General features: G+C 59.4%; 41 protein-coding genes and 1 pseudogene. 15 read left to right on the top strand and 27 right to left on the bottom strand.

Annotated features, from left to right (window positions below; all coding sequences use genetic code 11):
- Window positions 1-139: 139 nt before the first annotated feature.
- The gene (gene rsrA / locus F4V60_RS03445; protein ID WP_075729347.1) at window positions 140-406 is read right to left on the bottom strand and encodes a mycothiol system anti-sigma-R factor; all 267 of its coding nucleotides are present in this window, start codon (window positions 404-406) and stop codon (window positions 140-142) included.
- Complete coding sequence (locus F4V60_RS03440; protein WP_075729346.1) at window positions 406-1,017, bottom strand: sigma-70 family RNA polymerase sigma factor; 612 nt, start codon at window positions 1,015-1,017, stop codon at window positions 406-408. Before F4V60_RS03440 ends, rsrA begins: the two co-directional genes overlap by 1 nt.
- Window positions 1,018-1,045: 28 nt before the next feature.
- Between F4V60_RS03440 and ybaK the strand changes: the two genes are divergently transcribed.
- Complete coding sequence (ybaK, locus tag F4V60_RS03435) at window positions 1,046-1,549, top strand: Cys-tRNA(Pro) deacylase (protein WP_075729345.1); 504 nt, start codon at window positions 1,046-1,048, stop codon at window positions 1,547-1,549.
- A gap of 224 nt (window positions 1,550-1,773) precedes the next feature.
- On the opposite strand, the gene F4V60_RS03430 is transcribed toward ybaK, so the two are convergent.
- Together F4V60_RS03430 and F4V60_RS03425 are read right to left on the bottom strand one after the other, a co-directional pair.
- A complete protein-coding gene (locus F4V60_RS03430) occupies window positions 1,774-2,778 on the bottom strand; it encodes an HNH endonuclease signature motif containing protein (RefSeq protein WP_075731018.1) in 1,005 nt (334 codons plus the stop codon).
- A gap of 198 nt (window positions 2,779-2,976) precedes the next feature.
- Window positions 2,977-3,633: an SOS response-associated peptidase gene (locus F4V60_RS03425; protein WP_075729344.1), complete on the bottom strand. Its 657-nt coding sequence runs from the start codon at window positions 3,631-3,633 to the stop codon at window positions 2,977-2,979.
- Here F4V60_RS03425 and aroA point away from each other — a divergent pair.
- Both aroA and rsgA read left to right on the top strand, forming a co-directional pair.
- Window positions 3,632-4,912, top strand: coding sequence for a 3-phosphoshikimate 1-carboxyvinyltransferase (aroA, locus tag F4V60_RS03420; protein WP_075729343.1), 1,281 nt, complete (start codon window positions 3,632-3,634; stop codon window positions 4,910-4,912). The genes F4V60_RS03425 and aroA overlap by 2 nt on opposite strands.
- Window positions 4,905-5,918, top strand: a complete 1,014-nt coding sequence (gene rsgA, locus F4V60_RS03415) for a ribosome small subunit-dependent GTPase A (RefSeq protein WP_075729342.1) — start codon at window positions 4,905-4,907, stop codon at window positions 5,916-5,918. Before aroA ends, rsgA begins: the two co-directional genes overlap by 8 nt.
- Here rsgA and F4V60_RS03410 read toward each other — a convergent pair.
- Window positions 5,915-6,430 carry a DUF6912 family protein gene (locus F4V60_RS03410; RefSeq protein ID WP_075729341.1) on the bottom strand — a complete coding sequence of 172 codons (516 nt, stop codon included), beginning with the start codon at window positions 6,428-6,430 and terminating at the stop codon, window positions 5,915-5,917. The two genes, rsgA and F4V60_RS03410, sit on opposite strands and share 4 nt — an antisense overlap.
- Window positions 6,430-6,840 (bottom strand): HAD family hydrolase, encoded by a 411-nt coding sequence (locus F4V60_RS03405; RefSeq protein WP_075729340.1) that lies wholly within the window; start codon window positions 6,838-6,840, stop codon window positions 6,430-6,432. Before F4V60_RS03405 ends, F4V60_RS03410 begins: the two co-directional genes overlap by 1 nt.
- 116 nt (window positions 6,841-6,956) lie before the next feature.
- On the opposite strand from F4V60_RS03405, the gene F4V60_RS03400 reads away from it, so the two are divergent.
- Window positions 6,957-7,361, top strand: a complete 405-nt coding sequence (locus F4V60_RS03400; RefSeq protein ID WP_232315967.1) for a hypothetical protein — start codon at window positions 6,957-6,959, stop codon at window positions 7,359-7,361.
- On the opposite strand, the gene F4V60_RS03395 is transcribed toward F4V60_RS03400, so the two are convergent.
- The 9 genes from F4V60_RS03395 to F4V60_RS03355 all read right to left on the bottom strand — a co-directional run bounded on the left by F4V60_RS03395 (window position 7,358) and on the right by F4V60_RS03355 (window position 17,982).
- A complete protein-coding gene (locus F4V60_RS03395; RefSeq protein WP_075729338.1) occupies window positions 7,358-8,161 on the bottom strand; it encodes a hypothetical protein in 804 nt (267 codons plus the stop codon). The genes F4V60_RS03400 and F4V60_RS03395 overlap by 4 nt on opposite strands.
- 98 nt (window positions 8,162-8,259) lie before the next feature.
- Entirely contained in the window at window positions 8,260-10,842 is a 2,583-nt protein-coding gene (gene secA, locus F4V60_RS03390) for a preprotein translocase subunit SecA (RefSeq protein WP_075729337.1), read from the bottom strand.
- A gap of 206 nt (window positions 10,843-11,048) precedes the next feature.
- Window positions 11,049-11,693, bottom strand: coding sequence for a ribosome hibernation-promoting factor, HPF/YfiA family (gene hpf / locus F4V60_RS03385; RefSeq protein WP_075729336.1), 645 nt, complete (start codon window positions 11,691-11,693; stop codon window positions 11,049-11,051).
- Between the two features lie 194 nt (window positions 11,694-11,887).
- Window positions 11,888-12,463: a ComF family protein gene (locus F4V60_RS03380; protein ID WP_232316003.1), complete on the bottom strand. Its 576-nt coding sequence runs from the start codon at window positions 12,461-12,463 to the stop codon at window positions 11,888-11,890.
- Window positions 12,464-12,651: 188 nt separating this feature from the next.
- The gene (gene lpqB / locus F4V60_RS03375) at window positions 12,652-14,361 is read right to left on the bottom strand and encodes an MtrAB system accessory lipoprotein LpqB (RefSeq protein ID WP_075729334.1); all 1,710 of its coding nucleotides are present in this window, start codon (window positions 14,359-14,361) and stop codon (window positions 12,652-12,654) included.
- Between the two features lie 17 nt (window positions 14,362-14,378).
- Window positions 14,379-16,181, bottom strand: a complete 1,803-nt coding sequence (gene mtrB, locus F4V60_RS03370) for an MtrAB system histidine kinase MtrB (protein WP_198154414.1) — start codon at window positions 16,179-16,181, stop codon at window positions 14,379-14,381.
- Window positions 16,182-16,272: 91 nt separating this feature from the next.
- Complete coding sequence (gene mtrA, locus F4V60_RS03365; RefSeq protein WP_075729333.1) at window positions 16,273-16,965, bottom strand: MtrAB system response regulator MtrA; 693 nt, start codon at window positions 16,963-16,965, stop codon at window positions 16,273-16,275.
- 3 nt (window positions 16,966-16,968) lie between these two features.
- Window positions 16,969-17,583 (bottom strand): dTMP kinase, encoded by a 615-nt coding sequence (locus F4V60_RS03360; RefSeq protein ID WP_075729332.1) that lies wholly within the window; start codon window positions 17,581-17,583, stop codon window positions 16,969-16,971.
- 45 nt (window positions 17,584-17,628) lie between these two features.
- Window positions 17,629-17,982 (bottom strand): DUF4259 domain-containing protein, encoded by a 354-nt coding sequence (locus tag F4V60_RS03355; RefSeq protein ID WP_075729331.1) that lies wholly within the window; start codon window positions 17,980-17,982, stop codon window positions 17,629-17,631.
- Between the two features lie 175 nt (window positions 17,983-18,157).
- Here F4V60_RS03355 and F4V60_RS03350 point away from each other — a divergent pair, with 175 nt between their 5' ends.
- On the top strand, window positions 18,158-18,955 hold the full coding sequence (locus tag F4V60_RS03350; RefSeq protein WP_075729330.1) for a hypothetical protein: 798 nt from the start codon (window positions 18,158-18,160) through the stop codon (window positions 18,953-18,955).
- Between the two features lie 37 nt (window positions 18,956-18,992).
- Here the strand turns inward: F4V60_RS03350 and manA are convergent, their stop codons facing one another.
- Together manA and F4V60_RS03340 are read right to left on the bottom strand one after the other, a co-directional pair.
- Window positions 18,993-20,222, bottom strand: coding sequence for a mannose-6-phosphate isomerase, class I (gene manA, locus F4V60_RS03345; RefSeq protein WP_075729329.1), 1,230 nt, complete (start codon window positions 20,220-20,222; stop codon window positions 18,993-18,995).
- A gap of 11 nt (window positions 20,223-20,233) precedes the next feature.
- A complete protein-coding gene (locus F4V60_RS03340; RefSeq protein ID WP_141256000.1) occupies window positions 20,234-21,268 on the bottom strand; it encodes an exopolyphosphatase in 1,035 nt (344 codons plus the stop codon).
- Window positions 21,269-21,412: 144 nt separating this feature from the next.
- On the opposite strand from F4V60_RS03340, the gene cobA reads away from it, so the two are divergent.
- Window positions 21,413-22,150: a uroporphyrinogen-III C-methyltransferase gene (gene cobA / locus F4V60_RS03335; protein WP_075729327.1), complete on the top strand. Its 738-nt coding sequence runs from the start codon at window positions 21,413-21,415 to the stop codon at window positions 22,148-22,150.
- A gap of 39 nt (window positions 22,151-22,189) precedes the next feature.
- Here cobA and F4V60_RS03330 read toward each other — a convergent pair whose 3' ends face one another.
- Genes F4V60_RS03330 through F4V60_RS03315 form a run of 4 tightly spaced genes read right to left on the bottom strand, consistent with a single transcriptional unit; the run spans window position 22,190 to window position 25,856 of the window.
- Window positions 22,190-23,206 (bottom strand): sulfite exporter TauE/SafE family protein, encoded by a 1,017-nt coding sequence (locus F4V60_RS03330; protein WP_084559124.1) that lies wholly within the window; start codon window positions 23,204-23,206, stop codon window positions 22,190-22,192.
- 3 nt (window positions 23,207-23,209) lie between these two features.
- On the bottom strand, window positions 23,210-23,911 hold the full coding sequence (locus F4V60_RS03325; RefSeq protein WP_075729326.1) for a sirohydrochlorin chelatase: 702 nt from the start codon (window positions 23,909-23,911) through the stop codon (window positions 23,210-23,212).
- Window positions 23,908-24,183 (bottom strand): hypothetical protein, encoded by a 276-nt coding sequence (locus tag F4V60_RS12710; protein WP_075729325.1) that lies wholly within the window; start codon window positions 24,181-24,183, stop codon window positions 23,908-23,910. The genes F4V60_RS03325 and F4V60_RS12710 overlap by 4 nt, the downstream gene beginning before the upstream one ends.
- Window positions 24,180-25,856 (bottom strand): nitrite/sulfite reductase, encoded by a 1,677-nt coding sequence (locus tag F4V60_RS03315; protein WP_075729324.1) that lies wholly within the window; start codon window positions 25,854-25,856, stop codon window positions 24,180-24,182. The genes F4V60_RS12710 and F4V60_RS03315 overlap by 4 nt, the downstream gene beginning before the upstream one ends.
- 255 nt (window positions 25,857-26,111) lie before the next feature.
- Between F4V60_RS03315 and F4V60_RS03310 the strand changes: the two genes are divergently transcribed.
- Complete coding sequence (locus F4V60_RS03310) at window positions 26,112-27,461, top strand: FAD-dependent oxidoreductase (RefSeq protein WP_075729323.1); 1,350 nt, start codon at window positions 26,112-26,114, stop codon at window positions 27,459-27,461.
- A gap of 40 nt (window positions 27,462-27,501) precedes the next feature.
- Here F4V60_RS03310 and F4V60_RS03305 read toward each other — a convergent pair whose 3' ends face one another.
- Both F4V60_RS03305 and F4V60_RS03300 read right to left on the bottom strand, forming a co-directional pair.
- A complete protein-coding gene (locus tag F4V60_RS03305) occupies window positions 27,502-28,869 on the bottom strand; it encodes a phosphomannomutase/phosphoglucomutase (protein WP_075729322.1) in 1,368 nt (455 codons plus the stop codon).
- 29 nt (window positions 28,870-28,898) lie between these two features.
- Entirely contained in the window at window positions 28,899-29,360 is a 462-nt protein-coding gene (locus tag F4V60_RS03300) for a DUF3499 domain-containing protein (protein ID WP_075729321.1), read from the bottom strand.
- Window positions 29,361-29,455: 95 nt separating this feature from the next.
- On the opposite strand from F4V60_RS03300, the gene F4V60_RS03295 reads away from it, so the two are divergent.
- Window positions 29,456-29,926, top strand: coding sequence for a metallopeptidase family protein (locus F4V60_RS03295; RefSeq protein WP_075729320.1), 471 nt, complete (start codon window positions 29,456-29,458; stop codon window positions 29,924-29,926).
- Between the two features lie 141 nt (window positions 29,927-30,067).
- Here the strand turns inward: F4V60_RS03295 and F4V60_RS03290 are convergent, their stop codons facing one another.
- The 3 genes from F4V60_RS03290 to F4V60_RS03280 all read right to left on the bottom strand — a co-directional run bounded on the left by F4V60_RS03290 (window position 30,068) and on the right by F4V60_RS03280 (window position 32,919).
- Window positions 30,068-30,316 (bottom strand): WhiB family transcriptional regulator, encoded by a 249-nt coding sequence (locus F4V60_RS03290; RefSeq protein WP_005528147.1) that lies wholly within the window; start codon window positions 30,314-30,316, stop codon window positions 30,068-30,070.
- A gap of 487 nt (window positions 30,317-30,803) precedes the next feature.
- Window positions 30,804-31,898, bottom strand: coding sequence for a mannose-1-phosphate guanylyltransferase (gene manB, locus F4V60_RS03285; protein ID WP_075729318.1), 1,095 nt, complete (start codon window positions 31,896-31,898; stop codon window positions 30,804-30,806).
- A gap of 109 nt (window positions 31,899-32,007) precedes the next feature.
- Window positions 32,008-32,919, bottom strand: a complete 912-nt coding sequence (locus tag F4V60_RS03280) for a glycosyltransferase family 2 protein (protein WP_075729317.1) — start codon at window positions 32,917-32,919, stop codon at window positions 32,008-32,010.
- 165 nt (window positions 32,920-33,084) lie between these two features.
- Between F4V60_RS03280 and F4V60_RS03275 the strand changes: the two genes are divergently transcribed.
- Entirely contained in the window at window positions 33,085-34,716 is a 1,632-nt protein-coding gene (locus F4V60_RS03275; RefSeq protein ID WP_232315965.1) for an LCP family protein, read from the top strand.
- 46 nt (window positions 34,717-34,762) lie between these two features.
- Entirely contained in the window at window positions 34,763-35,434 is a 672-nt protein-coding gene (locus F4V60_RS03270; RefSeq protein ID WP_075729316.1) for a TIGR03089 family protein, read from the top strand.
- Here F4V60_RS03270 and F4V60_RS03265 read toward each other — a convergent pair.
- Window positions 35,431-36,105, bottom strand: coding sequence for a TetR/AcrR family transcriptional regulator (locus tag F4V60_RS03265; protein WP_075729315.1), 675 nt, complete (start codon window positions 36,103-36,105; stop codon window positions 35,431-35,433). The genes F4V60_RS03270 and F4V60_RS03265 overlap by 4 nt on opposite strands.
- Before the next feature lie 151 nt (window positions 36,106-36,256).
- Here F4V60_RS03265 and F4V60_RS03260 point away from each other — a divergent pair, with 151 nt between their 5' ends.
- From F4V60_RS03260 to F4V60_RS03240, 5 genes and pseudogenes are all read left to right on the top strand, one after another.
- Window positions 36,257-37,759, top strand: a complete 1,503-nt coding sequence (locus tag F4V60_RS03260; RefSeq protein ID WP_075729314.1) for a flavin monoamine oxidase family protein — start codon at window positions 36,257-36,259, stop codon at window positions 37,757-37,759.
- A gap of 3 nt (window positions 37,760-37,762) precedes the next feature.
- Complete coding sequence (locus F4V60_RS03255) at window positions 37,763-38,731, top strand: universal stress protein (protein ID WP_075729313.1); 969 nt, start codon at window positions 37,763-37,765, stop codon at window positions 38,729-38,731.
- Window positions 38,724-40,295, top strand: a pseudogene (locus F4V60_RS03250) (APC family permease). Before F4V60_RS03255 ends, F4V60_RS03250 begins: the two are co-directional and overlap by 8 nt.
- A 64-nt stretch (window positions 40,296-40,359) precedes the next feature.
- Window positions 40,360-41,745, top strand: a complete 1,386-nt coding sequence (locus tag F4V60_RS03245; RefSeq protein ID WP_075729312.1) for an NAD-dependent succinate-semialdehyde dehydrogenase — start codon at window positions 40,360-40,362, stop codon at window positions 41,743-41,745.
- 104 nt (window positions 41,746-41,849) lie between these two features.
- Window positions 41,850-43,241: an MFS transporter gene (locus F4V60_RS03240; RefSeq protein WP_075729311.1), complete on the top strand. Its 1,392-nt coding sequence runs from the start codon at window positions 41,850-41,852 to the stop codon at window positions 43,239-43,241.
- The last annotated feature ends 226 nt before the right edge of the window (window positions 43,242-43,467 follow it).

The following is a 43,467-nucleotide window of genomic DNA, read 5'->3' as shown; positions in this document are numbered from 1 at the left end:
GGCCTAAAACGCGGTATTGGCCGGCTTTCGGGCGTTTATATTCCGTCAGGGAATATAAAACCGGCATTTATACATACTTACCAGTGCAAAGAGCAAAATCCAGACACACTTCCTGCTCCTTAGCCCCCTTTTGCCGTCTTTAGCGCACAGTAATCTGCGTGATTTCCACGCTGATGCGCTGCCGGAGATTCTGCGGGGCTTTTGCCTCTAGGCAGCACTTGCGCACTAGCGCGCGTACCACCTCCTCGCTCTCTAGACGCTCTTGGCAGGTGTCACACTGCGCGATGTGCTCGCGGATTTCCAGCGCACGGGCATAGCTCGTGGTGCTATCTAATAACTCACAAAACAAAGCCTGCACCTCGGGAGAAGTGCACGCACCACAGTTGTTTTCCTTCGTGCGTTTCATTATTTCTCTTCCGTATCTGGGTGGCCGTTTCCGATGCCGTGTTCTTTCGCTACATTCTTCAACGCGGAGCGCAGTAGTTTTCTTCCACGATGCAGCCTGCTCATTACGGTCCCCAGTGGGGTGCCCATCACTTCGGCGATCTCCTTATAGGCCAGACCAACCACATCCGCATAGTAAACCACCATGCGATAGTCCTCCGGGAGATCATTCATGGCCTGGGAAATTGCGGAATCCGGCATCCTTTTCAACGCCTCTACCTCGGCGGACTCCAGCCCCGTCGAGTCATGTCCTGAGGTGGTATAGAGCTGGAAATCACTCAACTCATCCGCGGAAGATTCCGTGGGGCGCCGCTTCGCCTTGCGGTAGGAGTTGATATAGGAATTGGTCATGATGCGGTACAACCACGCCTTGAGGTTAGTCCCCTGTTTGAAGGAGCCGAAGGAGTTATAAGCCTTGAGATACGTTTCTTGGACTAGATCCTCGGCATCCTGAGGGTTTCGCGTCATCCGCATAGCTCCCCCGTAGAGCTGATCCAAAAGCGGCAGAGCCTGCTCCTCGAAGCGGCGCTGCAGCTCTTTTGCGCTTAAAGTTTCAGTAGCCACGTTTTCCATACTATCGTGCGCTACTACAATCCCCACCATGGCTAAGAAAACCCCGCACGCAGCAACTCCCGCGCTCAAGGTTCTCGAGGAGGCAGGCGTAGCCCACGAGGTGTCCACTTTTGAGGGCGGCACAGATCACTTTGGCGAGCACGCGGCCTCTGCTCTCGACGTCGACCCAGATCGCATCTTTAAGACCCTCATGGTGGATCTCAGCGCCGGGAAAGGTCCACGTCGCCAGCTCGCGGTATGCGTCCTGCCTGTCTCTCATCGGCTGAGCCTGAAGAAGGCTGCAGCAGCTCATAACGCCCACAAGGCCACCATGGCCGATCCCGCCGACGCCTCCAAATCCTCAGGCTATATCCCCGGGGGAATCTCTCCCCTAGGCCAAAAGCACCCCCTGCCCACTGTCATTGATGAGACCGCCATCCTCTTCGATACCATCTACTTTTCCGGTGGCAGGCGTGGTCTGGACATCTCTATGAATGCCGAAGACCTGGCAAAGCTTATCGACGCCACCTTCGCCGACATCGTGGCGGATTAAACTCTTTCCTCCCCGGCCTCCGTTCCTCCCCTGGTATCTGCCTGGCGCCAGCCGATAAGCAGCTCTTCTTGGTTTTTTAGAGTCCACGGTGGGAGTGGCAGGCAAAATGCGAGTCCCTTGCCGGTATTTTCCGGGATCATCTCCACCGCACAGTCACAGTCCTGCCCGCTTGCCCGCTGGGGTTTGTTTTGGGGTGCGGGAAGTCGCCGTTAGGCGGTGTTGTCCTAACGGCTGGTGTGTGGTGGCTGCCAGACTATTGTCCCGCCTTGGCGGGTAAGGCGCCCGCGCCGTGGTGGCGCATTCGGATCATCCTCATTAACCCCGTTGTGGTAGCTACACAAGGTCACCAGGTTGGCAACGTTAGTCTCCCCACCATGACTCCACGGCGTGAGATGGTGAAACTGCCCTCGCTCTGCCGGGATGCTACAGCCCGGCCACGCACACGTGGGGTGCTCTGCTGCCAGCATCGTGCGCTGCTTGACCGACGCGAAGCGCTCAAAGCGGTACAAGTCCACCGGCCCCAGCGTACGGCTTATCACCGTAATAAGACCCTCGTTGGCACAAGCACGCTCTACAAGCTGCGCGCCGGTGATAACAGCCCCACTGGTGGTGCGTATCATCACATCATCGCGCTCGCGACGTACAAGCTTCCCGTAGTCCTCCAACTGGAGGACTGCCATGGTCGTCACACGAGTACGTGTGGTGGCCTCGTCTGCCTTGCCGAGCATGCGGGCGATAAAACTTTCCCCTGGTCGATTCTGGTCAATGGTCCGGAAAGCATCCGCCATATCCAACCCATTACCGGTCACGGTCAAGGTAGCTAGCCCGTTGGGGTGCTGGCGCAGCAGCGCGCGCTCGCAATACGTGCGGGGAACACGCATTTCGCGCAGCCGGCGCCTGGCTACCGCATCAACCTGCTCGCTGGGCGTGGCGCATAGCTCTAGTCGCAGGTTCCATGCGGCTAGTTGTCCTCTAACGCGGCGGGTAAAAGATTCGATCAAGCGCAGGGTGCTCAGGGGGTGCCCGTTGCGCCTGGCCGCGTCAATAGCCGAGCGCTGCTTGCCGGTATAGGGAGTAGTACCGAAGTAGATGGTGTGCAGGCTTATAAGCTCGGCGGCATCCTGCGCACTGGCCCCCATCTTCTCAAGGTCCGGCGCAGATAGCCCCGAGCACTCGGCCACGAGGTCAACACCCCGGCCAAGTTGTGCGAAGTACTCCTGCAAGCCCATGTACGCCACGCTAAGGCACCGCCAAGCGGTGCGACAATCCCCAACCCGCACCAAGGCGGAGAACTGTGGATAACCCACCAAGACCGGGCGGTTATCCACAGACGGGCCGCCTAGCCAGAACTCGGTAGTGCGGTAGCAAGGCCATCCGGCCTATCCTGAATGATCGGGCTCGGTGCTGACCAACAAAATCACTGCACTCTAAACCCCGAAGGTCCCGATAAGGGCGGGATAGTCGTTGGAGACATTGCCCACGGCCTTATCAGCCTTCCGCGCCGAAAAGTCCTCCAGCCCGGTCGGCGCTAGCAGCGAAGCGGCCTCCTCCGGAGAACCCGTGGCCCACGTGCGCACTTCCTCTTCCCCGAGGAAGCGGGGCAACCTATCGTGCAACCACTCCATCTCCGGGGTGGCAGCCGTTGTCACGATGGTTGCAGAAAGCCGCTCAAGACCCTCTTCCCACAGCCCAGCCGCCCACAGCAGCCCTTCACCTCTGGTTACGTAGTAAGGGGCCTTGCCCGCGCCGTCATCATGCCATTCGTAATAGCCGTTCATGGGAATGAGGCAACGCTGTGCCTTGAAGGCGGCACGAAAAGAAGGCTTGGAACGCACGGTTTCTGCGCGGGCATTAAAAAGCGGTGGGCCCGACTCATCCTTCTTCCATCCCGGCAGCAAGCCCCAGCGCGCGGGATCGACCTGTGCCAGTTCCTCGCGCAAGCGCACAGCGGGCACAACCTGGGTGGGAGCAATGTTAAAGCGCGGGCCGGGTATGCCTTGTGGGGCATGCACCTCGCCCACGCCAGGCAGGTTGCCAACCTCAGCAAGCAAGGACTCGGTGAACAAAACAAATCTTCCGCACATGCCCCCTATTATGGACTACATGCCTATTTCTTGGACCGCACCGCAAGCATCCGAACCGCTGCATTGGGAAACCAGCATTCCCGGTTCAAAGTCCATCACCAACCGCGCCTATGTGCTCGCCGCACTCGCCGATTCCCCCTCTATCCTGCACAATCCGCTCGAGTCGCGCGATACTCGCCTCATGGAAGAAGCCCTCTCAGCTATGGGCATAGGGTTTTCCCACTCCGGTTCCACCGTCACCGTTACTCCGGGCCCATTGCACGGGGCCGACGTCGACTGCGGCCTGGCAGGCACGGTCATGCGATTCCTTCCTCCCGTGGCGGCTTTGGCGCAAGGCCCGGTGCACATGGACGGCGATGAGCAAGCGCGTAGCCGGCCTATGCACACCACCGTGCAAGCATTGCGCGACCTCGGCGTCGAGGTAGAGGGAGATACCCTGCCGCTGACTATCGTCTCGCAGGGTACCCCTGAGGGCGGTGAGGTTACCGTGGACGCTTCTGCATCTTCCCAATTCGTATCGGGACTCCTACTCAGCGGCGCGCGCTACCGCCAGGGCATAACCGTGACTCACCGCGGCGCGGCGCTTCCTTCCCTGCCTCACATTGAGATGACCGTGGAGATGCTGCGTGAAGCCGGAGTCACGGTCCACGAAGGCGAAAACTCTTGGAGGGTAGAGCCAGGCGCTATAGCCGGCAGACAGTGGCAGATTGAGCCCGATCTCTCCAACGCCACGCCCTTCCTCGCCGCAGCCGCAGTAGCAGGAGGCGAAGTCACCATCGCTGATTGGCCAGCCCGCACCACGCAGCCGGGTGACGCCATTCGCCCAATCCTCGAAGATATGGGCGCTAAAGTCACTCTAGAAGGTTCCAAGCTTTCGGTCTTAGCGCCCGTTGGCGCGCGCTTAAGCGGCATTGAGCGTGACTTGGGGGACGTCGGCGAGCTCACCCCCACCATCGCTGCTCTGTGCGCACTGGCGGACAGCCCTTCGCGCCTCACGGGCATCGCGCACCTACGCGGCCACGAGACGGACCGCCTGGCGGCCTTGGCCTCTAACCTCAATGGCTTGGGAGGCAAAGTCACCGAGCTTGGCGACGGCCTCTATATCGAACCGGCTACCTTGCACGGCGGGCCGTGGAAGGCGTGGGCGGATCACCGCATGGCCACCGCAGGCGCGATCATTGGGCTGCGTGTGCCAGGCGTCGAAGTCGATGATATTGCTTGCACCGCAAAAACGCTCCCAGAGTTCGAGTCCATGTGGGAGAACATGCTTCATGGCTAGAAGTTCCCGCAGTTTCGATGAGTCCGACGTCCGTGTCCGCCCAGGCAAGGGCTCTCGCCCGCGCACCAAAGACCGTCCCAGCCATAAGAACGCCAAGTTCGGGATGGTCATCACCAAGGATCGCGGACGGTGGGGCGTAGCCCTCGATGACGGACCCGTCGTCGTAGCCATGCGCGCCCGCGAGATGGGTCGCACCGCCGTTGAGGTGGGAGATCGCGTCGGCGTCGTCGGCGATACCTCGGGGCGCGAGGGCACATTGGCAAGGATCGTACGCCTTGAGGATCGGACCTCCGTCCTGCGCCGCACCGCCGATGACACTGATCCTTATGAACGCATCGTGGTGGCAAATGCGGATCAAATGCTCATCGTTACTGCCGTTGCAGATCCTCCGCCACGCTCCGGGTTTGTCGAACGCGCTCTCATCGCCGCCTTCGTGGGCAATGTGCGCCCGATCCTTTGCCTGACCAAGACAGACTTGACCGATCCCAGCCCTTTTGCGGCAGAATTCGCGGATCTTGATGTTCCCGTAGTCAACGCGGGTGTGGATGACACTCTCGATGCCGTCCATGCCATCATCGATGGCCAAATCACCGCTTTCATCGGGCACTCCGGGGTAGGCAAGTCCACTTTGGTCAATCGGCTTATTCCCGATGCACATCGCGAGACCGGCGAGGTCTCTGCGGTGGGCAAAGGCCGGCACACCTCAACACAGTCCGTGGCGCTGCGTTTGCCGGAGGATGCCGGCTGGCTCATAGATACCCCGGGCATTCGTTCTTTCGGTTTGGCGCATGTCGACGCCGATACTGTGATCGGCGTCTTCGGAGATCTGGCCGAGGCCACCCGGGAATGCCCACGTGGCTGCACGCACCTGGGCCCCCCTGCCGATCCAGAGTGCGGGCTCGATGATCCCCGCCTCATCGCCCCCGATTCCGCCTCCGCGCGCAGGCGTGACGCCGTGCGCAAGCTGTTGGTTGCGCTGCGCAGCAACGTGGATTGGGAAAGCTAGAGAAGCTCCACCAAGAAGGGCAGCTCAGAGGGATCGTAGAAAGCCATGAAGTTGTCGAGGGCATCTCCAACGGCTAGTTCCGCGTCCTCATCGCCGAGATCTGCGGTGTCGATGACCTCAATGGCCTTGCTCGTTGCCGCCTCTGATTCCTCGATGTCGACGTGGATCGCTGCGACATCCTCGGTGCTGAACACAGCTGGGTCGAGCTTGACCACGGGCTCGCCCATTTCTGGCTGCGGCTTGATGGCGCCCTGGTCTATGTCTACTGAGATGACGACGCGGCGGTGGGGAAAGTCAGCCTCATCCCCGATGGCCAACAGCCGCAACGAGGCCATCGAAGCCTCCAAGAATGCGGAATAGGCAATCTCTTCCTCATCGCCGTCCGTATAAAACTCGCGCAGGGCCGGGGTTAACATGAACCCCCACCCGGAGCGCGCAGCCACGCTGCCCGTCTCCGCGAGTTCACGCAGCATGGCAAAGGTAGCGGGCACGTAGACGCGTTCCTTGGCCACTAGAACTCGCCCTCGATATCGAATACGGCCTGGATTTCCACGCTGGTGCGGTCAAAGACGGTGTAAAGCATGCCGATCATGCCAAACTCGACGGCGGCGCGGACGTTGAGGATTGAATCATCCACCATCACGCAGTCATTCAAAGGAAGCTCGAGCGCATCAGCGGCAGCGCGGAAGGCGCCGATTTCAGGCTTTTCCGACCCGATCTCCCCGGATAGGATGACCGCGTCGACGATGCCGCGATACTCCCATTCGCGGATATGCTCCGCCTGGGGGCCGCCGGCATCATTGGACAAGATCGCAGTGGCCACGCCGTTGGCCTTTGCTGCGGCGAAGAGGTTCCGCCAACGCTTCGTGTCTTCTTCAGTGCCATCGAGCACGCCGACATAATCGACGATGAGACCGCGCATCTACTATTCCTTTAGGGTTGTGGTACGAATTTACGTTGGTGAGTATAGCTAAGTCCCCCGTAATTTGCGCCCACCCCTCACAGCTAATTCCCAGACGCTGCGCTTGGCGATGTCCCGTGGCACAATCAGTACTCACCATGTACCAGCCCATACCCGGCTTTGCCCACCTCAAGCTGTACCGCGCCCCCGATGAAGTGCGCTATGAACGCGTGCCCGCTGCCGCGGATATTATCGCGCGTGATTCTATCCGCGAGCTCGTCACCATAGCAGTGGAAGTCGCAGCCGGCCTGCGGCCTCTTCAGCACCTGCGCCGAGATCACTTCGACGAGGCCATAGGGCTTCACCTGCGTCTGTGGAAGAAAGCGCACGGCATCGACTCAGGCGCTGCCAGCGGAGAATTACTCAGCCTGCACGCGCGTTCCCACGGCGAGTACTTTGGCAGCGCCCGCATTGCACATCGGCGCCACGCCTTTACCGGATCCGCAACAAACGGAAAGCTCCTCACCTTCCGGCTTCTTTAAATGAGTGAGCCCAGTGCGGTAAGGATGGAAGTCCAGTCGAGCGAACCCCACACGGAGGCAATGGCCGCCGTGGCCGCCGCTGTGCCTCCAAAGACCGCGGCGAGCGGGCCAAAGAAAGACTCCGGCACCGCAGGCGCATTCTCGCCGCCTTGGGCTGTGGTCTGGCTCTCTTGGCCTGGTTCCTGAGTGCAGGGCTTGTCGGCGCTGCCGCCAAGGTCCTGAGCCCGGTCTAGGGCGGCTGCATAGTCTGGGAAACCCTGCGGGAACTGCTCTGCTGCGGGGTTAGCACCCGCCGCCGGCGTTGGCGCCTGGGCAGCATTAGACGGATGCAGACCCGGCTGTGCGCTGACGCGCAGTTTCAAAAACTCGGAGCTGAGCGCCCCAAGGTAATCCAAGACCTGCTTTTCGCTAGGACCGGCGGTTCTTTGCGGCGCCTTGACGCTCTCCGCGCTAAGAGCCCACGGATACTCCGTCAGGGCTTGGGTCTTATTCGCTGGACCCTGGGCACTGCGAATAGCGTTTGCTACACGCTCTTCCCCGAAATAGAAGTCAAAGGCGTGCTGCAGCTGCTGTGGGCTTAAGACTCCAAACTCAGACAGCGCACCTTTGCGCTCTTGAGCGATGTTATAGACTTCCTCCGCCGCCGAACCCCAAGCGTGGGTCTGCGACCGATCATAGGAAACGCGGCAGGAGTCTTCGCCTTCATTATGCGGCTCATAGGCCAAGGCCGGCACTGGGCCACTAAGAAGTGTGGCCATGGCCAAGACCGAGAAGCCTAGGCGGAAAGAAGGGATACGCACGCGCAAACTACACCTATGAGAGAGGGACGATGTTTAACTTGCTCCCTATCCTAGACTACTTTCCTCCAAAACCTAAGCCCTAGAGGAAAGCCGCCAGGCTAGGCCTCGACCGTGCCTTCGCCGTTGGCAGCGGATCCGCTCTGCACTGCCTTCTGCGCGTCTTCCTGCGCCTTAAACTGCTTACGGAGCATGAAGAGCTGGCGGACGGTTTCTTCCTTGATGGCGTCATTCATGGCATTGAACATGTCGCCGCCCTCTTTCTGGTACTCCACCAAGGGGTCACGCTGCGCCATGGCACGCAGGCCGATGCCCTCTTTGAGGTAGTCCATCTCGTAGAGGTGTTCGCGCCACTTCTGGTCGATGATGGGCAGGATAACCATACGCTCAGTGGCGCGCATCTGGTTCTCGCCGCCGATAGCCTCGACAGCTTCCTCCAGTTTGTCGTACTCGGACTGCGCATCCGCCACGAGCGCCTCACGCAGCTGCTCGGCGCTGAGCTCGCCGGGCGAGCCATATTCAGAACCATCAACCACGGACTGCGGGGTCATCGTAGGACCATAGAGTGCCTTGAGCGCGTTCCACAGCTCCTCGAGGTTCCAATCCTCGACGTATCCGGTCTCCGTAGCCGCATCGACATATGCCGAGACCGTGTCGGTGATCATCGAACGAATATTGTCTTTGATGTCTCCGGCATCCAAGATGGAGTAGCGCTCGCGGTAGACCACCTTGCGCTGCTCGTTGAGCACCTCGTCATACTTCAACACGTTCTTGCGCATTTCAAAGTTCTGGTTCTCAACCTGAGCCTGAGCACCCTTGATGGAGTTGGACACCATCTTGGCCTCGATAGGAACATCATCCGGAACGTTGAGGCGGTTCATCATCTGTTCCATCGATTGCCCAACGAAGCGAACCATCAGCTCATCACGCATGGAGAGGTAGAAGCGGGTCTCGCCCGGATCTCCCTGACGTCCCGTACGTCCACGCAGCTGGTTATCAATACGGCGAGACTCATGGCGTTCAGTACCGAGCACGTAGAGACCGCCGGCCTCTCGGACCTGATCTCCCAAGCGCTGTGAGCGCTCCTTTTCCTGTGCGATCTCCGCATCCCAGGCTTCCTGGTACTTCTCTTCGTCCTCGAAAGGATCAAGCCCCCGCTCGCGCAGCTTCTCATCCAAGATGACTTCGGTATTTCCACCCAGCACGATATCCGTACCGCGGCCTGCCATGTTGGTAGCCACAGTGACGGTGCCAGGGCGGCCGGCGCGCGCGATGATCTGACCTTCTTCTTCGTGGTGCTTAGCGTTGAGCACCGAGTGCTTGATTCCCCGCTTATTCAGCAGCTGGGAGAGGTACTCGGAGCGTTCCACTGAGGTGGTGCCTACAAGCACTGGCTGGTTGTTCTCCACATGCTCGGCAATATCATCGACCACAGCGGCGAACTTGGCCTCTTGAGTCTTGTAGATGCGATCCGAGTGATCCTCACGCTGATTGGGCTTGTTGGTGGGGATAGAAACCACGTCAAGGCCGTAGATGGAGTGCAGCTCGGCAGCCTCCGTCTCGGCGGTACCGGTCATGCCGGAAATCTTGTCATAGAGGCGGAAGTAGTTCTGCAAGGTGACGGTAGCCAGGGTCTGGTTCTCGTTCTTGATCTCGACCTGCTCCTTGGCCTCAATGGCTTGGTGCATGCCCTCGTTGTAGCGACGGCCGGCGAGGATACGTCCGGTAAAGGAGTCAACGATCATAACTTCACCGTTGCGCACGATGTAGTCCTTATCGCGCACGAAGAGCTCTTTGGCCTTAAGTGCGTTGTTAAGATAGGACACCAACTGCGAGTGCTCAGGGGCATAGAGGTTATCAATGCCAAGTTGGTCTTCGACGTATTCAACGCCGTCCTCCAAGACACCGATGGTGCGCTTTTTATGATCCACTTCGTAGTGGATGCCCTCACGCATGCGCGGGGCTAGCTGCGCGAATACTCCATAGAACTGGGAAGATCCATCCACAGGTCCGGAGATAATAAGAGGGGTACGTGCCTCATCAATAAGGATGGAGTCTACCTCGTCCACGATGCAGTAGTTATGGCCGCGCTGGACGATGTCCGCCAAGGAACGGACCATGTTATCGCGCAGGTAGTCAAAGCCCAGCTCGTTATTGGTTCCATAAGTGATGTCGCAGTCATAGGCCTCTTTGCGCTGCGCCGGGCGCATCTCGGAGAGAATGACGCCGACGGAAAGACCCAACCAGCGGTGGACACGTCCCATCATCTCGGCGTCACGCCGGGCCAGGTAGTCATTGACCGTGACGATGTGGACGCCATTGCCCTCTAGGGCGTTGAGATAAGCGGGAAGCAGCGAGGTAAGGGTCTTGCCCTCACCGGTGCGCATCTCGGCAACGTTGCCAAAGTGCAACGCCGCACCACCCATAATCTGCACCTTGTAGTGCTTTTGTCCGAGGACACGCCACGCGGCCTCCCGCACGGTTGCGAAAGCTTCAAGAAGGATGTCATTCATGCTCTCCTTGCCGGCGAGACGCTCCTTGAACTCCTCAGTCTTAGCCTTGAGTTCATCATCGGTCAGAGCCGCGTACTCGTCTTCGAGAGCGATAACATCATCAGCCATCTTCGCCAGGCGCTTGACGGTGCGTCCTTCGCCGGCGCGGAGCAGCTTGGAAAGTCCAAACACTTCTAGATAGTCCTTCTTGTCGCATCAATATTGGGTAACTCTCGAACATTGTACTCACTTCCTCAGCTTTATCTTATTCCGGCCAGTGTTTTTCCCTGCCCGAGAGACAAGCAACTCACTGCAGTCTGCAGCCCTGGCTGTAGACCACGTCAAAACGCAGTAACCGCCCTCCCCGGCAATGCGGGAAGGGCGGAAGACTAGGCCAATTAGGCTTCAGCGCTCTCAGAAAGGGAGATGATGCCGTAGTCGAAGGCGTGGCGACGGTAGACAACGGAGGGCTTGCCGGTCTCCTCGTTGACGAAGAGGAAGAAATCATGGCCCACCAGCTCCATCTCACTCAGGGCCTCATCCACGCTCATGGGCGTAGCTGGGTGCTCCTTGGAGCGGACAATCTGGCCGGGGCGCACATCCTCGACGGTCTCAGCATAGGGATCCACGTAGCGCTCGGCAGCTGCGCGATCCTGCTCGGCTTCCGCCACGATCTGTGCGGAAAGCTCGCCGGTTCCCTTGCGTGCACGGTGGCCCGACTTAACGAATTCGCGGCGGACCTTAACCTTGCGCAGGGAGCGTTCCATCTTGCCCAAAGCGGTTTCAAGGGCGGCGTAGAAAGAATCTTCCTTGGCCTCGGCACGGGCAATGTGGCCCTTACCGGTGGCAGTGATCTGGATACGATCAGACTCGGCATCACGGCGCGGGTTCGGCTCGTGCTGCAACTCCACATGGAAGAAAGTCAGAGTCGGATCGAGGCGTTCAATCTTGGCCAGCTTTTCAGAGACTCGCTCTTGGAAGTGATCAGGAACGTCGACGTTGCGTCCTGTGATGGTGACCTGAGCATTGTTGGGCTGGGACATTGAATTGCCTCCCTGTAGTAGTGGGGACTCGAATGAGTGCACATTCTGTAGCTTCGGCGACTTGAGGGTCAAGTGCGGATTCTCACCCCCCATCAAAGGGGGTGGCGTATTAACTCCCAATCACAACGACTACTTTCCTGTGACACCTTTCATCTTAGCAGTGGTCATAACCTAAGCACACAAGGGGGGATACCTTAAGCGTCCGCGAGCACGAGCACTCCACACACGAGCGCTCCCGACGTCCGCAGAGCGGCAATCGCCGCCGCTACGGTGGCGCCGGTGGTAATAACGTCGTCGACAAGCAGGACATTGTGCCCACGCATATCGTGGGGGTGGTGCGCCCCGCCCCCGTGGCTGCCACTCGGGCTAAACCTGACTGCGCCATGCATGTTTGCCCACCGCCCCTCCCCCGTCAGTGTGGACTGATCTGCAGCGGAGCCTGCCAAGACCAAGCATTCCGCCACCTCTACGCCCGGCAAGCGCACAGCCGCGTGGTGGCACAGCGCCGCCACTGGATCCCCGCCTCTTTTGCGTGCCGAACGCACCCGCGTCGGAGCAGGAACGAGGTCAAGCCCCAGGCCTGCTGGAATATCCCCACGCGCCTGCAGGAAAGATATCGCAGCCGCCAACACTGCCCCCGCATGCGCCCGCACTGCCCGGTTATCGTGCTCCTTCATCGCCACGATGAGATTGCGACGCACCTCGGAATAGGCCCCCAACGCCCACACCGGCGCTCCCAAGGGGCGCGGCCGGTCAACCGGATAAGGCACCTGCCTCAAGTGCCTGCGACACTGCACGCACAGAACCTCTCCCGGGCCAAAGCAACCAGCGCACTGCCGAGGAACAAGAAGCTCCCCGAATGCCCATGTCCGTGCCGACAAACCCTGCATACGCTTGTGCGCAGGGCTGGTATTCCATCCCCACATCGCTTGCCTTACCTCCCTTCTCCCCCCTGGGTCTAGTTGGCGATGATAGGTGAAGAACGCTTTCCTTGCAGACCGGGAACCTCGCGCCAATAACTACTGTCACTGCCAACCGCGGGCATCTCCAACATGGCGTGGGAATCCGTGACGTAGAGCGTCGACGGGGAGGCCGCGACCGCAACAACTGGGGCTGAGATGTTTCCTGAAGGCATAGTCGACGAAGCAGAACCATCCTGTTCGATGCGCCACACAGGCGAGTTTCTCGAGGAGGTTCCCACCAGCAGCGATCCGTCAGATTGCCAGTCCAGTGACAAAGCTGAGCCATTGAGTTCGGGGGCTACCTCGTGCACGTTAACGATGCGATGCTTGCCGTTGGTCGCGCGCGTCACCACCCCCGTATAAACGTATCCGCCAATGATCATCGCAATGCGAGCGCCGGTGTTGGAAAGGCGAATGACTGAGATTTCCCCGTTGATGCCGTCCACCTCGCTAGAATCCACCGCGGCATCTGTGATCTGCCCAGTGGCGGAGGAACGCACCACGCGCACTATTCGCTCGCCGTCTTCCACCGTCCATGCAGCTTGACCGTTGAGCTCAAAGGTGGGGCGCGCGAGAGTCTTGGCCGACAAAGCCGTGCCCAACTCGCCGGTGGTCTCCCCCATGGCGAATTCGAATTCGTCCGGGGACTTCTTGCGCACGGCAGCGACAATGCCCCCGGCGCTGACGTCCGCGGATTGAATGTCCCCGACCGTCCCGGCGGAGCCGGAAACCGGCTGTACCGCAGTTGCCTTCACTGACCACAGCGAGCCCTCATACAGGACGAAGAGGGAGGATACCGATGTCGGAGATTCCTGCGGATTGAACTCCGCGAATTCATCGGTGGACATGATGTCGAGGCCCTCGACCAAGGGGCTGCCATCTGCCGTGGCTCTAAACTCTTGGCCCATGCCGGCGTTGTTCAAGGTCCATACTAACTGTGCCGCGAATTTGGTCTTGTCTTCCTGGCTCATCGCCGTCATCCCGCTGAAGCGATACTCGCCGTCTTCGACGCCCAAGAAAGTGGCCGTCTCTGGCAGCAGCGAAGAGGTCGCCGGCTTGAGATCTGCATTAGGCCCCTCGATAAGCAAGGTCACCAGCTCAGTGTCCATGGGATCTTGACCGCTATAGAGCCAGCGCCTGTCCGAAATTAAAGCCTTGCGCGACTGCTCGTAGAAATACAGGGACTGCGGCTGATAGCGGTTGCGCAGCTCGTTGCGCTCGATGACGGCTCCGGAGGGAAGATCTGTGATGCGCCACTCGCCTGAAATCTGCTGCAGCGTCATGCGAGCCTCGTAACCGGCATTCTCCGGCGAATAGGCGCCACCACTGTTGAGTGAGCCAATGATGTTTCCACGCACGCTGTATTCAATCTGGCCCGCGTCGACGTGCACGGTGTTGAGATCGATGGAATCGACCACCAGGATCGATTCCGTGGGATCCCAGGACTCCGAAATAGCCGGATCCATAAAGCTACGTGCCGCCTCATAATCACCCGAAGGGATCGCGGTGGCAGTAAAGAAGTCACGCAACAATAAATCCGGCTCTTGGCCAGCCTTCGGTCCTAGGAAAGGGCTTTCGTCGCCGCTATGCGCCTCGAAGCTGCCGATAACCTGCGGGTCAGTATTATGCGGCAAGGTAGAACAGGCAACACAACCAAAAAGAGCCAGGGCGCTGCCTAGTGCCGCAGCCTTGCGAAAACTTCTCATTGCCGGTTTCACTGTTCTCATTGCTGCGCCTCCCGTCCCGCCTCATCGCCGTGGGAACCAGCCTCTGGTGACTTCTTATCCACAGCCACCTGGCTGCTATAGGACTGAGCACCCGGGGTCTCTGGCTTCACAAACTTCGAACGCGGCGAAGGCTCAACGCCACTGACTAAACGCTTTTCACGCTCCGAAGGCCACACAATGCCATCCCCGTGGATGGCGGATGCGCCCTGTTCATAAGACGCGGAAGACGGTGTCGCCCCAGGGGCGGAGGTCTCCTCCCCCACAGAATGAGGGCGGTGGCTTTCAGCCTGGTTTGCTTGCGCTGCGCCGGATTCTTCCGATTCCTCCACAGCATGCGGAACCTCGAGAGCAATTGGCTCCTTTTCGATCCGCGTGTTGGGAACGCGCGGCAAGATGAGGCGGAAGCGCGAGCCGACGCCGAGGTAGCCAATGGCGTCTAGGGTGCCGCCATGCAAGGCCACATCCTCGCGGGCAATTGCCAACCCCAAACCCGTTCCTCCGGAATGGCGCTTGCGGGAGGCATCTGCCCGCCAGAAGCGGTTGAATACCAGCTCCTCCTGGCCCTTCTTGAGCCCGACACCGTGATCGGTAACGGCAATGCCGACCGCTTCGTCGGTGGCCACCATGTCCACGGTGACCGGATTTCCCTCCGAGTGATCGATGGCGTTGGCCAGCAGGTTACGCAATACGCGCTCGATACGGCGCGAATCGCCCTCGATGGTTACCGGCTCCTCGGGCATGTTGATGCGCACTTCGACGTCGAGCTCATCCGCAAGGTGGACCACTTGGCTCGAAGCGGCGTGCACGCAGGAGCGCACGTCTAGCGAGGTACTGGAAAGATCGGCCACACCCGCATCGTGGCGAGAGATCTCCAGAAGATCTGCGAGCAGCTCCTCGAATCGATCGAGCTCACGGGTCATGAGCTCAGCAGCGCGGCGAGTATGCGGCTCCAAGGAATCGGCGTCCGCCGCAATCATGTCGGCGGCCATACGCACGGTGGTCAAGGGAGTGCGCAACTCGTGAGAGACGTCGGAAGTGAATTGGCGCTGCAGATCTCCATACTCCTCGAGCTGGGTAATCTGCTTGGAAAGGGTGTCCGCCATGTCATTGAAAGAAGAAGCCAAACGGCCCATCTCATCGTCCGTGTCTACCACCATGCGCTCGCGCAGGTGACCTGCGGCCAGACGTTGAGCAATGCGAGACGCGGAACGAATGGGGGCAATGGCCTGCTGCGTGGCCAGCCACGCAATGCCAACCAAGAGCACCACGACAACCACGCCTGCTGCTGATAACAGCCCACGCATCAATGCCATCGTGGACTCTTCCGATTCCATCGAAAGAACGAGGTAGACTTGGGTTCCTGGAATGTCCGATTCAGTAGGCGTCCCCACCACCAAGGCGTTGTAGCTTTGACCATCCGCCTGATCTACGGACGTATACTGCTGCGCGAGCTGGCCCTGATCCACCAACGCCCGAAGATTCTCCGGCACGTGGTAGCCCTCCGGCGAAGTGGTCACGCTGCCGTCCTCGTTGTCGACGACAATGACCGGCTCGTAGACCGCCTGCGTATCGACGGGCTGGGCCGACATTTGCCCCAGTGCCGCACGCGCGGAGTTGATACGCACCTGCACGGAATTGGCAGTACCGGTGGCATTGATTTGCTGTTCGACGGCGACTCGAGCGCGATCGAGCTCCTGCCTGGCTACGTCTTCTTTCTGCCCCACGAGGCGTTGGGTCAGAACGGAGATCAAGGCATAGGCCAAGATCACCATGACAACAGTAGAGGCGATAAGGATCATGCCGATGACCCTGGCCTGCAAGGAAGTGCGCCAGGCATCTAATGCGGCATCTTTCAGGCGCCGAATTCTTTGAAGAATGATCTACAACCGCCTACTCGCCCGCGTCAGTCTTCCCGGTTTTATAGCCAACTCCGCGGACCGTGAGCACAATCTGCGGGTCTTCCGGATCGCGTTCGATCTTGGCGCGCAGACGCTGCACGTGCACATTAACTAGGCGCGTATCGGAGGCATGGCGATAGCCCCACACGGACTCCAACAGGGCTTCACGGGTATGAACCTGCCCCGGTTTGCGCGCCATCTCCAAAAGGAGATCGAACTCAAGGGGGGTGAGAGAGATTTCCTCGCCGTTGCGCCGAGTGACAGTGTGCTCTGGCACATCGATGACTAGGTCACCGACCTCAATGAGCTCGTTCGAGGTAGACGCCGTTCGCCGCAGGCGAGCACGAATGCGGGCGATAAGCTCCTTCGGCTTGAAAGGCTTGGTGATGTAATCATCAGCACCTGACTCTAAGCCCAAGACCACGTCCACCGTATCCGTCTTGGCGGTGAGCATGACGATGGGGACGGAGGACTGACTGCGAATCGCGCGGCAGATATCCACGCCGTTCATGCCAGGCAACATCAGGTCGAGCAAAATGAGATCCGGCTCGTGGGCCTCAAACGCGGGGACCGCGTCATTGCCATCCGTGACGGCAAAGGGCACGAAGCCCTCAGATTCCAACACGATGGTCAGCATTTCTGAGATCGCTGGGTCATCATCAACAACAAGAATCTTTGGGGCCACTATCTACACTCCTAGGCGGTCTTTTAAGGCTCTGACAATCATATCCACTTCAGCAGTAGCGATCCACTGCCCCGCCCAGTCCGCCTGCGCTAAGCGCCGATAGGCGGCAGCCGTGCGGGATTGCAGGTTGCTGTCCTTTTCATACTGATCACGCTCGCGCGTGTCATCAGCGGCCTCGCGTCCACGAGCACGGGAAGCCGCGAGCTCAACGTCTGTATCGAGGAAGATTTGCAGGTCTGGCTTCGGCAGACCCAAACGCCCATATTCGAGGTCATAGACCCAATCCGCCACGCCATCATCACCCAGACGGGCCATAGAATAGGCGGCATTCGAGGCCACGTAGCGGTCCAGGATGAGCAGACCCGAGCTTTCAGCGGCCTGCAGCAACTTTTCTTTGGCACCGTAACGATCCAGCGCAAAAAGTGTTGCCATGGCATAGGCCGAATCAACCATGTCCCCCATGTGTCCGTAGAGGGCCTCCCGCGCCAGCTGGGCGTGAATAGACTCCTCATAGCGAGGAAATGCGAGGACGGAGACCTCCACCTCCAGCTCTTCTTGCAGGCGATGGACGAGGGTGTTCTTTCCCGCGCCGTCAATTCCTTCAATACTTAACAACATGGGTGCGAACTCTCTCCCAACTCGATACGGATGCCCCTCAAGACTTTAGGACACAGCCTCAATGAATGCCTCGAGATCGTAATCCTCCTCGACGCCCTCCAAGAGCTCGAGGGCTGCCTCATTAAGGCTCTCCGTGCCGGAGCCAGCCAACTGCCTAATAAATGGATAGGCGGACACTACCTCGCCTGCACTAAAAGGCGCACCGGCCCAAATGGCAGCGATGGTCGCAGCGGCCAGGGCATTTGCCTGCTCCTCTGCGGAAACGTTCTCAGTGCCGATACCCAGCGCGCAGGCATCAACGATGGCCTCGACGATATCTTCATCATCAAGATTCGACAGTTCTTCGAGGAAATCAACGTTGTCCTCCTGGGTCAAGATGGCCTCATCCCAGCTGCTCATATCAAGCTCCTTACCTCTCCAGCTCACGACTGGGTTTTATCTTACTTAGTGTCAACATTTGTGTATAAACCCCTCATAAACCACTATGAAACCCGCCGAACGTCCTTGCCCATTCGCATCACTGAGCGAAGATGGTAGTGTCGTTATCAAGTTGTTACCGAAGGAAAGGAAAACAGTGAATTCTGAGGCACGTCGCGTCTACGCCTTCATCGGCGCTGGATTGATCGTTGCCGTCTTCGTCGGCATCGGTGTGTGGCGGCTCGGCAGCCCGGAATCCCCCACCTCCTCGAATGAGGCCTTGGTTACTAACGTCGCCACCACGGAAAGCACCACTTCCGGTCAGGCTCCCACCTCCTCTAAGCCTCGCCAGCAGACTTCCTCGCGCGAGCAAGATCGTGAGGAAGAGCGAATCAACGCCCTCCCCGACGATCCTTTCCTCGCCCCGAACGCCGTGGTAAATCCTCCACAGCGCAGCACCGGCCCTACTGCTTTCTATCGCCCAGATAATCTCTCGACCCAAAACTGGCAGTCCCCGGAACCAACCGTCTTGGCTGAACCTACGGACCTAGAGCCGACTGGAACCACCAGCCCATCCGAGACTTCTGAGCCGGAAACCCCGCAGCAAGAAAACTCAACGAGCGAGCAGACCTCCACTCCCCCTAACAATGGCTCTAACAACCAAGGCGGGGAAGCTACCTCGCCTCAGCAACCGGGCACCCCCTCCCAACCCGAAATACCGGGACTGCCGGGGCTTCCTGACCTGCCCACAATTCCCGGCGCAGCAGGCCAACCGAACTCCTCTGAAACCAACACTCCTGATGAGCCCCAAGAGCTCGGTGAGTCTGCCCAATCACAGGCCGGCGCTGAAGAACCCGCGCCTCAGCCCAGCCGAGAGCCAAATAACTTCGGTGATCCCTTCGGCTCCAAGGGCGCGTTCTTCCAGCCTTGGAATCTCTTCCCCAACTCCCAATAAGAGCTGAGAAAGAGCTTCCGTCCTCCCCTTGCCCCCACTAAACGCGGGCGACGAATACCTCCGCCTTGCCACCATTTACCGCGGAAATCGACACCGTAGCCTCGGAGGCTGGCAGCCAGATGGCCTTGCTCGGGGCGATCTGCAGGGTCTTGCCGTTTATGTCGCGGGCTTGCGCCTCACCCCCAGTGCACAAAACGATCGCAGGACCATCGAAGTCTAGGTCCACCGAGTCCGTCCCCTTCAGCTCTACGCGATCGATGATGAACTCTTCAATGGGAACTGGGTAGGACCACACGGCGGCACCGTCCACATTGGCTTGGGCGGACTTGTCTACCTGTTCGACGCGCGGATCCTTGGCAGCCTTGTAGGTCAGGACCTTCACCAGCTCCGGAACATCCACGAACTTGGGGGTCAGGCCGCCGCGCAGCACGTTATCGGAATTGGCCATGATTTCCACGCCTAGTCCGGAGACATAGGCATGCAGCTCGCCTGCATTGAGATAGGCGGCCTCACCAGGCTGTAGCTGCACATGGTTAAGCAGCAGTGCACCAAGGACTCCAATATCCCCGGGGTACTGCTCATTGAGGCGAATAACGGTAGACATGACCACCGAGCGCCAATCCTCCCGAGGCAGACGCGCGACGAGATCCTCGCCGGACGCTATTACAGCGGCGATGAGCTCCTTGCGGTTGGAGGAGGGAATAGTAATCCACGTGGTAAAGAGCGCGCGCAGATTATCGGACTCAGCCTCGGGCCTGTCATCGAGCATGCCTAGGTAGTGGTCGAGGGCGGAGCAGGACAGGCCGTCAAAAAGTTCGCGAGTGCGCACGAGCGGGCGGAACCCAGCCATGGCGTAGAAAGGCGTGAGCGCGACGATGAGCTCTGGCTTGTGGTTATCGTCCTTGTAATTACGGTTGCTGGCCTGCAGGGAAATGCCGAGGCGGTTCTCACGCTCGAAGCCCTCCTCCGCTTGAGCCTTAGAAGGGTGCGCCTGCAGCGACAGTGGTTCGGCCGCGGCCAGAATCTTCAACAGGAAAGGCAGGCGCTCGCCGTAGCGCTTTTCGACGCGGCGTCCTAGACTGTCCTGGGGATCCGCAGCGATCACGGCGTCAAGGCGCTGGCCGTCCACGGAAGAAGGATCAGCCGGATGGGCGCCGTACCACAGCTCAGCTACCGGCTTATCGGAAGAATCCTTGCCTTGCAGGTGTGGGATGAGGGCTTTTGAACCCCAAGAGTAGTTTCGAGTCGCACTGTCCAGAAGCTGCATTGCTTTGTCCTTTAGTTAATGTCGTAGGCGGTCGCGGCATAACTCCGCGTGATTAGCTGCAAGGCACGAGCCAGATCCCCGAGACCGGGCTCCGGGTCCGCACTATTGACGGCTAAAGAGTGGGACAGGTTCGCCTCGTCCTGTACCCACAAGACAACTTTCAAGGGTACCAAAGCCCCCTGCCCTTGAGCACTGTCTAGGAAGGGATCAAAGAAGAGATCTTCATTAACATTGTCCCCGCCGGTATTTCTGCGCTCGAGGACCTGCGGAAGTTCCTCCGCTGCAACGAAGGTTCCGCCCAGCCCGCGCGTTGCCCACACGCTCGCCGCCATGCGTGCAACGAGGCAGCCCATATCAACTCGCTGGCGTTGCGAGGAATAGGCATGTGAGTCTACTCCGCAACTGTGGATGACAAGGCAGCCTTCGACGAACTCGCGCAGCTGCCGCCCCGGATTGGTGGTGGAATCACTCTCTGGGGACAGGAGCACCAGCTCCCGGTCGACGGCGCTGGCCACTTCCTCGAGCCTGCGAGCGATAAACTCGCAGTCACCCTCGAGCACTTCGACGATGGCGTACAGAGCCGCGATGCACCGAGCCGGCGAGGGGCCTGCTGCAGTAGGCAGCGTGGGAGCGACAACAGTGCTGGCCGGCACGTCATCGACTAGAGGGCCACTGCTCGGGCCGATGAAAATGGTGCTTGCCCCACGCTTATCGGCACTGATGAGAGCCTGAGAAGCCCAATCGCATTCACCTTTGTCCCCCACCACGACCACAATGTCGAGAGCACCGACAAACTGCGGAAGGGCCTCGGCAACGACGATGGGAACTCGCAAGGGCTCTGCGAGCCCGACGACGAAGTCCGCAGCGGCCCGCGCTACCTGCTCGGTCGCCAAGATAACCACCGACCGCGGACGCATTCCGCTAATGGGCCGCAATGCCTCGAGGGAGTTGGCTAAGAGCCGAATCTGGCTCCCCTCGTGCGCAACATCGAAAAAACGCACGGTTTCAGCGTCATATGCGGAGCCATCGTAGTATCCGTTGTCCATATCTTCGAGCATAGTCTGGTGCCAAACGGACCGCCCCGGCTAGCTACAGGCCGGTTATGCACTGAGAAGAATCGCCGGCTGTGACACATCCAAACCACCCCGGATAGTCCGGTCGTCGATGACAGTGAACTAGCATGAAGATCTATGACGTCTAGACAGCCTCATCCAGTTTCTCTCATCGGCGGTGGGCCCGGAGCCTGGGATCTCATCACCGTCCGTGGCATGCACGCTTTGCAAGAGGCGGAAGTCATCTTGGCCGACCACCTCGGCCCAACGGCCCAGCTCGACAAGTTGTGCGATATCTCCTCCAAGCAGCTTATCGACGTCTCGAAGCTTCCATATAGGCGGCAAACCTCGCAGGAGAAGATCAACCATCTCCTCATCGAGCACGCTGTGGCTGGGCGAAGCGTTGCACGGCTGAAGGGAGGGGATCCCTATGTTTTTGGACGCGGTTTCGAGGAGTATCAAGCCCTCCTAAAAGCCGGCATACCCGTTGAGGTCATCCCTGGGGTGACGAGTGCAGTCTCCGTTCCTGCGCTAGCAGGAGTGCCCGTCACCCAGCGCGGAGTGGTGCATGCCTTCACCGTCGTTTCGGGGCATCTTCCGCCTAGACACCCCAAGTCCCTAGTCAACTGGCAAGCACTGGCTACCTCGGGGGCAACGCTTTCTGTCATCATGGGCGTAAAGAATGCCCGTGCCATCGCGCAGGCTTTGCAGGAAGGGGGCCTAGCCCCCACCACGCCGGTAGCCATCATGCAGGAGGGCTCACTTTCCGAGGCCCGGGAATTCCGGTGCGAGCTGCGTGACCTCGGCGAGGTTATGGCAAAGCACCATATTGCGCCTCCCGCCGTCTACGTCATCGGCGCGGTGGTCAACCTTTAGCGATTAGCCTTGGGCAGGCCCGGCTGGAACCCGGCCAAGTTATTTCCTCGTACCTTGCTCAGCCTGATAGGCCGCGCTGGCGGGCACTACTTCAGCATGACCGCCCTCGCCAGCATCAATGCCGTCCGCAACCGGGACACTATTCTCCGGTTCATTTTCCTTGGCTAATGCTGCGGCCTGCGCCTTGCGTTCGTGTCGCGCGCCGTAAATGGTGGCAAAGATGCCGACTGCTAGTAAGGCATACTTTATGACTGCGGTCACCGTCGTCGGCACCTCAAGACCGAAGTACGTTCCCGCTCCTCCGAAAACCTTGTCGATGTTGAGGAAGATAATAGCGGTGCCCACTAGACCTCCTAGCAGGATGGGGCTAATGCGAGAAACCAACCAAGCGGCGAAAGGCGCGGCGATGGTGCCTCCTATAAGCAACGCAAGCACTGAGGAAAAGTTGGAGACAATATCGTGCCAGAGCCCGACCATAAACCCGAGGGTGGCGCCAAGCGTGACTAAGAACTCCGCTGTATTGACAGTTCCCACAATGCGGCGCGGCTGCTCACGCCCGATTGCCATGAGGGTTGAGGTCGACACCGGCCCCCATCCGCCGCCGCCAGTAGCGTCGACAAAGCCGCCGACCAAGCCCAACCCTCCGAGAAAGGCGGTCGAGTGTGAACGATTGCTCACCACCCGGTGCGGCCGTATCTGGGAAAAACGCCACACCAAGTTGATGCCAATGGCGACCAAGATCAAGGAGGTAATGGGGACCGCCGCATCAGTGGAGATATTGGAAAGCACCGTCGCGCCAAGGAAGGCAGCGATGGAGCCTGGAACCCCTAGCTTGAAAACGGTGGGCCAGTGCACGTTGCCAAAACGCCAGTGGCTTAGGCCCGAGACGAAGGTCGTGCCTAGTTCCGCAGTATGTACAACCGCCGAGGCCTGGGCCGGGCCGAGTCCGGCCAGCAACAAGATGGTCGTAGAGGTTACTCCAAAGCCCATGCCAATTCCGCCGTCAACCAGCTGGGCGGCGGCACCGGCGAGGGCGATGAGGATGAGTGTTTTCATGGTTTAGATTCCATTCTTGAGTAGTTGGCGCGCGTGGGTGCGCGCGCCAACTTGGAAGCGGGCCGCGACGATTTCGGCAAGGTCTTCCCCGAGTGGAGGATCGATGTGCCCCGGGGAATCTGAAAGCAGGTCCAGCAAAAGACCTGCGGTGACAAACAGTGGCAGCACACGGACGTGGCGGTACCCAGTGGCCTGGGCGGCTATGGCCTCACGCCCACCGCGAGTAGCAAACGCCACTGAGGTGCTGTGCCCCGTTAGATCTGCAACCCGAGTCGCGAGCTTTTCGACGGCGATGTTCGCGCAAGGGTCTGATGAGCCCACCGCATATAGTATGCAATGCTCATCCGGGTGCGCCTTGAGCATTCGCCGAGCCAACACCCGCGCCATTTCCTCACCCGTTCCTAGGCCCGGGGCTAACTTCAACCGGAGTCCTGAGGAATCCTCCGCCACGCTCACGGCGTTGGGAACATCGACCCTCTGATGATATCCCGAGGTGAATAACAGCGGGACCACCACGGCTTCCTCAACACCAAGGCTCGCCAAGCTGTTTGCTGCGCCCGCGAGGTTGGGCTCAGTAAACTCCAGGTGAGCGCTGAGGAAATAATTAATTCCCACATCGCGCGCGGCCGCACGCGTGAGTCTGTCGACTCCCGCTGCCGCGCCGGGGTGCCGCGAACCGTGACTAAGCGTAATTAATGCGGTCAATCTTCATCATCCTCCCTGTTCGATGTGCTCACCGCAGTGCGATGCCCACGTCGCCGCAGCGAAAGTTGCAGCGCTTCGGCCGATGAGACGCTGGAGACGGGCGCGGTGGGGGCGTCATCTTGCCCGTGGAAAAGTACGGAAAACACCCGCAGGCACTCCGTGCACTTCCAGGCAAACTCCCCTTCCTCGTCCGGAAAGAGCGATGTTCCCGCACAATATGGGCAATAACTGGGGTGATTCCGGTTTGGATTCGGCTTTCGGCGAAAACTCATTGCAGCTCTTCTTCCGGTGCACGCAGAACCCAGTGCCGGAACTGTTCGCCTTCCTCCCGCTGCTCCTTGTACTTTTCCACGAGGCGAATAACGTACTCGGGAAGTTCTTCCGCGATCACCTTGTGACCGCGCAGTTTGCGTCCCCAATCCGGCGAGAGACCCAAGGCTCCGCCGAGGTGCACCTGAAAGCCCTCGACCTTGTTGCCTTCGGAATCGGCCACCATCTGGCCCTTGAGGCCGATATCGGCGACCTGAGAGCGAGCGCAAGCATTGGGGCAACCGTTGAGAGCAATCGACAGCGGGACGTCAAGATCTCCCAACCTGTCCTCTAGGATGTCAACGAGTTCGATAGCGCGCGCCTTGGTGGTCACGTGCGCTAGCTTGCAAAACTCCAGGCCGGTGCACGATATGACTCCCCGGCGAAACTCTGAGGGCTGCGAGTAAAGGCCAGTGTCATCGAGCGCGCGAGACAACGCCGGTATCTTTTCCTCCTCCACGTCAAGGAACAGCAACTCTTTCATCGGGGTGGTGCGAATTCTCTCAATGCCAAACTCTTCCGCCACATCTGCGATAGCGATGAGCTGCTCACCGGTGGCATGCCCCACGGTGGGCTTAACTCCGAGATAGAGCTTCCCGTCCTTTTGCTTATGGACGCCGAGGTGATCCCTGGAACCGGGTTCGACCTCGAGCGGTTCTCCGTCGAGAAGCGGCGCGTCTAGATAGTCCTTCTCGAGGACCTCACGGAACTTCTCGATACCCCACTGCGCCACCAGGAACTTCAGGCGAGCGCGATTGCGGTTACGGCGGTAACCGTAATCTCGGAAAATGCCGGCCACGCCGGCCCAGACCTCCGCGACACGTTCCAGCGGGACCCAAGCACCCAGTGACTGCGAAAGCATGGGGTTAGTCGAAAGACCTCCGCCAACGAAGCAATCGAAACCAGGTCCATGCTCGGGGTGATCGACGCCGACGAAAGCAACATCTTGAATCTCGTGCGTAACGTCTTGGCGGCGATTGCCCGACACCGCGCTCTTGAACTTACGCGGAAGGTTGTGGAACTCCTCGCGCATCAGATAGTCACCAACGATCTCTTCAATGGCCGGGGTGCCATCAATAATCTCATCCGCGGCCACCCCCGCCACTGGGGAGCCGAGCACGACGCGGGGCACGTCGCCGCAACCGAGCAGCGTGTCGAGGCCCACCGCTTCCAGCTTCTCCCAGATGGTGGGGACATTCTCGATTTCAACCCAGTGCAATTGCAGGTTCTGACGATCGCTAAAGTCCGCTGTTGAGCGAGCATAATCGCGGGAAATCTCTCCCACTGTGCGCAGCTGAGTCGGATTGAGCCGCCCGCCATCGAAGCGGATACGCATCATGAAGTACTCGTCCTGCAGCTCGGCATTAGTCATCTGGGAGGTGTGTTCGCCGCCCAGATTTTGCTTACGTTGCGTATAAAGGCCCAGCCATTTGAAGCGCGGCGCCAGATCGGCGGCGGGAATAGAGCTGAACCCCTGCTTGGAGTAGATGTCGATCACGCGTTGCCGGGCGGAAAGCCCCCCGTCTTCTTGCTTGATAGCTTCATCATCATTCAGCGGCGCGGTGCCGTCGATCTTCCACTGCCCCTCCGGTTTCCGAGGGCGCGGGGAGCGTTGCGGTTTCGTTGCTGTAGTCATAGCGTGCAGATCACTACCTTTCTCTTAGTACTCAAAACCTACTGGTCTACACCCAACAGACAAAGCGGTATACTTTAATTTCAGAGGTCGAACCTTATCTACCAGCACTTTTTAGCGCAGATCGACAGAATGTAATTACCCGCCTTGCGTGAATTCCTCGCAGAAGATTCAATGAAACAAACCATTTCCGAGTAGAAATAGACATGTTTATCTAGGGCGGAACTTGCCGTCACCCGATACCCCCGAAAGGCCACCATGACCACCAAGCCCCTCAAAGTTGCAGTTATTGGCGCGGGACCAGCCGGAATCTACGCCTCCGATATCCTGGTTAAAAAGACTGAGGGCAACGTACATATCGATCTCATCGAGCAGATGCCCGCCCCATTCGGCCTCATCCGCTACGGAGTAGCACCCGATCACCCGCGCATCAAGGGCATAATCAAGTCCCTGCACCGGGTGCTGGAGTCTCCCAGCATTCGTTTGCTTACCAACGTTTCAGTGGGGCGCGATATCACCGTTGATCAACTCGGCGCACACTATGACGCCGTCATCTTCGCCACCGGCGCCGTAGGCGATCGCTCCCTCGATATCCCCGGCGCGCAGCTCGAGGGGGTTTTCGGAGCCGGCGAGTTTGTCGGCTTCTACGATGGAAACCCGCGCTTCCAGCGCAGCTGGGATCTGCACGCCCAAGAGGTGGCCGTCATTGGCGTAGGAAATGTGGGCCTCGACGTGGCTCGAATCCTGTCTAAAACCGGCGACGAACTCAAGGTCACCGAGATCCCCGATAATGTTTATGAATCCCTCTCCCGCAACCAAGCCTGCACGGTGCGCGTGTTCGGCAGGCGCGGTCCCGCGCAGGCCAAATTCACGCCGCTGGAGCTTAAGGAACTAGATCACTCTCCGACTATCAACGTCGAGGTCTCTGCGGAAGACATCGATTACGACGAGGCCTCTTTCGCCGCACGTGCGGAATCTAAGTCCCAGGACCTGGTGTGCCAGATCCTGGAAAACTATGCCCTCCGCGAATCGAAACCCGCACCGCACACGCTTCAGATTCATTTCTTCGAGCAGCCCGTGGAGATCTTGGAGGAAAACGGCAAGGTTGCGGGACTAAAAACCGAGCGAACCGCCTTGAGCGGCGATGGTCAGGTCCGAGGAACGGGACAATTCAGCACGTGGCCGGTGCAGGCGGTCTACCTCGCGGTGGGTTATCGCTCCGACGCCGTGGACGGGGTACCATTCAACGAGGGCAAGCACGTTATTAATAACGACGGCGGGCACGTCACCGAACTCGACGGCACTATCGTTCCCGGGCTCTATGCCACCGGCTGGATTAAACGTGGCCCTATAGGACTCATCGGCAATACCAAGTCCGATGCTACAGAAACCATCTCCATGCTGCTGAAAGATCACGCAGCCGGAAACCTCCACCACTCGAATGACGCTGACGTAGCCGATAGGCTCTCAAATGCGGGCGTAGAGGTACTGAGCTGGGAGGGATGGAAGAAGCTCGACGCTGCTGAGCGCGCACTCGGTGCCGCCGAGGGCCGCGAGCGTAAGAAGTACGTCGAGTGGGAGCACATGGTAGCGCACTCCCTTTCCTGAGCTCGCCTCTCACCGCCCCCGAATACGCGCGGACGATGGATTAGGCGCGGATGATGCTGAGGACCTCATCGACGATCTGTTGGACCTCTTCCTTGGTCTTGGCCTCGACGTTAAGGCGCAGCAGCGGCTCGGTGTTGGAAGCGCGCACGTTGAACCAAGCGTCCGTCCCCTTGAGCTCAACGGTAACTCCGTCGAGGTGATCCACGGACTCGATCTTGTCCGCCATGCCGTCGAGAACGGCCTGCACGGTAGCCTTTTGATCCTTCACGGTGGAGTTGATCTCCCCGGAGTCTTCGTAGCGCATGTACTGCGCCATCATCTCACTGAGCGTGCCTTCGTACTTGCCCAGAGCGGCGAGAACGTGCAGGGCGGCCAGCATGCCAGAATCCGCGTTCCAGAATTCCTGGAAGTAGTAGTGCGCGGAGTGCTCTCCACCGAAGGCAGCCTTGTGCTTGGCCATCTCTGCCTTGATGAAGGAGTGGCCGACGCGGGTACGCACGGGGGTGCCACCCTTTTCCTCGATGAGTTCAGGCACCGACTTGGAGGTGATGAGGTTGTGAATGATGGTGGCACCAGGGAACTTGTCAAGGTAGCGCTCCGCAACCAAGGCACAGATGGCGGAGGGAGATACTGGATGCCCCTTTTCATCCACGACGAAGCAGCGATCGGCGTCACCGTCGAAGCCGAGGCCGATGTCTGCGCCCTGCTCTACGACGAACTTCTGCAGATCAACGAGGTTCTTCGGATCAAGAGGGTTGGCCTCGTGGTTGGGGAAGGTACCGTCCAGCTCAAAGTAGAGGGGGCGAAGATCGACAGGAAGGCCAGCGAATACGGCCGGAGCGGTGAGCCCACCCATACCGTTGGCGGCATCCGCAGCGACAACGAGGGGGCGGATGTCAGAAAGATCGACCAAGGAGTTCAAGAAAGCGGCATAGCCGTCGAGCACGTTCTTCTCGCTGATGGTGCCGGGCTTGCCGGAGTACTCCGGAACGCCGTTGACGAGCATGTCTTTGATCTCCGACAGCCCGGTCTCCTGGCCGACAGGGCGGGCACCGGCGCGGCAGAGCTTGATGCCGTTATAGCGCGCGGGGTTGTGAGAGGCGGTGAACATGGCACCTGCACAGCCCAAATCACCGGAGGCATAGTAGAGCTCATCAGTCGAAGTCAGACCGAGCAAGATGACGTCAATACCTTGGGAGGTGGCGCCTTCCGCGAAAGCCTGCGCAAGCGCCGGGGAGGAAGGCCGCATGTCGTGGCCGATGGCGAGGGTGCTTTCCCCTTCGCTGCGCAAGATAGCCGCATAAGCCGCGGCGGTATCACGCACGAAGTCTTCGTCGATGTCCTTGCCCACCACGCCGCGGACGTCATAGGCTTTGATTACTGCATCTAGGTGCTCACGATTTCGCATAAGCACTAACCTTACCCCGCGGGCAGGCTCTAGCTCTCAGTCAAATGCGAATCCGTGTCCGGAACCACGGAAAGATGTGCGCGGCGACGCTGCTTAAAGTCACTGACTCGGCGGGTGCGGAATACCGGGTGATTGGAACGCGCGGGGTCTGCGCCGTCGAAGTTGGCCGCATAATCTATGGGGTCGCGCCCGGATCCTGCTGCCACATCATCGACCAATCCCGTGGTCACGCGCCCGCCCTCACGCACGGCCTCAGCTAGGGCCATGATATCGTCTTCCTCATCGAGCTCGATTCGGTCCACCCGCACCATCTCCCAGCCTTGCGGGGCTGTAATACGGGCACTGTGCTTCTCACAGAGATCCCAGCTATGAGGGTCTGTCTCATCCGCCAGCGGACCCACTACCGCGGTCTGTTGGGAATAAGCGTAGGTCAATGTCGCCACGGCCGGGCGGCCGCAGCCAGGGCGAGAGCAATGGCGATGAGTAGTCACGCCAATAGAGTCTAAACCCTAAGTTGAGATTTAGGTAGCCTTACTCCGGCGCGCCCCCACTGATAGCTTTGTTAACCCGACATAGAATAACCCGCATGACCACGCCTGAACGCCACATTCGCCCCGCCCGCGATCGGCATGGGCGAGGAATGCGCGGCCCCCTTCTCCCCCAGCAGACTCCGCGGTTTCGCAGCAAGCGCGAGCGCTTCGACATGGCGGTTCTCGAGGCCTATGCCCCTATCCAAAATGCTTTTGCCGAGCAGCTCTCCAGCCTCGACCTGGCAGTAGACACCGTGCCAAGAATGCGGCTATCGGCCGATATGACAGTGCTCCCAGACGAGATCATCGCCGACGGCCCCGTGCCGCTGGGCCGGATTGTTCCCGCTGGAGTGGACACCCGCGGTAAACCCACTCGCGCCCGGCTCGTAATCTTCCGGATGCCCATCGAGCAAAGGGCTAAAAACGCCCGCGAACAAGCGGAGCTTTTGGGAACCGTCCTCACCGCGCTCGTGGCTGACTACCTCAACCTCGACCCAGAAGACGTGGATCCACACTTTAGCTGGTAAAACCCGCACATTTATGACCCCAGGCTTTGAAGAACACAGGCGTTGAAGGACCCAAGCCTGGACACCAAAAAAGACAAGTCCCACCATCCCCGGCTGGCTGCCGGAGCGAGGACTTGTCTTGGTCACTAGCAAGAAGAGGCTCTAGCCAATCTCCCGCTTGAGGCGGCGACGCTCACGATCTGAGAGGCCGCCCCAGATTCCAAAGCGTTCATCATGCTCGAGCGCATACTCGAGGCATTCATCACGCACCGCACAGGCCTGGCAAATACGCTTTGCCTCCCTCGTGGAACCACCCTTCTCAGGGAAGAAAGCCTCCGGGTCGGTCTGTGCGCATAGTGCTTGGTCTTGCCACTCCTGCTCAACGGCACCGAAGAGTTCATCCAGCGACATCTCTGCAGCAGCACCGCCACGGAGAACGGCGTTGTTTTTAGCCACTTTGTCCACGCCTTTTCCTTTCTCCGAGGTTGGCCCATCTAACTTACTCAAATGTACCCGGCTATTCCGACCCCACCCTAAGGTGAGCCAGCGTGGCCGCGCCATCTGATTACACTGATGTCATTTCACACTGGATCACTAAATACCGTCAACCTAGAAATGTCTTTACCCACCCCTGATCGCCAAAAACGCTGCACACGATCACCATGCGTAACATTAGTAACAAAGGCCCACGGTCGGGGGTGGATGCCAGGGGTACTACATGTAGTAATGGCCTATCCTCCTGTCAACAATTCTCAGGTTAGATCGGCGTGTCGCACACACAAGGCCAAAACTAAAAACAAAAGCCGGCCCCGACGCGACACTGATTCTTAGTCAGTACGCATCGTGGCCGGCTGATTGAAGCCAGTACCCCGAACCCTAGAGTTAACGGGAGCTAGCTCTAGGCGTCGGAGCTAAACCTAACCCCGGCGTCGGGAAGCACGACCCCAGGGAATACGCGCATGCCGCCCTGCAGCTCACAGCGAGCGCCGACCTGCGCGCCCTCCCCGATGACGCAGTTATCGATGTGGGCGTTGGCACCGATGTGCACGCCCGAAGCAATGATGGAGTTGTTGACCACGGCACCGGGCTCGATGGTGACCCCATCGAAGACGACGGTGCCATCGATGCGGCAGCCGGCTCCGATGACAGAACCGCGGCCAATGGCAGTGCCCGAAAGCAGTAAAGCGCCGCCCGCGACCCCCGCAGACTCGTCGACGATGGCCTCGCCCGTACGACCGTCGAGCAACGGGGAATAAGCAATGCCGCGTACGAGATCAGAGGAGCCGCGCACGAAATCATCCGGGCGCCCCATATCGCGCCAATAGGAATTGTCCACGTGACCGACCACGAGGTGGCCATCACTGAGCAGGGCCGGGAAAGTCTCCCTCTCCACGGAAACCACGCGATCGGCGGGGATGGTCTGGATGACCTCGCGCTTGAACACGTAGCAACCGGCGTTGATCTGGTTGGTGGGAGGATCCTCCGTCTTCTCCAAGAATTCGAGGACTCGCCCCTCCTCGTCGGTAGGAACGCAACCAAAGGCGCGCGGATCCGCGACGTTGAGCAGGTGCATGGTCACGTCCGCATCCTTGCGGTGATGGGTATCAAGAATCCCGGAGAGATCCATCCCGGAGAGAACGTCACCGTTGAAGACCATGACGGTATCATGGCGCAGTTTGTCGTAGACGTTGCGAATGCCGCCGCCAGTGCCCAGCGCGGTTTCCTCAACGACGTACTCAATATCGAGGCCCAGCTCGGAGCCATCGCCGAAGTACTCTTCAAAAACCTCCGCCTTGAAGGAGGTCGACATCACAACGTGCGTGATCCCGGCCGTCTGGATGCGGGCCAACAGGTGCTGGAGGAACGGGTAATTGGCGGTAGGCAGCATCGGCTTCGGCGTGCCGATCGTCAGCGGGCGCAAACGAGTGCCCCGCCCGCCGACCAGGATCACCGCATCAGTAGAGGCACCGTAATTGGCCACTTCTTCAGTCATTTTCCTTGGATACTTTCTAGTACGTGTTTCCGCGGTTTCGATCCCCGCGGCAGTGTCCACGGCGTGTGCTCCACGCGCGTCCTTGACAGTTTAAAGCAGGAACTTCGGCTTAGCGCGAAAGGCGCGCACGATAAGAGGTGAGCAAAGCACGCAATCGCAGGCCCAACCATAGTGCTGCCCGCAGAGGGGCCTGCCACCACTGGGGATGCCTGTCCGCTAGATACTGATAGGCCGAGGCATGGTGCGCGCGCAGCATCGGGCCAGCATGCACCTTCGTGGAATGGCCCTGCGCATGGGTAATGGCAGCCTCAGGGCAGAAAACGTTGTGCCAGCCCGCCCGGGCCAGGCGGTCCCCCAGATCCACGTCCTCGAGGTACATGAAATAACGTTCATCGAACCCGCCGACTTGGGAAAAAGCCTCGCGGCGCACGAGCAGGCAGGAGCCGGAAAGCCAGCCAGCTGGACGCTGCATGCTCATATCCGCATCATCGCGGTAGGCGCGCGAGAAGGGATTACCCGGCCACACAGAACCCAAGAGTGCATGGCCGATACCGTTCTTCAGGTTGGGCAACGCACGCGCCGAGGGATAGTTCTTCCCATCTGGCTCCACAATCCGCGGGCCGACGGACCCAGCACGGGGCCAACGCTTGGCGCAGTCGATGAGGGCATCGATGCTCCCGGGGCCGAAGGTGACATCCGGGTTGACCAGGAGCAGGAACTCAGGATCAGCCTGACCGTGCTCACTGAGGAAACGCTCACCGGCATTCATGGCGCCGCCGTAACCGATGTTGCCGCCCGTGTCGAGGAACTCAACGTTGCTGTGCGCGGCGGCAGCGGCCTGCGGGGCGCCGTCCGTGGAACCATTGTCGGCAGCAATGATGCGGGTGGGCCGCGAGGTAGCCTGCGCCACGGACTCGATGAGGGACTCCAAATAGGGCCCGGGCGAATAAGTCACGGTCACTATGCCCAGCGGGCGCGGCGCAACAGAATCGGTGCGCGCGCTGTCATTCTTCTTGTTCACAATGGGCCTAGCGTACCCACTTGGGCGCACTCAATCCTGAAAAGACACTAGGAGAACGGCCACGAGTTTCTCCGAAGTCCACAGCGGATCACGGTTTGCGCTCTTTCTGCCCTACACTAAAGCAAAGTTTCCTAGGTAATAGCTAGATAGTAGAAAGCTTCAAACGTGACATCTGAGAACAATCGCCGGGTCCGCGATATCCAAGCCGCGCCGGTGGAGTCTGCTCCTGTCCGCCAAAAGGGCTCGCGGCCGCTGCAGGCCATCATGGCGGTTATGGCCGTCATCGCCGTGGTTTTCTCAGGCGTCGGCTACTTCGTCGTGGGCAAACTCGGCGGCGATATGGCCTCCGTATCTAATGTAGCCCTCGGCAACGAGGGAGGAATCGGCGAAAAGTCGGCCGATGGTGCGGTTGACATCCTCCTGGTGGGGAAGGACTCCCGCACCGACGCCCAGGGCAACTCCCTCTCGGATGAGGAACTGCGCAATCTCCATGCTGGCGTGGATGAGGGCGAGGAAAACACGGACACGATCATGATGATCCGCGTGCCTAACGACGGCTCCCGTGCCACAGCCGTATCCATCCCGCGCGATACCTATGTCCACGACGGGGCATACGGAAACACCAAGATCAACGCCGTATTCGCCGGCCACAAGGCAGACAAAGTCGCCGAGTTGGAGGCGGAGAACGCGCAGGCGGAGGCCGCGGGACAAAAGCCACCGCACAGTGAAAAGGACATCGAAAAGCAGGGCGTCGAAGCCGGACGCACCGGACTCATCAGCATCGTGCGGCAGATTACCGGCGTCTCCATCGATCACTACGCGGAGATTGGCCTCCTCGGCTTCGTGCTGCTTACCGACGCCGTGGATGGCGTTGACGTCTGCCTCAACAACGACGTCGATGATGAGATGTCGGGCGCGAAGTTCCCCAAGGGTGAGCAGACTCTCCACGGGGCCCAAGGCCTGGCCTTTGTGCGCCAGCGCTACGAGCTTCCCCGTGGCGACCTCGACCGCATCGTGCGCCAGCAGTCCTACATGGCCTCTCTGGTCTCGAAGGTGCTCTCCAACGACACCCTGACCTCCCCCAGCAAGCTATCCAAGATCGCCGAGGCAGTGGAGCGTTCCGTCGTCATCGATGAAGGCTGGGACATCATGGGCTTTGTGGGCCAGCTCGCAGGCCTCGCCGGCGGCAACGTCACCTTCACCACCATCCCGGTTACCTCCATCGACGGCGTGGGCGATAACGGCGAATCTATCGTCACCATCGACCCCAACGAAGTGCACAAGTTCATGGAGGGCCTGGCCCAGACCGCCGATGAGACCGAGTCCCAAGAAGCCTCCCAAGAGGCGGCAGAAGGAAGCAACCCTTCGGAGAAGCCAGTCGCAGAGAACATGAACATCCACGTCCTCAACGCCGGCAGCATCGACGGCTTGGCCTCCGGAATCGGCGAGTGGCTCACCCGCGTGGGCTATACGGTCGAGCGCACCTCGAACGCCCAATCAGGCGTGTACAGCGAGTCTCAGATTGTCGCCGCGGACGCCAACGATCCTGCTGCCCGCGCCCTCGCTGAGCAAATGGGAGGGCTGCCCGTCAGTGCCAACCAGGGCCTCGAGCCCGGCACCTACATCGTAGTGGCCACCGATGACTACGCCGGCCCCAAGGACGATGCCGCCCAGGCCGCAGAGCCCAGCGAGGATCCTTCCAACGCCCCGGCCGGAACCCCCGGTGATGACTTCGGCACCGCGGAAGTCGCCCCGAAGATCGATGCCGGCGGGGACGGCCCGCGCTGCGTGAACTAGTTCCCCCACGCTCGCGCCGCGGGGCTTGCGCCTACCATGGGCAACCATGGAACTGCTCAAACACCTTCTGCGCTCGGATGCGGCCGCGCCCCGCCTAACGTTCTATAACGAATCCACCGGGGTCCGCATGGACTTTTCGGCCCAGACCCTCGACAACTGGGTCTCTAAGATAGCCAACATGCTCCAGGAAGAACTCGACTTGGACGAGGACTCCACCATCGGCATCAGCTTGCCCGTCTCGTGGCAGCCGGCAGTCATCGCACTCGGCGCCCTCGCAGCAGGTGTCAACGCAGAGTTTCTCAACGCCGATAGCAGCGACACCGCACCCGATGCCATCTTCTGCTCCCCCGCAGACTTCAGCGCCGTCACCGCCGCCTATCCCGGCGCGGATGTGGTTCTAGTCAGCGACGATCCCTTCGGGCGCGGCATCGTCGAATCCGGCGGCGAACTGCCCCCCGGCGCCATTGACTTCGGCCCCACTGTGCGCTTCTACGGCGATCAATTCTTCGGCCCCACCACCGCCCTGCCCCAGCTCTACCCCAGCGACCTCGGCCCGCAGCGTGTGCTCTCCGGCGGCTGGCACGATGAGGAGAGCTTTCAGCACCTACTCCTCGAGCCCCTCGCCGCCGGTGGCTCCGCCGTCATCGTCGCCGGGATGTGCCCTGCCGAGCGCTTGGAGGACATCGCCGCGAATGAGAAGGTTACGCTGCGGCTTTAGTCAGCAATGCCTTTCAACAGCGCCCGTAATCCGAGCCGGAAGGGTTCTTCAGCGAAGGGGTTTTCTGCACTAGAAGTTTCCATTGCTATGGACCGCGCCCACGACTCGTGCGATTTTCGCAACGTGGGCGCCTGAACCTCATAATCCTCAGGCAGCTCGAAGAGGTTAGCTGGGGCGTTAACGTCCAGAGCGGAACCGTAGATGAAAGACTCCAACATGATGACGCGGGGAAGGATGAGCTCTTGCGCCACCCCTGCCAGCTCAAACACTCGAGCTACTTTCTCGTACATCTGAACTGCTCGCGGCGCTCCGGATACCGGCACGCTAGCGATGACTTCCACCAAGGGCGCGTGCCTTGCAAACACTGCACGATAAGACTCAGCCCAGCGCTCAATTGCCTCGAGGGGATCGACTGATCCATCTAACGCGGCATCGAGTGGCACGGTTTCCACCTGCGCCATGACTGCATCTTCCACCAAGATGAGAAGCTCGTGCTTATTGCTCACGTGGTTATACAAGGCGCTAGGAGCTACACCCATGTGCCGGGCAATTCGCGCCATCGTGAGCTTTTCATAGCCGTTTTCCTCAATGAGGATTAGAGCCGAGTCTGCGATCTTTTTGCGGCTGAGCAGCGCCTGAGATGGTCTTCCCTTGGCGCGCGGAGAATTCATAGGCTTGACCCCTATCGTTATCGACATGATTCCTGTAAAGTGACCCAAAATACAAAATGAACGTCATTCATTTAAGTATTTTTATCAGTCCTTATTGAAGTCTCCCATAGGCACTCTTGTCTGCGGGAGAAGAACAGGAGCTTCTCCACTCATGTCGCATTTCACCACTAAAAACACCCCTATTCTTGACCGCGATGTCGTCGTCATTGGTGCGGGACCGGCTGGATTGATGGCTGCGCGCACGCTCAAACGACGCGGGTACTCCGTCGCCGTCCTCGAAGCTCGAGACCGCGTCGGAGGACGGACCTGGAACGGAAAGGTCGCGGATGCAACCGGGGTGGAACATTTCATCGAGCTCGGCGGGCAGTGGATTTCCCCCGATCAGAACCGCTTGAGCGAGCTCGTCGCAGAACTTGGGCTTGAGACTTTCCAACGCTATCGCTCCGGTAAATCCATTTATGTTTCCCCGGATGGCACCCGCCACGAATACGAAGGAACGTCATTCCCCGCCGCTCCGGAAACCATCTCGGAGATGGATCGGCTCATCGAAATCCTCGATGATCTAGCCGCCGAAATGGACCCAGCACGCCCCTGGGCACATCCTCGGGCTGCGGAGCTCGATTCCATTTCTTTTAGGTCTTGGCTCGAGGGATTGTCGTCGGACTCGGAGGCAATAGACAATGTTTCCATCTACGTCGCTTCCGGGATGCTCACCAAGCCTTCTTACGCATTTTCTACACTGCAGGCACTTCTCATGGCGGCCTCAGCAGGGTCTTTTTCCAACCTTGTGGACGAAGACTTCATTCTCGACCGGCGCGTCGTCGGTGGCATGCAATCTGTATCTCTGGCTATGGCTGCCGAGCTCGGAGAGGATGTATTCTGCTCAAGTCCTGTGCGCGAACTGCAGTGGGCCGAGCCGGATCCGGCGACCGCCGACGAGCTCAACTGCATACCCGCCGATGTCAGAAATGGACTCCCCAATAACGGGTCCGCAGGCTCTGTTAAGGCCTACTCCGATCAGGTCACTGTCAACGCAAGATTCGCCGTGCTGGCCGTTCCCCCAAACCTCTATAGCCGTATCTCTTTCTCCCCTCCTCTTCCCCGCGATCAGCAGATCGTGCACCAACACATTTCGATGGGGCTTGTTATCAAGGTGCACGCAGTCTATGAGACCCCATTCTGGCGTGAGGACGGTCTTTCCGGAACCGGCTTCGGCGGTGGACGCCTCGTGCAAGAGGTCTACGACAACACCAACTTTGGAGCGAATTTCGCGGCCTCCGAATCTGATACGGAGGACAGCTACGGCACCCTAGTCGGCTTCGTCTCCGATGTGCATGCCGAAGAAATGTGGCACTTGCCGCCGGATGAGCGCAAGGACGCGATTCTCACTGCCATGGCGGATTACCTCGGACCCAAGACCAAAGAACCCATCGCATTCTACCTCTCAGATATGGCGGCCGAGGAGTGGACCCGAGGCGCCTATGCCACCAGCTATGACCTCGGAGGGCTTTCGCGATGGGGCCACCTACAAAACCAGCCGACAGGCTGCATCTACTACGCCTGCTCTGATATCGCGGCCGAAGGCTACCAACATGTAGACGGCGCTATTCGCCAAGGAGAACTTGTAGCTGAGCACATTGCCGAGAGGATCTAGACCATGGCTATCTCAGCTTCGCAGTTTGGCCGACGCCCCGCCAGTGGCCACATCTTAGTCGGCTACGTCGCTACCGACTATGGGAAAGATGCACTCCGCCTTGGAATTTCTCTCGCCCGGCAGCGAGACGTCACCCTTCACATCACCATGGTTGCTCCAGCACACAATACATTTTCTGGAATCTACCCCCACGATCGTGGATACAGCTCAATCATCGAAGAACAACTTGCGGGGTGGCTGCAAGAAGCGCTCGACGAAGTGCCAGACGATGTCGAAGCCGTCGCCCGCATTGTTCCTGGTCAGTCTGAAGCCGAGGCACTCAACTCTGCTGCTCAAGAACTAGGCTGCGATGTCATTGTTGTTGGCGCTCGTAAGGGTGGGATCTTCAATCGCTTCAAGATGGGGGCAGCCGTCAACGCCCTACTCCACTCCGCCAGCGTTCCCATAGCGCTTGCACCGCGTGGGTACTCATACCCAGGACCACTCACGCGGGTAACCGCCATGTTCGGCCCGCGTCCTGGAACATCCGATGTCATAGCCATCGGCCTCGACCGAGCCCGCCGCCGCCAGATTCCTTTGCGTCTGGTTTCGCTCGTCTTACCCGGAGAATCCGATATGCAAGCTTTAGGAACCGACGTGCCTGGTGCGGTTCGCGCCTACGCCACGAGGGTCCTCGGCGACGTCGCACAGGGCATGCTCGAAGCCGGGCATGCCACCACCGAAGTCGCCAGCGGGCGAGATGTTGAGACCTCCATGGACAAACTCACGTGGGAAGAAGGCGAAGTAGCGGTCGTCGGCTCATCCCGCTTGGCCGTGCCTGGACGCCTCTTCCTAGGCGGTACGGCCTCGCGCATGCTGCGCTCTATCCCCGTGCCCATGGTGCTTGTACCCGCAGGTTATATGCAGGCAGGCGGCGATTCCCCGCCTCTTTCTCCTACCGATCCAGATTCCTCGGAGGTAAATCATGACTAGTGCACCTCCCTCAGCATCCACGGCCTCTGCTCAGCCCACACCCGGTGGCGATCAGGAAGTTATTTCTGCCAAAGGGTTGGCAACTGGCAAAGTCGGCCTCATCGGAGCAGTGGTCATTGGTATCAGCTGCATCGCGCCAACCTATACTCTGACTTCTGGTCTCGGCCCGACAATCTCGGCAGTGGGCGAGTTCGTGCCTGCTGTACTCTTGCTCGGGTTTTTACCCATGCTTCTGGTGGCCTTTGCCTACCGGGAACTCAACAACGCGGTTCCAGATTCCGGTACTTCCTTTACTTGGGCAACCAAAGCCTTCGGCCCATGGGTGGGATGGATGGGAGGCTGAGGCTTAATCACTGCGACCATCCTAGTTCTATCCAACCTCGCCGCAGTTGCAGTCGACTTCTTCTACCTCTTGCTCGCACAGCTTTTCAACTCCCCCGGAATTGCCGAGTGGACTCGTAACCTGTGGATAAACATCCCCACTACCATCGTCTTTATCACTATCGCCGCCTATGTCTCCTACCGCGGCCTCGACTCAACGAAGCGCCTGCAGTACATCCTCGTCTCGGTTCAAGTGCTGGCCATCGTTGTCTTCGACGTCGTGGCTATAGTCAATGCTTACAACAATGGTGGCTTCGACTTCACACCGATCGATCTGGCCTGGTTTAATCCCTTGGAAATTGGTGATTCTTCCCTCATCGCCGCCGGAATCTCTTTGTCCATCTTTATGTTCTGGGGTTGGGATGTCACCTTGACCATGAACGAGGAAACCAAGAATCCCGAGAAGACGCCTGGGCGTGCAGCCACCATTACCGTGCTTATCATCATCGTGCTCTACGTGCTCACTGCCTTGGCAGTCATCACATGGGCAGGTACCGGAGAAACCGGTCTCGGGGCAGGCAATCCCGCCAACCAAGAATCGATCTTTGCGGTCTTGTCTTATCCCGTTCTAGGCCCTGCGGCCCTCCTTATATATGTCGCGGTGTTGTCAAGCTCTTTCGCCTCGCTGCAATCGACCATGGTGGGCCCTGCACGAACACTGCTTGCCATGGGCTATTACAATGCTCTGCCGCCGATGTTCTCCAAAATCAGTCCGCGTTTCCGTACCCCATCCGTGGCAACCATCATCTCCGCAATCGCGGCCGGAGTTTTTTACACGGTTACGCGAATCCTCTCAGAGAACGCACTGTGGGATACTATCGCCGCCTTAGGTCTTATGATCTGCTTCTACTACGGAATAACAGCCGTAGCTTGTGTTTGGTACTTCCGCCGAGAACTATTTTCCTCCGTCCATAACGTTGTCTTCAAACTTATCTTTCCGCTGTTCGGTGGGGGATTCCTGCTGGTGATGTTCTTCATAACCGCCTTCGACTCCCTTGACCCCGACTACGGTTCAGGCTCCTCCATACTAGGCATCGGCACCGTCTTTGTCCTTGGCATGGGAGTCCTCATCCTAGGAATAATCCTCATGATTTTCACGCGCATGCGCCACCCCGCATTTTTCGCTGGAGAAACCCTGGCACGCATCAGCTCCACAGAAAACACGCAAGCCCCACTAACCTAGGCGCATAGCAAGGTTCAGTCCGCACCACTTACTTTCAACCAACTTCAAAGGAGACTTTCCCACCATGTCCCCCCAATACCGCGTCCAAAACCCTGTAGACAACCAGGTCATCGAGACCTTCCCCTCGGCTTCTGATGCTTCGATTGAGCAAACGCTCGCTGACTCTGCTACCGCATACCGGGAGTGGTCGGCCCTCCCGCTTGCTACTCGGGCGGCTGCGGTAACCCGCGTTGGCGAGCTCTTTGAAGATCGCAAGGAGGAGCTGGCAGAAATTGCCGCCACGGAAATGGGCAAGCCCCTGCATGAAGGAATAGAGGAGGCCGAGTTCGCCTCCGCTATCATGCACTACTTCGCGGACAACGGCGCGGCTTTTAGCGCCGAGCAGGAGATCCCCACCGGCGGTGATGCCAGGGCTTTCATCCGCCGCCTGCCCATCGGCCCACTACTGGGCGTCATGCCTTGGAACTTCCCCTACTATCAGATTGCCCGTTTCGCGGCGCCGAATCTGGTGTTGGGCAACACCATCGTGCTCAAGGACGCGGAGATTTGTCCCCGCTCGGCTGTTGCGGTGCAGCAGATCATGGATGATGCCGGCATCCCACACGGGGTCTATAGCAATGTCTTTGCCACCCACGAGCAAATCGGCACCATCATCGCCGATCCCCGCGTACAGGGCGTCTCGCTCACGGGCTCGGAACGCGCTGGATCCATCATTGGGGCACAGGCGGGCAAGAACCTCAAGAAGGCAGTCTTGGAGCTGGGCGGCTCCGACCCCTTCGTGCTTCTCGACGCCGCTGATGTCAAAGCCGCCGCACGCCTGGCATGGAATACCCGGATGTACAACACCGGCCAGGCCTGCAATTCCAATAAGCGCATGATCGTCATGGACGATATCTACGATGAGTTTCTCACCGAGCTCGTCGACCTAGCAAACAAGGCCCGGCCCGTGGATCCGCATAGTCCGGAGTCGGCGGCGGATGACACCTACTGTCCGCTTTCCTCGCGGGATGCGGCGGAGAACCTCGACGCTCAGCTGCGTCGCGCGGTCGCTGCCGGCGCCACTGTGCACGCAGGTGGCGAGCTTGCCGCCGAAGGCGCGTACTTCTCCCCCGCTGTGCTTAGCGATGTCCCGGTGGGCTCCGACGTTTACTACGAGGAGCTTTTCGGCCCCGTGGCGACGGTGTACCGCGTGGCTTCCGATGCCGAGGCACTAGAGCTGGCCAATAACACGCAATTTGGTCTCGGTGGAACGGTCTACTCCCAGGATCCGGAGCGCGCCGCAGCCCTGTCACGTCGCCTCGAAGTGGGTATGGCGTGCGTCAACACCCCGTCAGCAGAGAGCTCCGAGCTGCCCTTTGGTGGAGTGAAGCGCTCAGGGTTTGGCCGCGAACTCGGCCCCCTTGGCATGGATGAGTTTGTTAATAAGCAGCTCTACTACGTCGAGAAATAGCTCGCATTAGCGCTTAGCCATGGTGCTCGCCGTGGTGTTCGGGGTACGTTAGTCCTCCCTTCTATCTCCGACACCCTGCGGGGTAACCGGGAAAGGCGGCTTTCGTGCGGCAGTTTCATCACATCCTCGTCAACACCCTCATCGCCAACGTCACCACAGGCTTCTTATTCTTCGCCTTGACTTTCTGGATTTATCTCCAGACCGGTGACGTGGCACTGACGGGCATCGTCACCGGCTCGTATATGGCCTCCGTTGCACTCGGCTCGGTTTTCTTCGGGTCCGTGGTCGATCACCACTACAAGAAGAACGTCATGGTCTTTGCCGCCACCGCTACTCTCGTGTGCTACCTGCTCGCAGCTGCGGTGTGGGTTGTCTGGCTCGACCACGAGTCCATGAGCATTTCTGATCCTGCTTTGTGGGCCTTCATTCTGGCTGTTACCGCCGGATCCGTGGTTGAGCACATGCGCAATATTGCCCTGTCAACCACGGTTACTCTCCTCGTTCCGGAGGAAGACCGCGACAAGGCCAATGGACTCGTCGGCGCGGTGCAAGGGGTGGCCTTCATGGTCACCAGTGTCATTGCAGGCCTGGCCATAGGTTTCATCGGTATGGCAGCCACCTTGTGGGTATCACTTGGCCTCACAGTCGTAGCCCTGGTGCACCTTTTACCCATCGCCATTCCAGAGGCAAAGATCCTCAGCACAGCAGAAACCACCACTGAATCCACCACCGCCGCTGGATCTTCCGGCCCCAGCACTGCAGACCCCACTGTGCTCTCTAAAGGGATTGACCTCAAGGGATCCCTGCTTATCATCAGCGCGGTGCCTGGTCTGCTCGCCCTCATCCTCTTCTCTTGTTTTAATAACCTCATCGGCGGGGTCTACGCGGCACTGATGGATCCTTATGGACTGGAGCTTTTTAGTCCGCAGGTGTGGGGAATAGTTTTAGGTGTCACCGGAACCGGTTTCGTATTCGGCGGCATGATCGTGGCGCGCACAGGCCTAGGCACAAACCCTGTGCGTACTCTCTTGTTAGTCAACGTCGCAGTTGCGATGCTCGGAATGCTCTTCGGACTTCGCGAGTGGTGGTGGCTCTACGCGGGCGGCATCTTCTTATTCATGCTCACCGTTCCAGCCGCGGAGGCAGCGGAACAAACCATTCTGCAGAGGGTGGTTCCCTTCCGCCAGCAAGGCCGCGTATTCGGCCTAGCCATGGCGGTGGAGATGGCCGCCAGCCCGCTGGCCACTTTTGCTGTGGCCATCCTCGCGCAGGCCTATCTCATCCCCTGGATGGCAGGGCCAGGTGCACAGACCATCTTTGGCGTCATTCTGGGCGAGGGCACCACACGCGGCATGGCCCTGATGTTCTTCATCTCCGGGTTCATCATGCTTGTCGTCGTGCTCCTCGCCCTCAAGTCCCGCCCCTACCGCCGGCTGAGTGCGTACTACGCCGGGGCGAGTCAGGACATTGCAGGCTCGGCACAAGAGAAGGCCTGAGAAAAGCAGCAGATAGAAGAGTAAATACCCAGGGCTCTAGGGGCTAAAGCCTAAAGCTCTAGAGCCTAAAGCGCGAAAAAACTCCCCAGGGGAAGCGGAGAGGGCTAAGGAGCAGGAAGTGTGTCTGGATTTTGCTCTTTGCACTGGTAAGTATGTATAAATGCCGGTTTTATATTCCCTGACGGAATATAAACGCCCGAAAGCCGGCCAATACCGCGTTTTAGGC

Origin of the sequence: Corynebacterium flavescens, assembly GCF_008693105.1 — a bacterium.
In the GTDB taxonomy this organism is placed as follows: domain Bacteria; phylum Actinomycetota; class Actinomycetes; order Mycobacteriales; family Mycobacteriaceae; genus Corynebacterium; species Corynebacterium flavescens.
This window is presented reverse-complemented; position numbering and strand designations above follow the sequence as displayed.

Excerpts from the sequence above, each read along its gene's own strand:
- F4V60_RS03405 (WP_075729340.1), bottom strand. The coding sequence starts at position 6,840 with ATGCGCGGTCTCATCGTCGATTATGTCGGCGTGCTCGATGGCACTGAA.
- F4V60_RS03245 (WP_075729312.1), top strand. The coding sequence starts at position 40,360 with ATGTCCCCCCAATACCGCGTCCAAAACCCTGTAGACAACCAGGTCATC.
- F4V60_RS03425 (WP_075729344.1), bottom strand. The coding sequence starts at position 3,633 with ATGTGCGGAAGATTTGTTTTGTTCACCGAGTCCTTGCTTGCTGAGGTT.
- mtrB (WP_198154414.1), bottom strand. The coding sequence starts at position 16,181 with ATGATCCTTATCGCCTCTACTGTTGTCATGGTGATCTTGGCCTATGCC.
- F4V60_RS03315 (WP_075729324.1), bottom strand. The coding sequence starts at position 25,856 with ATGACTACAGCAACGAAACCGCAACGCTCCCCGCGCCCTCGGAAACCG.
- F4V60_RS03440 (WP_075729346.1), bottom strand. The coding sequence starts at position 1,017 with ATGGAAAACGTGGCTACTGAAACTTTAAGCGCAAAAGAGCTGCAGCGC.
- F4V60_RS03360 (WP_075729332.1), bottom strand. The coding sequence starts at position 17,583 with ATGTTGTTAAGTATTGAAGGAATTGACGGCGCGGGAAAGAACACCCTC.
- aroA (WP_075729343.1), top strand. The coding sequence starts at position 3,632 with ATGCCCCCTATTATGGACTACATGCCTATTTCTTGGACCGCACCGCAA.
- cobA (WP_075729327.1), top strand. The coding sequence starts at position 21,413 with ATGACGTCTAGACAGCCTCATCCAGTTTCTCTCATCGGCGGTGGGCCC.
- F4V60_RS03290 (WP_005528147.1), bottom strand. The coding sequence starts at position 30,316 with ATGTCGCTGGATGAACTCTTCGGTGCCGTTGAGCAGGAGTGGCAAGAC.
- hpf (WP_075729336.1), bottom strand. The coding sequence starts at position 11,693 with ATGTCCCAGCCCAACAATGCTCAGGTCACCATCACAGGACGCAACGTC.
- F4V60_RS03295 (WP_075729320.1), top strand. The coding sequence starts at position 29,456 with ATGACCACGCCTGAACGCCACATTCGCCCCGCCCGCGATCGGCATGGG.
- F4V60_RS12710 (WP_075729325.1), bottom strand. The coding sequence starts at position 24,183 with ATGAGTTTTCGCCGAAAGCCGAATCCAAACCGGAATCACCCCAGTTAT.
- F4V60_RS03270 (WP_075729316.1), top strand. The coding sequence starts at position 34,763 with ATGGAACTGCTCAAACACCTTCTGCGCTCGGATGCGGCCGCGCCCCGC.
- ybaK (WP_075729345.1), top strand. The coding sequence starts at position 1,046 with ATGGCTAAGAAAACCCCGCACGCAGCAACTCCCGCGCTCAAGGTTCTC.
- F4V60_RS03310 (WP_075729323.1), top strand. The coding sequence starts at position 26,112 with ATGACCACCAAGCCCCTCAAAGTTGCAGTTATTGGCGCGGGACCAGCC.
- F4V60_RS03305 (WP_075729322.1), bottom strand. The coding sequence starts at position 28,869 with ATGCGAAATCGTGAGCACCTAGATGCAGTAATCAAAGCCTATGACGTC.
- F4V60_RS03330 (WP_084559124.1), bottom strand. The coding sequence starts at position 23,206 with ATGAAAACACTCATCCTCATCGCCCTCGCCGGTGCCGCCGCCCAGCTG.
- rsgA (WP_075729342.1), top strand. The coding sequence starts at position 4,905 with ATGGCTAGAAGTTCCCGCAGTTTCGATGAGTCCGACGTCCGTGTCCGC.
- lpqB (WP_075729334.1), bottom strand. The coding sequence starts at position 14,361 with ATGAGAAGTTTTCGCAAGGCTGCGGCACTAGGCAGCGCCCTGGCTCTT.
- rsrA (WP_075729347.1), bottom strand. The coding sequence starts at position 406 with ATGAAACGCACGAAGGAAAACAACTGTGGTGCGTGCACTTCTCCCGAG.
- F4V60_RS03355 (WP_075729331.1), bottom strand. The coding sequence starts at position 17,982 with ATGAGCAGCTGGGATGAGGCCATCTTGACCCAGGAGGACAACGTTGAT.
- F4V60_RS03340 (WP_141256000.1), bottom strand. The coding sequence starts at position 21,268 with ATGGACAACGGATACTACGATGGCTCCGCATATGACGCTGAAACCGTG.
- F4V60_RS03255 (WP_075729313.1), top strand. The coding sequence starts at position 37,763 with ATGGCTATCTCAGCTTCGCAGTTTGGCCGACGCCCCGCCAGTGGCCAC.
- manA (WP_075729329.1), bottom strand. The coding sequence starts at position 20,222 with ATGCAGCTTCTGGACAGTGCGACTCGAAACTACTCTTGGGGTTCAAAA.
- F4V60_RS03430 (WP_075731018.1), bottom strand. The coding sequence starts at position 2,778 with ATGGGCTTGCAGGAGTACTTCGCACAACTTGGCCGGGGTGTTGACCTC.
- F4V60_RS03265 (WP_075729315.1), bottom strand. The coding sequence starts at position 36,105 with ATGAATTCTCCGCGCGCCAAGGGAAGACCATCTCAGGCGCTGCTCAGC.
- F4V60_RS03260 (WP_075729314.1), top strand. The coding sequence starts at position 36,257 with ATGTCGCATTTCACCACTAAAAACACCCCTATTCTTGACCGCGATGTC.
- manB (WP_075729318.1), bottom strand. The coding sequence starts at position 31,898 with ATGACTGAAGAAGTGGCCAATTACGGTGCCTCTACTGATGCGGTGATC.